This window comes from uncultured Lactobacillus sp. (genome assembly GCF_947367125.1).
Classification (GTDB): domain Bacteria; phylum Bacillota; class Bacilli; order Lactobacillales; family Lactobacillaceae; genus Lactobacillus.
The window spans coordinates 1-40,465 of sequence record NZ_CANBCQ010000026.1 but is presented as its reverse complement, the minus strand read 5'-3'; the positions used below and the strand labels follow the sequence as shown (position 1 = coordinate 40,465).

Annotated in this window: 36 protein-coding genes, 1 pseudogene and 1 CRISPR repeat array; of the genes and pseudogenes, 32 read left to right on the top strand and 5 right to left on the bottom strand. The window is 33.4% G+C overall.

Going from position 1 to position 40,465, the window contains the following annotated elements; translation table 11 throughout:
- The first annotated feature begins 71 nt into the window (after positions 1 to 71).
- The 7 genes from Q0Y84_RS07990 to Q0Y84_RS07960 all read left to right on the top strand — a co-directional run bounded on the left by Q0Y84_RS07990 (position 72) and on the right by Q0Y84_RS07960 (position 9,983).
- Positions 72 to 197 carry a hypothetical protein gene (locus Q0Y84_RS07990; protein ID WP_276320971.1) on the top strand — a complete coding sequence of 42 codons (126 nt, stop codon included), beginning with the start codon at positions 72 to 74 and terminating at the stop codon, positions 195 to 197.
- Between the two features lie 81 nt (positions 198 to 278).
- Positions 279 to 671, top strand: a complete 393-nt coding sequence (locus tag Q0Y84_RS07985) for a hypothetical protein (RefSeq protein ID WP_133478107.1) — start codon at positions 279 to 281, stop codon at positions 669 to 671.
- 39 nt (positions 672 to 710) lie between these two features.
- On the top strand, positions 711 to 1,610 hold the full coding sequence (locus Q0Y84_RS07980) for a hypothetical protein (protein ID WP_297952486.1): 900 nt from the start codon (positions 711 to 713) through the stop codon (positions 1,608 to 1,610).
- A gap of 154 nt (positions 1,611 to 1,764) precedes the next feature.
- Positions 1,765 to 2,757 (top strand): hypothetical protein, encoded by a 993-nt coding sequence (locus tag Q0Y84_RS07975; RefSeq protein ID WP_133477161.1) that lies wholly within the window; start codon positions 1,765 to 1,767, stop codon positions 2,755 to 2,757.
- A 29-nt stretch (positions 2,758 to 2,786) separates the two neighbouring features.
- Positions 2,787 to 4,385: a hypothetical protein gene (locus Q0Y84_RS07970; RefSeq protein WP_297952482.1), complete on the top strand. Its 1,599-nt coding sequence runs from the start codon at positions 2,787 to 2,789 to the stop codon at positions 4,383 to 4,385.
- 17 nt (positions 4,386 to 4,402) lie between these two features.
- On the top strand, positions 4,403 to 7,666 hold the full coding sequence (locus tag Q0Y84_RS07965) for a hypothetical protein (protein ID WP_297952480.1): 3,264 nt from the start codon (positions 4,403 to 4,405) through the stop codon (positions 7,664 to 7,666).
- A gap of 64 nt (positions 7,667 to 7,730) precedes the next feature.
- Positions 7,731 to 9,983, top strand: a complete 2,253-nt coding sequence (locus Q0Y84_RS07960) for a type IA DNA topoisomerase (protein ID WP_297952478.1) — start codon at positions 7,731 to 7,733, stop codon at positions 9,981 to 9,983.
- Between the two features lie 19 nt (positions 9,984 to 10,002).
- Here Q0Y84_RS07960 and Q0Y84_RS07955 read toward each other — a convergent pair whose 3' ends face one another.
- Entirely contained in the window at positions 10,003 to 10,827 is an 825-nt protein-coding gene (locus Q0Y84_RS07955) for a site-specific integrase (protein ID WP_297952476.1), read from the bottom strand.
- 61 nt (positions 10,828 to 10,888) lie between these two features.
- On the opposite strand from Q0Y84_RS07955, the gene Q0Y84_RS07950 reads away from it, so the two are divergent.
- From Q0Y84_RS07950 to Q0Y84_RS07930, 5 genes are all read left to right on the top strand, one after another.
- Positions 10,889 to 11,473, top strand: coding sequence for a single-stranded DNA-binding protein (locus tag Q0Y84_RS07950; protein ID WP_297952474.1), 585 nt, complete (start codon positions 10,889 to 10,891; stop codon positions 11,471 to 11,473).
- Between the two features lie 19 nt (positions 11,474 to 11,492).
- On the top strand, positions 11,493 to 12,836 hold the full coding sequence (locus tag Q0Y84_RS07945; protein ID WP_297952472.1) for a hypothetical protein: 1,344 nt from the start codon (positions 11,493 to 11,495) through the stop codon (positions 12,834 to 12,836).
- A 132-nt stretch (positions 12,837 to 12,968) separates the two neighbouring features.
- Positions 12,969 to 13,316: a hypothetical protein gene (locus tag Q0Y84_RS07940; RefSeq protein WP_297952470.1), complete on the top strand. Its 348-nt coding sequence runs from the start codon at positions 12,969 to 12,971 to the stop codon at positions 13,314 to 13,316.
- 24 nt (positions 13,317 to 13,340) lie between these two features.
- The gene (locus Q0Y84_RS07935; RefSeq protein WP_297952468.1) at positions 13,341 to 13,697 is read left to right on the top strand and encodes a hypothetical protein; all 357 of its coding nucleotides are present in this window, start codon (positions 13,341 to 13,343) and stop codon (positions 13,695 to 13,697) included.
- 81 nt (positions 13,698 to 13,778) lie between these two features.
- Positions 13,779 to 14,162 carry a hypothetical protein gene (locus Q0Y84_RS07930; protein ID WP_297952466.1) on the top strand — a complete coding sequence of 128 codons (384 nt, stop codon included), beginning with the start codon at positions 13,779 to 13,781 and terminating at the stop codon, positions 14,160 to 14,162.
- Between the two features lie 58 nt (positions 14,163 to 14,220).
- Here Q0Y84_RS07930 and Q0Y84_RS07925 read toward each other — a convergent pair whose 3' ends face one another.
- Both Q0Y84_RS07925 and Q0Y84_RS07920 read right to left on the bottom strand, forming a co-directional pair.
- Complete coding sequence (locus Q0Y84_RS07925) at positions 14,221 to 15,087, bottom strand: C40 family peptidase (protein ID WP_297952464.1); 867 nt, start codon at positions 15,085 to 15,087, stop codon at positions 14,221 to 14,223.
- The gene (locus tag Q0Y84_RS07920; RefSeq protein WP_297952462.1) at positions 15,087 to 15,857 is read right to left on the bottom strand and encodes a hypothetical protein; all 771 of its coding nucleotides are present in this window, start codon (positions 15,855 to 15,857) and stop codon (positions 15,087 to 15,089) included. Before Q0Y84_RS07920 ends, Q0Y84_RS07925 begins: the two co-directional genes overlap by 1 nt.
- 171 nt (positions 15,858 to 16,028) lie before the next feature.
- Here Q0Y84_RS07920 and Q0Y84_RS07915 point away from each other — a divergent pair, with 171 nt between their 5' ends.
- From Q0Y84_RS07915 to cas9, 8 genes are all read left to right on the top strand, one after another.
- Positions 16,029 to 16,598: a hypothetical protein gene (locus tag Q0Y84_RS07915; RefSeq protein ID WP_297952460.1), complete on the top strand. Its 570-nt coding sequence runs from the start codon at positions 16,029 to 16,031 to the stop codon at positions 16,596 to 16,598.
- Positions 16,591 to 17,481 carry a preprotein translocase subunit SecG gene (secG, locus tag Q0Y84_RS07910; protein ID WP_297952458.1) on the top strand — a complete coding sequence of 297 codons (891 nt, stop codon included), beginning with the start codon at positions 16,591 to 16,593 and terminating at the stop codon, positions 17,479 to 17,481. The genes Q0Y84_RS07915 and secG overlap by 8 nt, the downstream gene beginning before the upstream one ends.
- Before the next feature lie 9 nt (positions 17,482 to 17,490).
- Complete coding sequence (gene secE, locus Q0Y84_RS07905; protein WP_297952456.1) at positions 17,491 to 17,655, top strand: preprotein translocase subunit SecE; 165 nt, start codon at positions 17,491 to 17,493, stop codon at positions 17,653 to 17,655.
- A gap of 9 nt (positions 17,656 to 17,664) precedes the next feature.
- The gene (gene secA / locus Q0Y84_RS07900; RefSeq protein ID WP_297952454.1) at positions 17,665 to 20,118 is read left to right on the top strand and encodes a preprotein translocase subunit SecA; all 2,454 of its coding nucleotides are present in this window, start codon (positions 17,665 to 17,667) and stop codon (positions 20,116 to 20,118) included.
- Positions 20,119 to 20,120: 2 nt separating this feature from the next.
- Complete coding sequence (secY, locus tag Q0Y84_RS07895) at positions 20,121 to 21,431, top strand: preprotein translocase subunit SecY (protein ID WP_297952452.1); 1,311 nt, start codon at positions 20,121 to 20,123, stop codon at positions 21,429 to 21,431.
- A 481-nt stretch (positions 21,432 to 21,912) separates the two neighbouring features.
- Positions 21,913 to 22,272 carry a hypothetical protein gene (locus Q0Y84_RS07890; protein ID WP_297952450.1) on the top strand — a complete coding sequence of 120 codons (360 nt, stop codon included), beginning with the start codon at positions 21,913 to 21,915 and terminating at the stop codon, positions 22,270 to 22,272.
- Between the two features lie 196 nt (positions 22,273 to 22,468).
- The gene (locus Q0Y84_RS07885) at positions 22,469 to 22,858 is read left to right on the top strand and encodes a hypothetical protein (protein ID WP_133477240.1); all 390 of its coding nucleotides are present in this window, start codon (positions 22,469 to 22,471) and stop codon (positions 22,856 to 22,858) included.
- Positions 22,859 to 23,140: 282 nt separating this feature from the next.
- Entirely contained in the window at positions 23,141 to 27,349 is a 4,209-nt protein-coding gene (gene cas9, locus Q0Y84_RS07880; protein WP_297952446.1) for a type II CRISPR RNA-guided endonuclease Cas9, read from the top strand.
- A 129-nt stretch (positions 27,350 to 27,478) separates the two neighbouring features.
- A CRISPR array of direct repeats spans positions 27,479 to 27,902; the repeat unit is 36 nt; unit sequence GGTTATTACCATAATGAAATGACATACATCTAAGAT.
- Positions 27,903 to 28,074: 172 nt separating this feature from the next.
- Here cas9 and Q0Y84_RS07875 read toward each other — a convergent pair.
- A complete protein-coding gene (locus Q0Y84_RS07875) occupies positions 28,075 to 28,851 on the bottom strand; it encodes a hypothetical protein (protein WP_297952444.1) in 777 nt (258 codons plus the stop codon).
- A gap of 158 nt (positions 28,852 to 29,009) precedes the next feature.
- On the opposite strand from Q0Y84_RS07875, the gene Q0Y84_RS07870 reads away from it, so the two are divergent.
- From Q0Y84_RS07870 to Q0Y84_RS07830, 9 genes and pseudogenes are all read left to right on the top strand, one after another.
- Complete coding sequence (locus tag Q0Y84_RS07870) at positions 29,010 to 29,393, top strand: hypothetical protein (protein WP_297952442.1); 384 nt, start codon at positions 29,010 to 29,012, stop codon at positions 29,391 to 29,393.
- A 354-nt stretch (positions 29,394 to 29,747) separates the two neighbouring features.
- A complete protein-coding gene (locus tag Q0Y84_RS07865; RefSeq protein ID WP_297952440.1) occupies positions 29,748 to 30,368 on the top strand; it encodes a tyrosine-type recombinase/integrase in 621 nt (206 codons plus the stop codon).
- 71 nt (positions 30,369 to 30,439) lie between these two features.
- Complete coding sequence (locus Q0Y84_RS07860; protein ID WP_297952438.1) at positions 30,440 to 30,907, top strand: class I SAM-dependent methyltransferase; 468 nt, start codon at positions 30,440 to 30,442, stop codon at positions 30,905 to 30,907.
- 23 nt (positions 30,908 to 30,930) lie between these two features.
- Positions 30,931 to 31,119, top strand: a complete 189-nt coding sequence (locus tag Q0Y84_RS07855; RefSeq protein WP_297952436.1) for a hypothetical protein — start codon at positions 30,931 to 30,933, stop codon at positions 31,117 to 31,119.
- A 148-nt stretch (positions 31,120 to 31,267) separates the two neighbouring features.
- A complete protein-coding gene (locus Q0Y84_RS07850) occupies positions 31,268 to 32,515 on the top strand; it encodes a sigma factor-like helix-turn-helix DNA-binding protein (protein WP_297952434.1) in 1,248 nt (415 codons plus the stop codon).
- 86 nt (positions 32,516 to 32,601) lie between these two features.
- Positions 32,602 to 33,288 carry a hypothetical protein gene (locus tag Q0Y84_RS07845; protein ID WP_297952432.1) on the top strand — a complete coding sequence of 229 codons (687 nt, stop codon included), beginning with the start codon at positions 32,602 to 32,604 and terminating at the stop codon, positions 33,286 to 33,288.
- A 10-nt stretch (positions 33,289 to 33,298) separates the two neighbouring features.
- Entirely contained in the window at positions 33,299 to 33,817 is a 519-nt protein-coding gene (locus Q0Y84_RS07840) for an adenine-specific DNA methylase (RefSeq protein ID WP_297952430.1), read from the top strand.
- 248 nt (positions 33,818 to 34,065) lie between these two features.
- Positions 34,066 to 35,133: a hypothetical protein gene (locus Q0Y84_RS07835; RefSeq protein WP_297952429.1), complete on the top strand. Its 1,068-nt coding sequence runs from the start codon at positions 34,066 to 34,068 to the stop codon at positions 35,131 to 35,133.
- Positions 35,134 to 35,347: 214 nt separating this feature from the next.
- Positions 35,348 to 35,842, top strand: a pseudogene (locus tag Q0Y84_RS07830) (transposase); the annotation flags it as partial.
- Positions 35,843 to 35,980: 138 nt separating this feature from the next.
- Here the strand turns inward: Q0Y84_RS07830 and Q0Y84_RS07825 are convergent.
- Positions 35,981 to 36,712, bottom strand: a complete 732-nt coding sequence (locus Q0Y84_RS07825) for a hypothetical protein (protein ID WP_297952427.1) — start codon at positions 36,710 to 36,712, stop codon at positions 35,981 to 35,983.
- 209 nt (positions 36,713 to 36,921) lie between these two features.
- On the opposite strand from Q0Y84_RS07825, the gene Q0Y84_RS07820 reads away from it, so the two are divergent.
- From Q0Y84_RS07820 to Q0Y84_RS07810, 3 genes are all read left to right on the top strand, one after another.
- The gene (locus tag Q0Y84_RS07820) at positions 36,922 to 37,311 is read left to right on the top strand and encodes a hypothetical protein (protein ID WP_297952425.1); all 390 of its coding nucleotides are present in this window, start codon (positions 36,922 to 36,924) and stop codon (positions 37,309 to 37,311) included.
- Between the two features lie 125 nt (positions 37,312 to 37,436).
- Positions 37,437 to 38,009 carry a hypothetical protein gene (locus tag Q0Y84_RS07815; RefSeq protein WP_133464145.1) on the top strand — a complete coding sequence of 191 codons (573 nt, stop codon included), beginning with the start codon at positions 37,437 to 37,439 and terminating at the stop codon, positions 38,007 to 38,009.
- Positions 38,010 to 38,078: 69 nt separating this feature from the next.
- Entirely contained in the window at positions 38,079 to 38,723 is a 645-nt protein-coding gene (locus Q0Y84_RS07810; protein WP_297952421.1) for a hypothetical protein, read from the top strand.
- Positions 38,724 to 40,465 lie beyond the last annotated feature (1,742 nt).

Genomic DNA, 40,465 nt, shown 5'->3' with positions numbered 1-40,465 from the left:
AAGTTAATAAGTAATTGAGGAGAGCAATCTAAGATGATTGGTCTCTTTTTGTTTTTTAAGAGGTATTTAAAATGTTTGATTTCTGGAAGTATGTAGTTGATTTGTTCACCAACCCTATTTTTGATAGTGGATTGATGTCCTTGTTTATTTGGCGATTAACTAAGGTTTTTCCACGCTTCTTCAAGGAATTTTTCTAAATCCGAGTGACGTAGCTAAATAAATCATATGAGAGATTAACTTAAAGTTAGTCTCTTTTTATTTTAAATGAGGTATTAAAGATGAAAGATAGAAAAATTAAGGTTGTGCTTGTTGATGTTAAAAAAGGTACTGCTGAAAGTAAAGTAGTTGCTGACTCTTTGGAAACTTACTACAAACTTTTAGATTGTGAAGCAATCGACATTGCTAAGCGTACAATCGACGGAAAAGAACATGATTTTATCGTGGATGATAATGGTTTGTACAACAACAAACTGGTTCCATCGGTTATTAATATTGACGGAAAAGTACAATTCGTTGGCAATGTAATTATCTGTAATTGCGATTTAGAAGGAATTGAGCAGAGTCTTAGCTCTGACGAAGTAAAAAATATTTTAAATCGAACGATTGAATTGCATATGCCACAATCTGAACAGCAAGATGAGGTAAATAGCAAGATGGTAATCGTTGATTAATAAATCTGTTGAGAAAAAGAAAGATGAAAGGAATAAAAAATGAAGAATATTAAATTATTTGCAGTAAATATGGAAGATGCTAATGTAGCCAAGTCTCTTCAAGGAGCTGACCAATCAGTTTATGAGATTGACTCAGAATTGCTTGAAAGAAGAAACGAAAGCTATACAAGAAATGGTTTAGCAAGTACTACTTTAATTGGTAACTTAGTAGACGATCCTACTGCTATGATTGATCCTTTAACTAAGCATAATCAACCTAAGCCTAATAATGGTGATGTTGATTATATTAATGACAAGGATTACATCTACTTTGCTCATTTTTGTTATGAAACAGAAGTTTATTGGGATCAAAAAACTAATAAACGTCATGCTAATAACAATTATGTTGGATTGATTTTTGCAAGTCGTGGAGCTAAGTATGCAATCAGTCATTACTACAAAGGTGATGGTTTATTATTGCATGGTTATCTTAGAAGCATTTTGAGAGAAAATCCAACTGATTCAACACGTAATCTTAACGTACAATATCTTGTTGTTACAGATTTCTCTGCTAACCCAGGTACGCATTTAAGACGTGCGATCAGAGATAAGTTTTCAAAGCAAAACACTCCTACTGTTAAGACTTATAACAGTCCAGAAGATGTGCTTAAAGACCGTTCTTTGTCAAAAGAACAGCAAAACAAATTAATTGCGGAATTGGTTAGAAGACAATATTCAAAAGAAAGTCGTCCTGAACAAACTACTAATGTTGATAGAACTTCTACTAATGAAGCTGTTAATGCAGTGCAGAAACGTGTTGATAATATTGAATCACAGAGTATTCCTCAAGATGTACCTCTTCCAAGTGATAATGAAGCTCCTAAAAGTGAAACAGCTGATAGCTTAAATGAATTTGAAGTACCTGATGATTTAAGTAATGCCTTTGATGCAGAATTTTAAATTTAGTTCGATTTTGTTTTATTCAAAATCGAGCTTTTTTTTTGCCTAAAAATAAGAGTTTGATTTTTGGTTAAATCTAGCGATCAGTACAGGATATAAGGTTTGAACTTAAAATAATTTTATCAATAGAAGAATGAGAAAGTAGGTAAAAATATTGATTACTGGACGCAAGTTTGATTTAGAGACTATTCATAAGGAAGAATTGGATAATCTTAACGCTTATTACGCTGGTAATGACCCTATGTTAAGCGATAGTATTGCTTACTATGCAATCTTGTTTAGACGATTTCTTTGGGAGAATGCTGACAATACATTTTTACGTAAGGATGAAAAAGTTCAGCAAAAAATCATTGAAAAAGAGCTGGATGAGTTTCAAGGAGCAATGCAGTATTCATTTAATAAGGGACACCAGACAGCGTTTTTAGTTTTATTAATTAGTACCAAAAGCACTCAAGAATATGACACTGAATACTTTAAAAATCCAGATTCCCGAAACAATTTTTTGTACACCTTTGATAAAACTATCAATTCAGATGTATTTACCAACAATATCAGTCGGGATGCTAATGATACTTTGATTAATTACACTAGGAATAATTTTGAAAATGGTTATAACGAGGTCATGAGTTTAGCCAGAATCTTCTTTAAAAAGGGAGCTTCAGTTGCTTTTGACCAAGTGAGGAAAAGTATCGTTGGTGTTGATTATCAGTTGACTGGATATAGTCGGATGATGCAAGTGCCTTATAACCAAGAGTTTACAGTTACTCCTGCTTTTAAAGGAAAATTTTGTATTGAAACGCCTGGTTTTGAAGAATGGGATGTATTTTGGGATGCAAGTTATGATGCTAAGTTTGCAAGTAATCTTGTAGCAAAGATCTTAATTCATTCGATTACTGCTAAGCAAATAAAGGAATACGCTAAGTTTAAAGCGTCTACCTATGAAATGCTTTTAAATCATAATTTAGTTGATGGATTTGCTGATGATGATGCTCTATTTGTTGTGGAAATCAATTTCGCTCTTTTTAATCCTAAAGATACTGTACGATTATTAGATCAAGCTGAATATCAAGCAGTAAGGGTATCTTTAGCATCAACAATTGCTCGTAAGTTAAACGTAGACGGCAAGCATATATTTATCACCGATTAAGTTATTGCACGTGAAAGGGGGTGCAGTAAGTGAGCAATACAGTCTTATTAGGAATGGACGATGCAACTGCTGATATTTTTAAGCAACAATTAGCCAATTACTCTCAAAGCCTAGAGATACTTGATAAAAATGTGCCAATATTTCATAACGCACAAAGAGCGCTTGAAATGCTAAAACCAATGCCTGACATATTGTTAATATCAACGAATCATATAAGGTTTGATTCGTCTGACTATCAAAAGGAATTATTGAGTGGAATTGCTGATTTGAAAATGAACAATACGACAAGTAGTGTGCGTATTGCTGTACAGGCGGATTTACCACCCTCTGATCCTTTTTTAAGAAAATTAGCTTTAGTGCAAGTAACTGATATTTTTTCAGGAACGGACTCCAATCCATCAGCTTTAAGCATGGCTAAAGTTGCGAAGCAACTATCAGTTCCGCCAAATTTAAAAAATGTTTATCAGTTTGTATCAGGTAATGAACCAGTAGAACAATTATCAGCTATTAATGATATGACAGAAGCTATGGCAACTTCCTCGGTTGGCGAAAATGACTCTAGGGTCAAACAACTAGAAAAATTAGTCAAAGTCTTAAAGGAACAAAGGGATGATTTATCCGTTAAAAGTGGTGAGCAATATGTTCCAAGAGAAGATTATGACGAAATCCTAAAGCAGTTAAAAACAATTATGGCTTCTGGATTAACTGATGATAAATTCAAAAATTTGTTTCAAAAGTTGCTTGATATTGAAGATAAGCAAAAACGTAAGATTAGTAAATTAAATCAAATTAACGAGAAGTTAAATAATTCGCTAGTCGATATGAACAGTAGGATTGAAAATAGCTCAAATGAATCTAGGACTATAGCAGAAAACAAAAGACTGAAAAATGAAATCAAACGTCTGAGGCAAAAGCCTGCAATGCAACCACAAAATAGAGTGATACATAAGTCAGTACAAGTAACTAATCGTGGCGCACCGAAGTCTCAATCAACAGCATATAGTCCTACTCTAAATAAAGCACTGCGTATCTTAATGATTTGGGTTGCTTTGATGGCTGTCATTTTTGGAGGTATATATGGAATTCATAAAATCCAAAATAATCAGCAGACAGCACAAGAGCCTTCTAAGCCAAAATATTCCAGTTTAATTAAGAGCGGCAACTATGATGAAGCCGCTAAGTATTACCCAAAAAAAGCTGTTGATGCCGAAAATGCAATGATGGCGGATAAAGATCTTTCTGCTAAAGGGACAATGGCTGAGCGTATCAGCAAATATTCCGATAGTGATGTAATCAAGTTTGATGTTGATTATTTTAAGGATGACTATCAAGGAGCAGTAGATATTTATAAAAATTCACCTGATCCAGAATTGACTCAGCTTACCGATGCACGGAAGGTTATGGTTGCCTATTCTCTTATGAAAATAGGATCTATTGCAGAAGCTAAGAAAGTAGCGGGAACTTTGAATAACGAAAATCTCAATAAGAGAATTGAAATTTATTCTAAGTTTTACAATGCAAATAAAATTCTAAGCAACAAGATTACCAATGGTCATTTATCCAAGAGTCAAATAAAAAAAGCAAAACAGCAAATAAAAGAAAATCAAGAAGCTATGGATAAGCTTTAAGTTAAGGAGTAAAAAGTATGAAGCCTTTAAATCGTGAAGAAGTTTTACATAAAGAGGGAAATGGCACACCAAGCAATAAGAGTGTCATTCATAAGCCATCAAAGAAAGCTAAAGAAGAAATCTTTGGTGGAGGGAAGCCAACAATTTATGGCAAGAAAAAGTCTCCTCGTAAAGTTAAGAAAGATAAGAAAAACAAGAAAAAAGTTGCTGGCTTACCTTTAGGGGCAAAAATTGGTGCTGGTGTTGCTGGTGTTGCTGTGGTTGGAGGTAGTGTAGCCGCCCTTGTACATAATATGGGGGGTACTAAAAATGATGTGCAAAATGCTAATCGACACAGCAAGGATACTGGCTTAGACTTTGGAACAGATAAAGATGATAATGATAAGTCAGATCTTGAAAGTCATAAATCATCCAGAAAGAAAAATGATGCTAAACATAATAAGCACGAAAAAAAATCTAAGGGTGAAGATGCATTAGACGATTTGCTTGGTGGTGATAGTGATTCATCTAGTGACGACTCTAGTAGTAAGTCAAGTAAATCTAAACACTCTGGCGATAGTGATGATACAATTGAATCATTGATTAATGGCATGAGTGGCGGTAACAGTAGTAGTGATAAAGGCTTGAAAGCATTAGCAGAAAAAGCAACTAAGAGTGTAAGTCAAGCCAATAAGTTAGGTGGCAAAGAGGCCAGCAAAGCTGTCAAAGGTAAATCTGAACCAAGTAAGTTACCAAATGCTAAGGAAAATAAAGATGAAAAGACGAATAAGGATGGCTTAACATCTTTAGCTTATAAGCCAGGTCAAAAGCAAGACGACCAACTTGATGCCAAAATAAATGATCTTGTTGCTCGTACTAATACTCAGAGAGAAAATAATGGTAAGGGAAGAGTCACCGAAAATGTAAATAATGGTGGTAATAAAGGTAATACTGGTACTGCAACAGCTAGAACAAATAATAATGGAAATACTGGAAGTTCAAAGCCAACTAATACTGGAAAACCAAGTAATCCACTACATAATAATCCAGGTGACGTAGTGGTTAAACCTGATAACCCAAGTCATGAGACTAAACCAAATAACCCAGGACATCAAACTAACCCAGATAATCCAGGACATGAGACTAAACCAGATAATCCAGGACATGAGACTAAACCAGATAATCCAGGACATGAGACTAAACCAGATAATCCAGGACATGAGACTAATCCAGATAACCCAACAACTCCAACATATCCTTATCAATCAGTACCAGATGGGACAAGTAAGACGGTAACATTTGTCGATGCCAGTGGTAAGCAAATTGGTACTGGTACGTTAACTAAGAATGGCAATAATGTAAGTGTAAATGGCATTCCTAGTGGATATAAACTTTCTGACTTAGATACTGAAGGACATTCACCCCAATTACTGCAATGGCCTAATAGCATTAGTGTAGTTTCAGACGGAACGACACCAACTGAGCCAGGGCACGAAACTAAACCTGATAACCCAGTAACTCCAACATATCCTTATCAATCAGTACCAGATGGGACAAGTAAGACAGTAACATTTGTCGATGCCAGTGGTAAACAAGTTGGTACTGGTACGTTGACCAAAAATGGTAATAATGTAAGTTTAAGTGACATTCCTGGTGGATATAAATTAGCGGACTTAGATACTGAAGGACATTCAGCCCAATTATTACAATGGCCTGATACTATCAATGTGGTAAGTGATGGTACCAGTCAACCGTCTACTCCAACTTATCCGTTCCAAAATGTGGCAGATGGTACTACTAAAGAAGTTACATTTGTTGATGCAGATGGCAAGCAGGTTGGTACTGGTACTCTTACTAAGAATGGTAATAATGTAAGTCTGAGCGACATTCCTAGTGGGTATAAATTAGCAGACGAAGATGCTGAAGGACATTCAGCCCAATTATTACAATGGCCTGATACTATCAATGTGGTAAGTGATGGTACCAATCAACCGTCTACCCCGACTTATCCGTTTCAAAATGTAGCAGATGGAACTACTAAAAGAGTTACATTTGTCGATGCAGATGGCAAGCAGGTTGGTACTGGTACGTTGACAAAAAACGGTAATAATGTAAGTGTGGATGGAATCCCAGGCGGATATAAACTTTCAGATTTAGATACCGAAGGACATTCAACCCAATTATTGCAATGGCCTGATACTATTAGTGTGGTAAGTGATGGTACCAGTCAACCGTCTAAGCCAGATAATCCAACTTATCCAGCTCAAAGTATTCCAGATGGTACAAGCAAACGAGTACAGTTTGTAACATCTGATGGGACTGTTATTGGTACTGGCACTTTAAGCAAAGTTGGAAATTCAGTTCAGATTTCAGACATTCCAGGCGGATATAAACTCTCTGACTTAGATACTGAAGGGCATTCAGTACAATTATTGCAATGGCCCGATACTATTAGTGTGATAAGTGATGGTACCAGTCAACCGTCTAAACCAGATAATCCAAATACTCCAACGTATCCAGCACAAGATGTAGCAGACGGTACTACTAAAGAAGTTACATTTGTTGATACAAATGGCAACCAAGTTGGCACTGGCACCCTTACTAAAAGTGGTAATTCAATAAGTGTAGATGGCATTCCAGGAGGATATAAGCTTTCTGATTTAGATTCTAATGGACATTCAGCCCAATTACTGCAATGGCCTAATAGTATTACTGTGATTAGTGATGGACCATCAGTGCAACCAGGCGGTAATACTAATCCAGATCAACCATCTAATCCAACTTATCCGTTCCAAAGTGTACCCGATGGGACAAGTAAAACAGTAGTCTTTGTTGATGCAAGTGGCAATCAAGTCGGCACTGGTACTCTTACTAAGAATGGCAATAGTGTACATCTTAGTGGCATACCAGGCGGATATAAATTAAGCGATGAAGATTCACAAGGTCATTCTGCGCAACTATATCAATGGCCTAATAGTATTACTGTGGTTAGCGATGGATCATCAGTGCAACCAGGCGGTAATGCTAATCCAGACCAACCATCTAATCCAACTTATCCAGCGCAAAGTATTCCAGATGGTACAAGCAAACAAGTACAGTTTGTAACATCTGATGGCACTGTTGTTGGTACTGGTACGTTGACTAAAAGAAATGGTGGAGTTGCAGTTGATGGCATACCAGGTGACTATCAAATGACTGATTTAGATTCACAAGGTCATTCAATGCAACTTTGGAATTGGCCTGATAAGATCACTGTCATATCTGTGAATTCATTTGATGTAGCTAAATACATTCATGCTTAATTAGAAATAAAAACAAGGGCGTTAGCAATAAACTAACGTCCTTATTTTTTAAGAGGTAGAAAAAATGACAACAGTAATACTTGCTGAAAAGCCCGATCAGGCAAGATCTTATATGGATGGTCTTGGGTTAAAGCACACAGAGAAACAGCATAAAGCAAGAGGAAAGACATTCCTCGATGATGATACAATCGTAGTCTCGGCCGCAGGACATTTATTAGAACTTTGCGAACCTGAACACTACGGAGAAGAATATAAAGACCGAGATAATTTGAAGGCGTTACCCATAATTCCATCTCGATTTGATTACAATCTGCCAAAAAAAAATGTCTTTCTTTACAATGAAATTAAAGATGCAGTGGCTAAAGCAGATAAGGTAATTGTAAGTACAGATATGGATAATGAAGGCGGAGCTATTGCTTTTAATATTCTACGTTTTAGTGGAATGCTCAAGCAAAAGAAAATTTTAAGATCTTATCCCACTGCTTTAAATAAACAGGCAGTAATACGACAATTCAAAAATTTAAAGTCAATAGATAAAACATGGAGAGATGCACATGCGGCGATAGCTAGATCAAGAGCCGATTGGATGATCGGAATGAATTTAAGTCGTTTGTACACTTTAAAGTTAAAAAATATTGGTATCATTGGTAATTTTGCTGTGGGTAGAGCTATTTCAACCACATTAAACTTAATTTGCCAGTGGCAGAAATCGATTGACGATTTTGAAGTACAACCAATTTATGAATTAGATGGTAGTACTCTTATTAATGGAACAAATGTTGACCTTAAATCAACTATCAGAGAAGTAGGACGTGAGAACAAGACAAAATTCATCAAAGAAATTAAAAAACATGTTTTGTCTAAGAAAAAAGCTTATGGTACGGTTGCCTTAATTGATTCTAACATCAAGAACACTTATCCACCTATCATGATGACTAAGGGGGACTTGTATAAAGAAATGAATCGAGTGGCTGGATGGACACAAGCAAAATCTAAAAAAGTCATGCAGAAAAATTATGATGATGGTTACCAGACTTATCCCAGGACGGATGCAGGGGAGATACCTTTGTACGAGTATCAATATCTTAGAGATAAATTTGATGATTTTATGCAAATAATCCATGAAGATGGTAAATACGAAAGATATGATATGCCAGAAGACAAGGCAAAGAGATATCTTGTCAAAGAAGGCTCAGATGATGCTCATTATGGGATCGTTCCAACTGAAAAATTGATGGATAATACCAGAGAAGTAACTGACGATCAAAGATTAATGTATGAAGTAGTGGTAAGACGTGCTATGACCATGTTTATTAAGCCTTATCAGTATGTATCTAACCGTTTAGGAGTATCTGTTAGTGGTATACCTATGATTGCTCAAAATAACGCAATGCTTAACAAGGGCTGGAAGGCTATCTTACTGCCGAGCAAAAAGAAAAAACGAGGTAAAAAAGCACAGGAATCTAAGCAAGGTATGGACTATGCTAAATACTTAAAAAAGGGAGACAGACTAGTTATAAATTTAAAAATTAACGTTGGAAAAACTCAACCACCTAAACCACTAAAATCTATTCAAATTTATGACAAAGGTGGAATGATGGAACGAGCATATAAATATGTTGAAAATCAAAAATATGCTTCAATTTTGCGTAAAACAAAAGGAATAGGAACTTCTGCCACAAGAGATCAAGCCATGGCAAGTCTTGTTGCTAAAAAGTATATTGCAGTAGATACTAAGGATTATATTACGGTTACGCCTAATGGATGGTTAATTAATTGGCTTTTAAGTGGCTCGGAAGTTAATGATCCAGTACTTACAGCTAAATGGGAGGAAGAATATCAAAAGATTGACAAAGGGCAAACAAATTCCTCAAACTTAATTAATTCTACGGCACAAATGATTTATAACGAATTTAATCGAATTGAAAAGGCTTGGAATACGCAAAAAATTGTTAATTATTATCAAAGCAAAGCAGGAGCTTTTAATAAAAAGGCTTCTTTAGGTAAATGTCCCGTCTGTGGTTCTGATGTAGTTTTTCGCAAGGATCAAAAGAATGCAGGTAAGTGGGATAATTATGCTTGCACAAATAAAGACTGTAAGTTTGTTATTTGGCGACATTACTCTAATCGTTTAGTAAGTGAGGCAGATGTAAAAAAATTATTGGTTGGTCAACCGACACATGAATTTAAAAACTTGTTAAGTAAGAAGGGTACAGCTTATAATGCAAGGTTAATTTTAAAACCAGATAGTGAAGTCGGCACTTATAAACTTAAGCCATACATTAAACCAGATCCCGATCGCAGATACGATAAATAAAGAAGGCAAGATAGTTAAACTATCTTGCTTTTTGCTTATAAGAAATCAAATTGTAATAACTAACACACATCTTATAATACGCTAATTTTTTACTGGACAAATTAAGCTTAGTCATTAAGTACTGATCTGTTAAGTTAGGATTTGAAACATAAGATAAGATGTAGCTTTGTCGAAGTTTAGAAATACTCAAATCTAATGGAAGTATGTTTCTATCTAATCTGACGGTACGCATAAATGATTCATTAGTAGCTATAGGCCCGTCTCCATTTTGTTTTTGAAAAATAAAGGGATCATGAGTTTTTGTGAAATTCAAGTTTTTAACAATATATTTCTTTAATTCGCTATTATGAATGTGTTCAGCAATCTCAAGCCACCGTACTTTCAATAATTCTTTTGGTTTGTAACCAAGTGAAATTAATAAAAGTAGTTTGATGGTTTCGGGATGCAATCCTAAGCTAAGCATATTGGGTAAATCATTCATCCAATTAGTTACGATAGTAATTCTACGTTGATATGATATACCTTTTAAGCCAACTAGGGGATATGAGTCAATAAGGTGGGCTTGTGTTAAAAACGTAAAATACTTACGGATGTAAGAGATATATTTATTGATCGTACGAGTTTTTAAATGTTCGTGAACTTCAAGTTGTGTAAGATAATCATTTACGTCTGAAACTTTAATGTTTTTAATATCAACATCTCCGACAGCATTAGCTACATGATAATTCCAGAAATTAAATAACACAGAATTTATCATATCAATAGATAATTGATTAAGTTTGTTTACATGTGTACACCAAGCATCAAAAGATGTCTGGTGCGGAAATAAGTCTTTTTGATTCATAAAAAATAGTTGTAAAATTCGAAAATACGTTTATTATTAAATAATAAGATGAGGTTAGAAAATGTCTCAAATAGTATGCCTTACGGGTCAAATTGCAAAAAAAGGAAAACTTTATAAATCTGAAAAAGGAATCCTCTACTTGCGTATTATACTACACGAAAGCAGTGGTAGAAGTGTCAACAAATTCCCTATTGTTTTTTATCGTGATACAGCAAAGACCGTGGCTCAAAATTTTGCTAAAGATGATTTCGTTTTGGTAGAAGGACATATTGTATCTAGTGAAAATAAAAAATACGATCGAACCTTCTACAACCTATCAATTTTTGGCAAAGAAATAGTAAAAATCAGTGAATTTAACGATCAGAAGGGAGTTGCTAAATCAGCACCAACAAAGCAAGTTGATGCGTCAGACGTACGAGATACGATAAAAAACAAGATTGAAGAACAATCTTCAAAAGAACCTAATGTAGCAAAGCCTAGACCTGAAAATTCTGTGCCGACAGAAAATCTAGGTGATAAGGTGAAAAAATCAAAAAACAGACAGATGCCCGATGCCGATAGTCAAATGGCAGAGGGAACTTCAGACAAATCAGACAATAGTGGATTTGATGAATCGCTGTTTGATTTACCTGATGACGACTTTTGATCTTTAGTGGGGTTAGAATATGGCAGAAACAAGGACAATTGGAGAACTTGCTGACACTTTAGGACTTGATTATGTGAAATTAAGAACGCCATTTAAACGGTTACAACAAACAAACTTGTACTTAGTAATTGGTAGTGATGGAGGAGCAACTCCTAAGAATAAATATCTGAGACAAATTGCAAATATTAATAAATATTTTGCAAAGGCTAGTCTTGTAGATGATGAAATCTTTAATTTTGTAAAAGATCAATTTGAGTATTACCAAAGTGAAATCACAAATGTAGAACGCGTTTGTAAAAAATCATACTTGAACGAAAAAGATTTATCCAAATTCATAAAAAATTTTGATCGAAATGAACAAAATGATTTTATTGCAAGAAATATGTTTTCGAAAAATCAATCGGATGCTTTAATTAGGACAAGAATTGATGATTTGATTTCATTGTATTTAAAGAAAAAAATTTCTGAAACCAAAGATACCATTGCGGTAGTGCCATCTTTTGATGCTAAGACAAAATTGACTAAAAATAAAATTATAAAAGTACACTTGCTTGAAGGAATTCGTACTCGTACATGGAAACAAGGCGTGGTTGTTGGATTTTACTTTTCAAAAAAAGCAGGGTGCCAATTGCCAATAGTTGCGCTGTATAACCAAAACATCGAATTAGCTGATGCGGTTAAATTGGATCCTAAGTCAAGAGGCAACTTCCATTTTGCAAAACGAAAGTTAGGGAATAAGCAACCAGTAGTATGGACCATCCCAATTAATGATCTGATTGACTATTCAGTTACAGATCGTCGAAAGAAAAAAGAAGCGGAAAAGAAAAATGTCGATTCGCATTATTTTTACTTTCTCAATATGCTCCTTTCTACTCTAAGCAAATATCAAATTGGGTGCGAATTTTTAACACACGGAAATTACCGCCATCCCTTTATCCAAATCATCACAGATCCTGTTATTTTCCATCTAAATGACTTTATTGCAAGCAAAGATGATGTAAAGAAAGTAGCTGAGATAAAGCTTAAAACATTTGGTAAGCCTAATGTAGAAGAATTAGAAAAGACATGCCGACACTTTACTCAAAAATTAGGAACAAGCTTTAGGGTAGCCAAAAACAAAAATGAATTGGCAATTCAATCTGATTTGCGTAAATTTGTTGTTGGTTGGTTTGATAAGGAATCTGAACCTGTACTCAAAGGCCTTCAAGAGTATTCAGTTAAAAGTGGCATTCCCATGGACTTATTAGCTGGGAAAATACTACAGGATTTCTATTCGATATATATTGAGCCAAGCTTACACGAGGAAGCAACTACAGTTGCTGACCAATTTAAGCTATATTTCAAAGAAAACGGGGAAAAATAGGAGATTAATTAAAGAAGGAAGTCATGTGCTTTTCTTTTTTTGCACCTAAAAGTACAAAAAATGATACTAAAAGATATTGAAAATGATACCAAAGCGAGTATAATGTCAAGTGTAAAGGATAAGGAGTTGAACATGAAGGAAATTGAAAAAGCTAGAGCAATACTTTTGTCGAATCATTTAACGTTTAATCAATTACATGAAGCAACTAACATACCTGTATCAACACTTAAGCGTTATAGTAGACAGGCTAAAGGCAAAGTACCTTTTGGAAAGTATGAAAATATTGCTAAATTAGCTAAGGTATATGATAAGTCGAAATTTGAAGACCAAAAAAGACAAATAGATCTTACTAAAGCTATGGAATTAGGAGAATGGCTAAAAAATAATATTCCCAATGATACATGGGGTAAAAGAATTAAGAAAGCTATTATGAATGATTCAGAAGTTTTGATAAAGATACTGCAGATGAATGAAAAGTAAAAAGATACGAAGGGAACGAAAGAAATGGCAAACCAAGTAGAAAATGAAGAAATAAGAGAAGATAGAAGATTGGATAGATGGATTGTTAATTTAGCCGACTTTTTACAGGAGGAAAAGTATCAGTTGCTTAAACTACAAGCTTTGCAACAAGATAAGCCTAAAACAGATTGGAATTTTAGAACGATTAGTGAAAGAATAAATAAAATAATTGATGAACAACTATATCATGTATATCAAGTAAGTTTTAGTAAAGAAGTTTTAGCTAAACATGGTCTAACACATAAAAGAGAAGATTTTGAAGCAGTCATGTACATTGATCCTGCATTACTAACAATGTTTCAGACTGTGGACGACCATTATATTGAATGCTACACTTTTTAGAGAATTTAGCGATCAACAAATAAAAAATAAAATGCGTACAATATCCTTAAATAGATGATTAAGCTTATTTAAGGAGAAAGCATGAAAAAGTATTTAATGATTGGTCGTAACGCAATGCCTACTGTACAAGATGCAGGCAAAGAACTGGTAGAAAGACTTAACAATACCAATGAATTATTAATGGTTTCTAACATAATCTTTATGATTGACAGTCGTACACATGAAGGTAGGACATATCGTATACCTGCAATTACGCAAGATGTCAATATAACGTTTAATGGAATGAATTACAAACTAACCTATGAAAAAGAGCATATGGCACTTATTAGTGTATTTGTTTATATCCTAAACGTAATTAGAGAATTTAATAAAAAAGCAGAAAAAAATAAAAAATTGACTTTTATTAATCCTAATGATGAGACACTCAAAGTTTTGGATGATATTCTTAGTCAAAACCGAATCTAAAAAAGAGCTGTAAGGTTGATAGCCTTACAGCTCTTTTTTGTTGGTTTTATTTAAATGCTTATCTGACTACTCTGCCGACAAAAGAAGGTTTGAAGTAATCAGATACTGTTTCAATATCAACATTCTGTCCTGGTTGTGGTGCCGCTACAAATTTACCATTACCAATGTAAATAGCTACGTGATAGCTAGCACCGTGTGAACCCCAAAATAGAAGATCCCCTGGGCGGGCAGTATTGATAACATCAGATGCAGAGGCAACATCAGTTGTATCTACATTCTGTTCTTGATGAATTGTATCACGATTAATTTGAATACCAACTTGTCGATAAATATATTGCGTCAAGCCAGAACAATCGAAACCGTTAAGTGATTCTCCACCCCATTGATAAGGAATTCCCATATTAGCATACTGGACTGCTAAATTGACAATCTGTTCTGCTTTGGTGTCGCCAACTAAAGAAGCTTGATGAACGTTAGAATTACCTTGATTTTGAGTAGTGATTTGTTTGTCATTTTCCTGTGGTTGGTTTGGATCTTGCAGATTAAGCTCATCTCCAATATAAATCTGAGAATCACTGAATGACAGGTTATTCCACTTAAGCACGTCTTCCGTTTTTAAACCATGTTCATAGGCAATTTCGGAGACAGTATCACCCGCTTTAACAGTATATGTCTTAGGTGGATCAGGAACTTCTAAATCTTGATCTTCTGATACTTTAGCATTGGTTTTAAGATGATTTGCTTTTGCCAAAGCTTTAACAGTCACATGGTGTTCTTTAGCAATCGACTTTAATGTTTGTCCTTTTTCCACTTTAACTGTATCAGCGTGAGCTACGGCAGGTGCTACAACAGTAGTTGCTAGACCACCACCAATAAGTGCAAAAGCTAGTTTTACTGAGCCATTTGACTTTAGCGTGTATTCCACTAAATTTCAGTCCTTTCTTCATCAATTAAATTGTTAAACATCTTTGCAAAAATGTGAGATTCACAAATTAAATTCTTTGTACCATCTAGAATCTCGTAGATGCGTACATGCAGTAGTGGCAACTGATTTTTAGCAAGCTCTTGTTCTTCAAAAGACATTATTAAATTAGCTTTTTCATCAAGAGGAACCATTTGTCCTGAAGAAGATACTTGAAAGTAATCAGCATTATTATCTATTGCATACTTAAGACGGGGGTTTGCAACCTTACGATAGTTTAAAGATACCGATTTGGCTACTAATAGTAGTACAAACGGAAAATTATACTGATCTACATCCCTGTACTCAAAGGCTTTTTGGTTCCGCAATAAAAATGAATAGGTGAGCTTTTTAGAAAAGTAAAAGCCCGTGTAATACGTAAGATCTTTACGTAATGAATCAATGTTAACCTGATTAACATTTAATGACTTTTGCTTTAAAGGATCTAAAACAAATGTTGATGGATTATTTTTGTATAAACAGTGACTAAGTTTAGCCTTGTCAAATACAGAAAAACCAGGAATGAGCTTCTTACTATGAACGCCATAATAGGAAACTTCATTTGTTTTAGCATTAAGCCTACCGACTAATCTAATAGGGTTATGACAGTAAAAGCAAACTGCATAGTAGTTGCCGTTTTGCAAATACGGATAGGCAGATAAATATTTACGAATATTTTTGCTGTTTAGATAATGCCATTTATCTAAGTGGTGAATTGTCGTAAAAAATATCATAAAATACCTACCTTTCCATATCCAAAATTAATTATGAAACAAAACGATTTAAAAAAGTTGTTTGTTCAAAAACCAGAAAAAGGGGGATTTTTTGGAAAATAGAAAAAAAAACAAAAGAGATAGGAAAATTTATAGGATATGAGTGTCAATAAATAAATTAGGAGGATTAACATGTCAAATACCAAACAAGATGAATTGCAAAATGGAGTTTTTGTTCTTAAAAATGACCTTTTAGATTACGCTAAAAAAATTGCTAAGGACGATGCTGACAGCACAACTAGTGTGGTAGAAGTGGTTTATAATGTTTTGCTTCAAATTGGTAACCAAGAAAACAATACGAAGGAGACGAAAAAGTTGCGTAAAGCTTTTCAAGGAATTCCTCTAGCGATGCATACCCAAGCTTTGCGGAGCTTTATTGTAAGCTTTTATTATGTCAATCACTTAGATCAAGCCTTAGTACCAAGCAATCAAGTAATTAAAAGCGTAGTAGCAGAAATGATGGCAACCACAGAACATTTTTCTGAAATAGATGGTCAAATTCTGTCACCTTTTGAAGCAATTTACTTAACTATTGATTCCTTTGTGCAGGATAACGTACTTAAAGATCCCAAGCGTCATGAACAAGCAGATGTGTTAATCGGAAATATTAAAGCACAACGAAGAATCTTGAATGATTATTTAAAAGAATACGATGCAAAGTATGGAGCAGAATTGCGAAAGGAAGTATCTGCGGATGATTAAACTAAAAAAAGCTTGGTTAGTAGCTCTTTCAACTACGATAACTTTAATTTTAGCAGGCTGTTCAATTAAAACACCATTAACCCAGAAAAAATTAACTTCTGAATTTCAAAAAAACACTGTTAGCTTAATGAATGTCCATGGCTACGTGACTGCCAAAGAACAGCTTAAAGACAAAAAGGCTAAAAATTTTAATAAATACTACAACAAAAGTATTAAAAAGGAAGAAAAATCTGTTCAAAATTCTTTAGATGCTTTAAAAGGTGCGAATAATTATAAAGGATACTCTAGTAGTGTCTATCAATTTAGCAAAGAAGTATTAGCTTACATTAAAGTGGCACAAAAAGATCAGACTGATAAAGCTAATCAAAAAGCTACACAAGCTAAATACCATGCAGTTACTAAATCAGCGGTCAAAGTTGGTAGCGCCAGTGATTCAAAAAAAGTAAAAGCGTATGTCACTACGATCGTGGGCTATGATAATCAAATGAAAGCTAAACTGGCACACGATAAAAAAGTAAAAGCAGATAAAAAGAAAAAAGCTAATCGTCCAATCATTGCTTTTAGAGGTACAGGAAAGCATAAAGGAGAATTGGTTGACTATAATGGTAAACCCATACCTAAGAAATATTTGCAAAAGAAAAAGAAAGCAAAACACACTATCAGTATTAATCCTGTGTTAGGTACGGCTTTGCTCATGGTTTCGGGCTTATTAATCGTCACAGTGTTCTTGCAACCTAATAAATCAGACGATAACAGTTCTGCATTAATGGATGATTCTAAACGTCCTAAACCACGTGGATATGAATTATTGATGTTTCGTTTAACAGAATTGCTAGGGGTTATTTTAGTGATCTTGTTAATCGTACTTGGTACTACTAAATAGGAGGAATAGATGCATTACTTAACTAGAGTATTTAAGACTTTGAAAAAAGTTACATGGGAAAAGATACCAACATCCCTAAAACATATGATTTATGTACTTTTAGTAGTAATCGGAAGTTCTCTTGTTTATTGGGGTATTGACGTGCTGATTACTAGTTTGATAAGCAAGCTGTAAGGAGACAATATGGGATTAAAACAAATTGTTGAGAATAATAAATTTAAAGTGCGGAAACTTGAAAAGATTGTTGATAAAATTGAGGCTTTAGCAGATAAGTATTCTACTATGAGCGATGAAGAGCTTCAATCACAGACTTCAAAGTTTAAGAAAGAATTGGCCAATGGCAGAACACTAGACGATCTACTGGTAGAAGCTTTCGCAACAATTAGAGAAGCAGATAAACGCGTATTAGGGCTTTATCCTTATCCAGTACAGCTTCTAGGTGGTATTGTTTTACATCAAGGAAACTTAGCTGAAATGCGTACTGGTGAAGGAAAAACTTTAACTGAAACGATGCCTGTTTACCTAAATGCTTTAACTGGTAAAGGCGTACATGTAGTTACAGTCAATGAGTACCTTTCAAGACGTGACTTTGAAGAAATGGGACCAGTATTTACCTTTATGGGGTTGACGGTTGGTCAAAATGGTGAAGAAATGATCTTAGAGGATAAGAAAGCCGCATACAACTGCGATATTACTTATTCAACTAATGATGCACTTGCTTTTGACTATTTACGTGACAATATGGTCAAATATTCCGAAGATCAAGTGCAAAGAGGTTTAAATTATGTAATTGTTGACGAAGTTGACTCTATTTTGATTGACGAAGCGAGAACTCCATTAATTATTTCAGGTAGTGACAAGAGCTACCGTGCTTTATACAAGCAAGCAGATGCGATTGCCAAACGGATGAACAAAAATGATTTTACATATGATGCTGAAACTAAGACAATCACACTTGAAAGGTCTGGAATTTTAAAAGCTAATGAAGCTTTCGGTGGTCAAGATGTATATGATGAGGATTCTTTCATCTTAGCTCACTATTTAGATGAAGCCATGAAAGCTAATTACACGATGGAAAAAGATAAAGATTATATCGTTAAAGACGGTGAAGTACTTATCGTAGATACTAATACTGGCCGTGTGATGAGTGAGAGAAGATTTTCTGACGGTTTACATCAAGCACTAGAAGCTAAAGAAGGCGTTGAAATTCATGACGCTAATAAGACAGAAGCTTCTGTAACTTACCAAAACTTTTTTAGAATGTACAAGAAATTATCGGGCATGTCGGGGACTGCTTCTACTGAAAGTGAAGAATTTTATCAAACATTTGGTATGGAAGTGGTAACTGTTCCAACTAATAAGCCGATTGCACGTAAGGATTTACCTGATGTACTTTATCCAACGGAGAGAGCTAAGTTCAGAGCAGTGCTTAACTTAATCGAAAAGATATATCGAACTAGAGAGCCAGTGCTAGTCGGAACTGCTTCTGTTGAGAACTCAGAATTGTTATCCAAAATGTTAGATCAAGTTGGCATCCCTCATGCGGTGTTAAATGCTAAAAACAACAAAAAGGAAGCAGAAATTATTGCTCAAGCAGGACAAGCAGGTGCGGTTACGATTGCAACTAACATGGCAGGACGTGGTACTGACATTAAGCTTGGACCAGGAGTAAGAGAATTAGGCGGATTATTTGTTTTAGGAACCGAAAAACACGAATCAAGACGTATTGATAATCAGTTGCGTGGACGAGCAGGTCGTCAAGGAGATCCTGGTAAAACAGTTTTTTATATGTCCTTGGAAGACGATCTAATTAAAAGATTTGGTGGCGAGAGAATTGCTAAAGCCAAAGATAAACTTGTGGCAGATGGCGAAGAATTTATTCCAATTAAAAGTTCACGTCTGTTTAATAGTGCTGTACGTCAATCTCAGAAAAAGGTCGAGGGAAACAACTTTGACCAACGTAAAAATACCTTACGTTACGATGATGTGATGAATGAACAAAGAATCCACTTATATAGCCGAAGACAGACTATTTTGGATTCTAAAGAGGATCTTACACCTCACTTAAAGGCAATGATTAATCGTACTGTTGGACGCACGGTTGATAAATACTTCTTAGATAAGGAACATACCAATTACAAAGGCTTAGTGAGGTATGTAAGAGAATATCTAGATGTCGATTTAAATCCAAGTCAAACAATTGATGAACTACAAACTACGATTAGAGATTCTCACTACAAAGAGAATTTACAACGTAGCATTGATAAGACTAATCATCTGAAGCGTTTAAGCTTAGAGCAAGTTAAGAGTTTAAATCGAGACGAATTAAAAGAATATTTATTTGAAGAGACCCTTAAAGATCTTAAAGATAAAGAAGAAGCCCTAATTGATCCTAATCAGATGCAAGACTTTGAACGCACAATGATCTTAAATGCCATTGATGCTAATTGGAAAAACCATATTGATATTATGGAACAATTAAGACAGTCAGTTACATTAAGGGGTTATGGACAATACAATCCATTAGTTGAGTATCAGAATATGGCTCATGAAATGTATAACCAAATGACCAATAACATTGAAAAAGACGTTTGTCGATTCTTCTTACATACGGAGATTAGAGAGGGAGTACGTTAAATATGAGTATGAGTTCTACTAAAAAAGAAAACAGAAAGAATTTACTAAAAAGAATTGGAATTACAATTGGAATCTTATTGATTTATGATTTGCTAACCTACGTTACAATTCCAGGTGTTGATCCTAGGCAGTTATCAAAGATTACCAATAACCCTGCTTTAACCATGATGGCAATGTTTAGCGGTGGTGGCTTCCAAACTTTTTCCTTGATGTCAATGGGACTAAGTGCTTATATTAGCTCACAAATTATTGTTCAACTAATGCAATCAAACGTTATCCCAATCTTGACGGAGTGGAGTAAGGAGGGTGAGATTGGACGAAAAAAGCTGACCAAACTCACTCGTTGGTTAACTTTAATTCTTGGTTTTGTACAAGGAATTGGGATTGTAGCAAGTATTAACTCCTTGTCACAATTAGGATATGCCGTTGATAACAGTTGGTGGACTTACTTAGTAATCGGGACTTTACTTACAGCAGGTACGTTTCTTGCTATGTGGCTTGGCGATCAAATTACGCAATATGGTCTAGGTAATGGGATTTCAGTAATTATTATGGCAGGTATCGTTAAACGTCTACCTGATATGGCTAAATCATTTTACTTATCAGTATCAACTAGTGCGGGAGTTAAGTGGGATTTAGTAATCATTACCTTAGTTTTATTAGTAGTATTGACTGCAATCATTGTTTGGTTTAATCGTTCAGAATATCGTTTACCTATTCAATATACTCGAACTGCTAATCGTTTAACTGATAATACGGTTGCTAAGGACAGTTACTTACCACTTAAATTAATTGTTCCTGGTGTGGTACCAGTAATTTTTGCTAGTTCCATTTTAACCATTCCTCAAACAATTATGATGTTTGTCCAAGCTAAAAGTGATTCGGTTACCGCAAGAATTGTTAATGATTTCTTCTCTCTAAATTCACCAACTGGTACCGTCTTGTATGGTATTTTGATTGTCCTCTTTACTTATATTTACTCATTGGTACAGGTAGAGCCTAATAAGTTGGCAGACAATCTTTCAAAACAGGATGCCTACATTCCTGGTGTTTGGCCTGGCGATTCAACTGCAATTTTCGTCAAAAACTTAATTTATGACTTAGATTTACCTGGTTCAGCATTCTTAGCTTTGATCTCAGTAATACCATTAATTGCTTCAAGTTTAATTTCACCAAGTCTGGAAATGGGATTAAGTGGTTCTAGTCTATTAATTATCGTTGGTGTATTAACTGATATGGGACGACAAATTGAAGGCTTGAAAGTTAAAGAAGGATTTTCAGACTTTATGAGTTTAACTTACAGCTTTAAGTAATCAACTTAAACTAAGAGTATGAATAGTAAATCTAAATACAAAAAAAAAGTTTTGTTAATCGTAATTATTTTATGTATGGCTTATCCTTTATTTGTTTTTGGACGGTTTAAGTATTGGGAATGGACGACTACACCCGAAACGCTTAGCCAGTCTAAAACAATGACGATCTTTTACCGAGAAAAGTGTAGAAGATGCAGAAAAGTAATGCCATGGCTTATTTTTAAGCACAGTTTAGATAAGAATAGAGTAAATGTAGTTAATGCTAATCACTATCAAAGATCTGACTTGGAAGAAATAGGCGTGTACATTACTCCTACTTTTAGGATTAACAATCAAAGCTATAACACGATTGACGTTCCAAAAATTGAAAGACTTTGGAATAGTAGCAAATGAATTAGTTACTACAACTTTTAATAAAAACAAAAAGATGCATCCCAATCTCTGATTGGGATGCGAGTAATTAAGAAAGGAAGTAAAATCTATGGCAATTTCAGTAGAAATTTCTCAAATGAACAACAATAAATCAATTATTGGCGTGTTTTACAATGGCAGACCGACTTACTGGGAAGCTCATGTCGTACCAACTAAGGAAACAGATCCTAAGACAGGAAAAGAGCAAGTAAGACTTAATATTAAGGCGCAATCATTAATCAGATTGTGGCTAGACAAATATACAGATGCCACGGACAGTACTACAATGGCTGATGGCTTGCATATGCTTAAAAAGTTCTTTGGTGATGACTATAATTCAGCAATGCAAATTTCTGATATGACTAAAGATATTGCAAAAAAGATGGCACAGAGAAGATTTGAAGAAACTAAAAGTAAATTTTCTTTATAAAATGGCAAAAGTAACGAAAGATACGCAATAAATTGCAGATAAAAGCACTATTTTTAAATAGTGCTTTTATTTTGAAAAACTATTAATGATAACTAAGTCTGGAGTTTTTCTGATTTGGTTTCTATATTTTGCTATGCTTAACATATCAAGTTTAATGCGTAGGGATGCACACAAATAGAAATTAGAAGGTTAAAAAATGAAAAAAACAAAAGATATTTTTGGAGAAATTGTACCAGAACTCAAAAAGCAAAAATTCAACATTGATATTGACGAATTCTTAGATTTCATTGGGCATTATGATTTTACTTATTTAATTTCTCCCAGTGAAGTCCAAGGAAAATTAAAAATAAGCATTGTTGATACTTACAAACTTTTGGAATTTTTAGCTCAACATAAATACCTTGAACCAGTGATACCAGTGTACTGCCCGTATTGCAATGTATATTCTGGTTATTACTATGATACTATTGGTGAAATACCTAATAAATTGACTTGCTTATATTGTAAACAAGAGATTTCCGATCCGTTGCAAACTGCCGTTATTTTCTACAAAATTCCATTAAGAAAACAAGACATAAATTACTAGAAAAGAATTTGTAATTTGATAGAGACGAGGTGGTATATAAGCACCAAATAAAGTAAAAAAAGAGCTATGCTCTTTAGCATAGCTCTTTAAGATTCCGATATATCCCGGAACATTACATTGAAACTTCAAACTACTTAAATAGTAATTTGTTGCTTTATCTTAAACTACAAATTAGTTGAAAAAGATCAACTAAGGTTGTATGTCATTTCTTTATGTAATAATCCATACACAGATTCTATTACATAGTTGGATAAAATGCAATAAGTAAGAAGGAAAAATATTATGAAAATTAAAAACTATAATTTGGCTTTGACACCAAGTACAAGCGCTGTAGGACATGTTGAAGTAGATGATAATCTTAATATTCTGGAACCGGTTCATCATCAAAAAGCTATCGGGGTAGCAAAATTTGGCGAAGGTGAAACTGCAGAGGCAAGAAGATTAGCTCGAAGTGCTAGACGAACCACTAAAAGAAGAGCAAATCGAATCAATCATTATTTTAATGAAATTATGAAGCCAGAAATTGATAAGGTGGATCCGTTAATGTTTGACCGTATCAAGCAAGCAGGATTGTCTCCACTTGACGAACGCAAGGAGTTTAGAACTGTAATCTTTGATCGACCTAACGTTGCTAGCTATTATCACAAGCAATTTCCAACAATTTGGCATTTACAAAAGTATTTGATGATTACAGACGAAAAAGCTGATATTAGACTAATTTACTGGGCCTTACATTCTTTGTTAAAACATAGAGGTCATTTCTTTAATACTACGCCTATGTCACAGTTCAAGCCAGGAAAGCTAAATCTCAAGGACGACATGTTGGCATTAGATGACTATAATGACCTAGAAGGACTAAGCTTTGCAGTTGCTAATTCGCCTGAAATTGAAAAGGTCATTAAAGACCGTTCAATGCGTAAGAAGGAAAAGATTGCAGAATTAAAGAAATTAATTGTAAATAATGTTCCTGATAAAGATTTAGCAAAGCGTAATAATAAGATCATTACTCAAATTGTTAATGCAATTATGGGGAACAGCTTCCACCTAAACTTTATTTTTGACATGGATCTGGATAAGTTAACCAGTAAAGCATGGTCATTTAAGTTAGATGATCCGGAACTAGATACAAAGTTTGATGCAATTAGCGGTAGTATGACTGATAACCAAATTGGTATTTTTGAAACTCTGCAAAAAATCTATTCTGCTATTTCACTGCTTGATATTTTAAATGGAAGCAGCAACGTTGTTGATGCAAAAATTGCATTATATGATAAGCATAAGAGAGATTTAAATCTTTATTTTAAGTTCTTGAATACATTACCAGATGAAATGGCCAAGACTCTTAAGGCAGGCTATACGTTATACATTGGTAACAGGAAAAAAGATCTCCTAGCTGCACGTAAATTGTTAAAAGTCAATGTAGCTAAAAATTTCTCGCAAGATGATTTTTACAAACTAATCAACAAAGAATTGAAGAGCATTGATAAACAAGGACTTCAAACTAGATTCAGCGATAAGGTAGGTGAATTGGTTGCTCAGAATAATTTCTTGCCTGTTCAGCGCTCAAGCGATAACGTTTTTATCCCTTATCAGTTGAATGCAATTACTTTCAATAAGATCCTCGAAAACCAGGGTAAATACTATGACTTCTTAGTTAAACCTAACCCAGCAAAAAAGGATCGTAAGAATGCGCCTTATGAGTTGAGTCAATTAATGCAGTTTACTATACCTTATTACGTAGGACCTCTAGTTACTCCAGAAGAGCAAGTTAAATCTGGAATTCCTAAGACAAGTCGTTTTGCTTGGATGGTTCGTAAGGATAATGGAGCCATTACTCCATGGAATTTTTATGATAAGGTGGATATTGAAGCAACTGCCGATAAGTTCATCAAGCGCTCTATTGCTAAAGATAGTTATCTATTAAGTGAGTTAGTGTTACCAAAACATAGCTTACTATACGAAAAGTACGAAGTATTTAATGAATTGAGCAATGTTAATTTGGATGGTAAAAAACTTAGTGGCGGTGTTAAGCAAATTTTATTTAACGAAGTATTTAAGAAGACCAATAAGGTTAACACTAGTCGTATTCTAAAAGCATTAGCTAAGCACAATATCCCTGGTAGTAAGATCACAGGTTTATCTAATCCTGAAGAGTTCACTTCAAGTCTGCAGACGTATAACGCTTGGAAAAAATATTTCCCTAACCAAATTGATAATTTCGCTTATCAACAAGACCTAGAAAAAATGATCGAATGGTCTACAGTCTTTGAAGATCATAAGATACTTGCTAAGAAATTGGATGAAATCGAATGGCTTGATGATGACCAAAAGAAATTTGTGGCAAATACTAGATTAAGAGGCTGGGGAAGATTGTCTAAAAGACTACTTACAGGACTTAAGGATAACTATGGTAAAAGTATTATGCAGCGGCTTGAAACTACTAAAGCTAATTTCCAACAAATTGTCTACAAACCAGAATTTCGTGAACAGATTGATAAAATTAGCCAAGCTGCTGCAAAGAACCAAAGCTTAGAAGATATCCTTGCTAACTCTTATACCTCACCAAGTAATCGAAAAGCAATTAGAAAAACTATGAGCGTGGTTGACGAATATATCAAACTTAATCACGGTAAAGAACCTGACAAGATCTTCCTCATGTTCCAACGTAGTGAGCAGGAGAAAGGAAAACAAACTGAAGCTAGAAGCAAACAGTTAAACCGCATATTGAGTCAGCTTAAAGCTGATAAATCTGCTAACAAGTTATTTAGCAAGCAACTAGCTGATGAGTTCTCTAATGCTATTAAGAAGAGTAAATATAAGCTTAATGATAAGCAATACTTCTATTTCCAACAGCTCGGCAGGGATGCCCTTAGTGGGGAAGTGATAGATTACGATGAACTTTACAAATACACTGTTCTTCATATAATTCCACGCTCTAAGCTTACTGATGACTCGCAAAATAATAAGGTCTTAACTAAGTACAAAATTGTTGACGGTTCGGTTGCTTTAAAGTTTGGAAATTCTTACTCTGATGCTTTAGGTATGCCAATTAAAGCATTTTGGACTGAACTCAATAGGTTAAAATTAATTCCTAAAGGTAAACTATTAAACTTAACTACTGATTTTAGCACTCTTAATAAGTATCAAAGAGATGGTTACATTGCTCGTCAGTTAGTAGAAACCCAACAAATTGTAAAATTGCTTGCTACAATTATGCAAAGTCGCTTTAAGCATACAAAAATTATTGAAGTTCGTAATAGTCAGGTAGCCAACATTAGGTATCAGTTCGATTATTTCAGAATCAAAAATTTAAATGAGTATTATCGTGGATTTGATGCTTATTTGACAGCTGTAGTGGGGACTTATCTTTACAAAGTTTATCCGAAAGCTCGCAGATTGTTTGTTTATGGTCAATATCTTAAGCCCCAAAATGAAAAACAAGAGAATCAAGATATTCACTTAGATTCAGAGAAAAAATCTCAAGGCTTTAATTTCTTGTGGAATTTACTTTATGGTAAACAAGATCAAATCTTTGTTAATGGCACAGATGTGATAGCGTTTAATCGTAAAGACTTAATTACAAAAATGAATACCGTTTACAAATACAAATCACAAAAGATGTCACTGGCTATTGATTATCATAATGGAGCAATGTTTAAAGCAACATTATTCCCAAGAAATGATCGAGATACTGCTAAAACTCGTAAGCTTATTCCCAAGAAAAAAGAGTATGATACCGATATTTATGGTGGCTATACATCTAATGTTGATGGCTATATGATGTTAGCTGAAATCACCAGGAGCGATGGTAATAAGCAATATGGTTTTTATGGTGTTCCAGGTAGATTTGTTAGTGAATTAGATGTTCTACAAAAGATTAGATATACTGAGTATGAAGAAAAACTAAAGGAAATCATTAAACCAGAGCTTGGTATTAACCTGAAGAAAATTAAAAAAATCAAGATTTTAAAGAATAAGATCCCATTTAATCAAGTAGTTATTGACAAGGGTAGCAAATTCTTTATTACTAGCACTAGCTATCGTTGGAACTATAGACAATTAATCTTGTCTGCAGAATCACAGCAAGCATTGATGGATTTGGTTGTAGATCCAGATTTTTCTAATCATAAAGCACGAAAGGATGCAAGAAAAAATGCAGATGAGCGTCTAATTAAGGTTTACAAAGAAATCCTGTATCAGATCAAGCACTATATGCCTATGTTTGTTGAGCTAAATTGTTGCTATGAGAAACTGGTAGATGCTCAAAAGACCTTTAATTCTCTAAAGCCAGGTGATAAGGCAACTGTATTAAATCAAATTTTGATTTTGTTGCATTCTAATGCAACTTCACCAGTCTTGGAAAAGTTGGGGTATCATACTAGATTTACTTTAAGCAAAAAGCATAATTTGATTTCTGAGAATGCAGTTTTAGTTACGCAATCAATTACTGGACTTAAAGAAAACCATGTATCAATTAAGCAGATGCTATAAGCAGAAAAATAAATACTAAAAAAGAGCCAGATACTTAGTCAAAGATTAAGCAATTTGGCTCTTTTTTATTGTTGCAAAGAACTGACATATATCTAAGATGCAGAAATAGCATTAAATCTACGATCCCATGATTACTACCACAAAGATATGACATACATCTAAGAAGTACTAAAACTAATGACAGGCTGGTTATTACCCTAAAGAAATGACATACATCTAAGATTGATTTTTAGCGATGCTGCGACCATATTCAGGTTATTACCATAATGAACTGACATACATCTAAGATGAAGTAACTAAATATAAAGTACCATCTTTGGGTTATTACCATAATGAAATGACATACATCTAAGATCATGTTAGCAACGAAGGCAATGATTGTTAAGGTTATTACCATAATGAAATGACATACATCTAAGATCCCGATTATATTCCTAAACCATATCAAGGAGGTTATTACCATAATGAAATGCCATACATCTAAGATGTAACTTAGTGTAATCACAGCCAATTTCTTGGTTATTACCATAATGAAATGACATACATCTAAGATAGGTATTCTTTAATACTTATCTTAGAATATGACTTAAAAGTCATTGTTACTGAATCTTAAATGATAATTAAATTATAGCATAGTTTCTTACTATGTAGGTCAAAGTATGCTGCTATGTTACGGAAATAATTAGAAGCCTAAATATTTGCTACATTTTCGTACAAGCAATCTTTTACTTTTTTTCAATAAAGCCTATACAAATTTGATCTTTGGATCGGCTGACATTATATTTTTTCTGATAGGATAATGTAAATTCATTAAGGGAAAGATAATAAGTGTGCTGACTGCTAAAAGAGTCTTCTGGGTCAACACGATCGTTGCTCTTAATAGGAGCTACGAAGTAATAGCGATTAGAGAAGAAATATCTTACATATTGGTAGAGCTGTTTGACAGCTATTACTTTAATAAAAGAACTGTTTTGATCTAAAGGATAAGCATGGTTTGAATTTAAAGTAATATTATTTGGAAAATCTATATTAGTATCTCTAGCTCTGCCTATATTCTCTAAGAATGGATCTCCTGCATGAGAATTACCAGTAAAAAGACTTTCATCATCGTAGACAGTTCGACCTACTGAGACCTTTGTAGGAATGATGATGGTACTTACTTCTTTCCCTTGGCTAACAATATTTTTTCCACTGTAAAAGTAAGCTTTATTCTTGGGCTTTAGTACGTATACATTGGTAATATAATCTGAACGATTTGATCTTGGATGTTTAGGTAGATGTCTACCTGTTGCTTCGTAATGAACTTTATCCTGAAGTTTTAATTGTGATTTTTTTGCCTGTGGTAAAAGAATAAAAGGAATAACAATAGCTACTACAAGCATTAAATAACCAATAGCAATAATATATTTATTTGCTATTGTTTCTCTCTTTTCTTCTTCTTCAGCAGTTAAATAATTTTTCTTGCTTTTTTCTTTTGATGGAAATATTTTATAATTTTTCATTTTTACACTCTCATTTTCATTAAATATAAATTCTTATGTTCAACGAAAAATATATCAAACTGAAAAATATTTTCAGGAAAAGTCAATAATGCAAAAAATTATGAATGATGTATTATTGAATAAGTCGATAGAAATCTAAACAAAAATGAGGTAAAACTATGAAGTCTAATCAAATTAGTGTAATCTTGGTTCACACAGCACCATTCTTAGTTGAGTATAAGTCAATTAATAATGATATTGATACTTTTCAGAAAGAAATCAATTGTAATTTTTTTGATGTTAAGTCATTCACCATCAATGATAAAAAATATAGCTTTTACTACGATGAATCAGGATTGTACACTAAAAAGACAGTTCCTTCATTGATTAACAAAAATGGTGATATTCTGTTAGTCAATAACTTCTTCATTTGCAAGGAAAAGCAAACAGAAGAAGGGAAAATAGCTTCAAGCTTAACTGCTGATGAAGCTAAGGCTATCATGTCATCACATTTTTACAATTTAAATACAACTGATGGAGTTATCAAAGTAATGATGATTTAAAGAAGAAGGCTATTGAGAAGGGATCCTCAATAGCTTTTCTTTTGCTTTTAACTAGGTGGTGTCTTTTCCGAGGAAAGACACCACCTTCTTTCTTCGGAAACGTTGATATATCAAGGAGTAAAACTGTATTTTAAAATTGATGGTGTTAAAATATAAATAAAACATAAAAAGACACCATAGGTGTTGAAGCCTGTGGATAACTTCTGAAAAAGTACTAAATAAATAGTCAAAATAAAGTGTGCTGAGAGAGCAATTCTAAGGCAAAGTTCATATAAACAAATTGATAACTAATCATATAAGGCCGTAGAATGTTAATCTCCGAAAGTGCTAATTTTAAAGCAAAAAGGATAAAAAATGAGTAATAAAACTAAAATTGTAAAACCAATTAAAGATGCGTGGGTTTTAAAAAGCGTGCAAGATTCGCTAAAAAAAGATTTTGATACTGGTATGAGAAACTTTACAATTTTTCAAGTAGGTAAGGCAACATTGTTAAGAGTAAGTGATGTTCTGAAACTAAAAAAATCAGATGTCTATGATTATGATGGCCAAATCAAACGAAATGCTTATACGATTGATAAGAAAACAAAAAAACATAATGTCTTATACTTAAAACCTGTTGTCAAAGATTTAGAAAATTATTATGTTTGGCTTCAAGAATGGCAAAGCAAACATCCCCAACAACAGGTATTTACAAGTCAGTGGCTTTTTCCTTCTTTTACTAGACCAGAAAAGCATATTGATCGTAAACGTTACTATCGGATAATGTACAAAGTTGGTCAAAAATTAAACATCCCTTATTTAGGGACTCATACTATGAGAAAGACAGGTGCCTTTAAAGTGTATGAACAAACAAACCACAATATCGGTTTGGTGATGAAGCTTTTAAATCATTCATCTGAGGAAGTAACTTTAGCTTATTTAGGTTTAGACCAAGAAACACGTGAACATATTCTTGATACGATCAATTTTGATTAGAATTGAGCAAAGAAAAAATAAAGGTGAAATTTTGCTATGCTCTGATTAACAAGAAAGGACGTAGCAAAGAAATGAGAATACTAGATGTTGCTTGTGGTTCCAAGATGTTTTGGTATCAAAACCATGAACCTCATACTACCTACATGGATATAAGAGATATTGAAAAAGCGATCTTAGATCGAGGTAAGGAAAGAAAAATCAAAGTACATCCTGATATAATTGGCGATTTTAGAAATATTCCCTTTGAAGATAATACCTTTGATTTAGTTGTATTCGACCCTCCGCACTTAAAATATGGTGGATCAAACTCATGGCTTGTTATTAAGTACGGTAAGTTAGATAAAGACCATTGGCAGGAAGATCTTTCAAGAGGCTTTCATGAATGCCTTAGAGTACTTAAGCCCAATGGCACTCTACTTTTTAAATGGAATGACGATCAAATTAAGTTTTCAGAAGTAATTAAAGCTTTTGGACAACTACCAATTTTCGGTGACAAAAGATCTAAAACCAAATGGTCAGTATTTATTAAAACTATATAATGAGGAAAGGAAGTGAATATTTAATGATGAGTGTGGTCAATGTGGGCCAGAATCCTAAACAATTATCATCAAGAAAACGATCGCCGCATGTTAATGATATGAAGTTAATTATGAAAATTATTACTTTTAAATCTTCAGGATTTTACACTTTAGGATTACGAGCAAAAATCAAGTTTGAATATTACTTTATGGATGAGCTAGATGAAATGTAGAGCTAAGTGAAAATTCTAGTGAATAAAGGAGTTGCGTTTTTACGTAGCTCCTTTTTTTACATAGAAATAGCATATTTAGAGTAATAGAGAAAATCAGAAATAACAAAATGAATAAGCTAAACTTCTAATCAAGGATGGAAGAAAAAGTATGAAAATTAAAATTGCTGAAAATTTTGTTATTAAAGTACCAAGATTCACTGATGATTTAAACTACTTGAAAAAACTATATAAATTAAATTTCGGTATGTTTAAATTTGAAAGTGAAGACTACAAAAATCTGAGCGAAAAAATCACGTATGTTGTTGAAGAATTAGCAACTAAGACTATTCCAAAGCTAATCAAACAATACAAAAGCGGGAAAGACGAAGAAGTATATTCGTCTACCTATATATCTAATGCCGTAATATATAGTATCCGTCTCATGGACAATGAAAATTTACGTGGTTCATTTGCTAAATTAGACAATTTACCTAAAATCGAGGATAAACGTAGAACATGGCAGAATTATTACGATGAAAAAAGACGCTACCAAAGACTTTATCATAATAAAAAGAATTTTGATTATATTAAGCGTTTAAATTATGTTAATAAGAGAATTAATTATTTTCAAAATGTCAAAAGTGATGCTAAAGCAGAAATTGATTTCTTGAATGATAAATTGCAATATTTGTTAGATTTAGAGAATAAGCTAACAAAAGGTACCAAATTCGGTGATATAAGCTTTTTGTATGATATTTTGCTCAATGAAAGCAAAACTGAATTTGAAGATGCTATTAAAGGTTATGTCTTCCAGGAGTATATTGAATTAGAATCTCGAGTAAAAAAAGATATAAAAGAAATGCAGAGTGAAGACAAATTAGCTAGTCCACTTGAGAAGTTTGTTGACGAAAAGAAATTACTAGAACTAATTATCAAAAGTACCAAAAGTACAGAAAGTCTTGACCGTATTTGTGCTTATATGTCTGACCTTGAAATTTTAGATCCAAGAAATTTAACTCAAGTAATTGATTCTAATACTTATTTGATTGAACATCCTGTACTGTTAGAAGAATATTGTGACCTTAGAAACGATATAAATGCTGTTTTAAATACTCTAAACGATAACGAAGAGAACACGATACGATTACGATATTTGATTCCCAGAACGGAAAATGAAGATAAAAATAAAAGAAATTATAAGAAAAATGACGGTACTGTACGAACTTATAGAGAAATAGGACTAATCTTTGGTTTATCGGCTAACCGAATAAGAGAAATTTTAGCTAAAGGGTTTCGCAAGTTGTGGCATCCAACGAGATCTGATATTATACGACCATATTTGTCCATGAATATAGCAGATGAAATAAATGAGGTAAGGGATGAACATAACATATTACCAATGAACTGGAAAAAGTAAATATATTGCATTATGGAGCTAACCCTTTGTAAACATGATATTGATGCTATCGTAAAACCATAATTGATAAAAAATGAGGTTATATTATGGTAGAAAAAATTTTTGAAGTTAAAACACTTTTTCCAGTAGATGCAGACATAGATGGTAACGAAAGAACTACCACTAAACGAGTAGTAGAAGTATTAGAAGCCAGCCCAGAAGATGTCGTTAACTTGTATAACAGTTATTTAGAGGGAGATTACAAGGTCAGCATTAGTTTTATCCCCCCTGCCAAGCAGGAACAAAAAGAAAATGCAGATCATGCCGATGATAACAGCAAAGAAGCAGTGATTACACCTTTTGATGTAGGAAAAGCCCTAGACAAGCAAGGCATACCTTATCGTGCCACCTTAAAGATAAAAGACAAAGGTGACTACGAAGATATGATTAAAGTTATTCATTTAGTTGAAGCAGATGGCTTTAATTTAAATGTTTCAGTTACTCTTAAAATCAATGAAGATAGTCTAATTAATTTAGATGTTCCAGGAACATGGACTGAAAGAGAAAATGCAATTTTTAAGGTTAGTCCTAAAGCACATACCAATAAGGTAGAAGAACTTAAGAGTTTGTATGAAGCAATTAATCGAGCTGGTTATGAAGCAAAAATTGATATTAATCCTAAAGCGCCAGAAGCTAATAATATGGATGATGATAATGATACGTTTGCTAATCAACTATCTGCTTATCCATCTCACACTCTAGTTAAATTTTCACTTAGAAACAATGCTGATTAGAGGTGAAAAGATGCTAATTGAAAGACAATGGGCGATGCCTAATAAGAACACCTTTTTCATTAAGCCAATCCATGACCTTCTTAGCTGTGAAGTAGAGCAAAATAAAATTGTAGTTGATCCCTTTTCAAACGGTGAAAGAGAGTTTGGAACTTTAACTAATGATTTAAATCCTAATGTAGATTCAGACTATCATGAAGATGCATTACAGTTTTTGAAATCAATTCCTACGGGTAAGGCTGATATTGTACTATACGATCCACCGTACTCTACTAGACAAGTATCGGAAAGTTATCATAATTTTGGCTTTGAAGTTACACAAGCAGATACGCAAGCTTCTTGGCGGAGAAAACATTTGGACGAGATAGCTCGGATATTAAAACCCAATGGCAAATGTATTTGCTTTGGGTGGAATTCAAATGGAATAGGGATAAAAAGAGGGTTTAATCTCTATCGAGTTTTGATAGTTGCACACGGTGGAAGCCACAATGATACATTAGTTACCTGCGAAATTAAAATAAATCAAAAATAATCATTATTATGTTAAATTAATGAGCCATAAAAAATGGCTCTTTTTTAATGCATTTTGAATAAAAAGGGATGCTGAGAGGACGATTCTAAGATCAAGTTCATAAAAAAGGCTGATAACTACTAATAAAGTGAGTTAAATATTAGGCAAGTTCAGAAATATCAAATAAACAGAAAATGCTCAATCTTGAGTAAACAAGAATTACACGTCTAAAAATGCTAAAGTTTTGGTATACGGAAAGGAAGTAAAAAATGAAAAAGCTAAATAAAAAAAGGCTTCACTCTATGAAAATAAAACAGAAAAAGAAAATAAAACAAGATTTGATAAATCGCAGTGATTATCACAACACAAGAGAAAAATTAAAATATTTTGACTTACTAAATAAGGAAATATTTGCTAAGGACAAAGTTTGGCTTTACCCTAAATTTTTAACATCAGATATTCCTAAAAAGTACAAAACGATTAATGAAGCTTGCCAAGAAAATGTAAAACAAGCTATGTTTGAATCAAGAAATTGGCATAAGCATGATACTCAAAATGAAGCAAGCAATAGAGATATACTAAAGCCATTTGTTCAAAATCATAAATCATTTAAATGGTTGGCAGTAGTATCAGATATTACATCTCCAGATCCTGAATCGCATAATAGTTTTATTCTTTTAGACCATATTCTATTGCTTAGCGATGAAAAGAAAATGAGCTGGTGCTACTTTACGCAATGGAGCCATGATATTGCAATTGACTATCATCTTTGGCTACCAGTGAATAATATTAAGTATTTTGGCAATAAAGACTATCAAGACATTGCTATTGGGGATGCTGTTGTAGGAGAGAGCTATGCTAAACGATATAGGACCAAGGGAAGAATACAATATGGCTTTGGCTTAACTAACATCTTGCACTGTGGTGTCATGAAAATGGATGCAACTGTTTCTGGTATACGTGGTGCTACCAGCATTAACCCTAGAATTATCTCTGATTATGATCGTGGCGATTTCTTAGTAGCAAAACTAGTTTATTCAGCAGTCTATAAGGCAAGCCTAAATCGTTACCGTAAAAAGACAATTGAGAATCTTAAGCATATTAATCTGACTATTGGCATAAAAATTATTAATTTTGAAAAAGAAAACTATCATTCACGCTTCACTGACGGTGATTTACTAGCTGAAAAATTTAAAGAAAAATCAGAGCAATTAAGTCAAAATATAGATGAGAACCAAACCAAGGACTTGCTTAACAGAGTTTATCCTAAAAGCAAATTACCTGCTTTTAGGATAAAAATGGATCACAAATTTCAATTTAATAATAAAAATAAATAAAAAGAATGCATTTCTTAAGTCAATGGTATTAAGTGAAAATGCATTCTTTATGCAATAAGAGCAAACAGTTAGGAGAAAGAACATAGAATACCGCCCCAGCTATTGATGAGGGGATGAATTTGGTCTTTCTCCTGCTTTTTTTGTTCATTCTCTGGACTTTTCCTGAATTAGCCTGTTTTTCCTGCTATCCTTAAATTATTAAGGAGGTGAAACTATGGCTTTTAAAACTAAGCTGGCCGAGCATGAGATTCAGCTTGGCACTAGACAATACCGCATCTATCCAGAAGGCGAAGAAATAGCTTGGATCTGGCAGTTGTTTGGAGCTAATCGTTTTGTCTGGAATCAATTTGTGGCTACCTTTGAGGCACGCTATGAGGCCAATCCTGAATTAAAGTTCCCAAAAATCGGTATTTTGAAGAGCTGGCTATCCTTAATGCGTAAAGAGTATGAATGGCTCGAGAAAGTTAACAGCACTTCTTTGCAATTTACAGTGGAGCGCTTTAGCGATGCCATGTGGACTTTTTTGACTAAAAAGCAGGTTAAGCAGGGCAAGCCGAGATTTAAAAGCCGTAAGTATTATCGCCAAACCGCAACGATTAAAAACGTTAAGTATCAAACCAGGGCTGGCGCTCAGGCTCAAATTGCAGTGCTTAGTCCGCACCATTTAAGAATTGGCAAAAAGAACGGCATCGTTATCAGAACCAGCTCTTTTATGCTCTGGTGGGAATTAAAAAGCCACGAAGCTCAAATAAATTGAGCGAACATTTTTGAATGAAGAGCAGAAGTCAGGCTGTTCGCAGAAAAACTCTAAACAAAGAGATCACCCATCTATTTGATGGGTGGTAGGTCATTTGTTACTAATAGCAGTAATATATTTATTTAGACCACCATATTGTTTAATGATTCTAGCAATTTCCCAGCGTTTTAATCTGCTTTGATTTACAAGTGACTTAATCGTAATGGGGCAATTATCAGAAGCATTAATGAGCTTTATAGTGGCATCTTCTAAGCAAGCAGAGCGTACCTGCCACTCCCATTCAGCTCGTGAAGGGATTCCTAGTTCTTTTCGATAATCTTCTACTTTATTCCAATACAGATAAATGGACGCAACAGGGACTCCTAGCCGCTTTAGTTCTTTCCAAGCAGGCAAATAATTCATGTTGCTATTCTCAAATACTTGTCTGGATTTATAAAGTATTTCTTCCTTGCTTACCCTAGATTGTGCGGAGCAAAAAGTAGCTTTAATACATGCTATTTCAAGAACTCCTTTCCAATCTCTTTTGAAACGATGAATAGCCGAAGCTGATCGTGGATAATCGACAGAGTGGGGAGGATATCCTAGCTCTTGAGCAAGCTGTTGTATTTCCGTGATGTAAATATCATCTGGGATCCATACATTACCGTGCGTTGGTTGATCTCCAAAATAAACGTAGAGTTTCTCAATACTTTGAAAATTAGTTCTAATAAAATCGTTTTCCGCTTTAGTAAAATCAAGACTAACTGGTAAGCGGTGCTTATTTGTTTTGATGATATCATATTTAGATAAAATATAATTCTTATCTAAGATCTTCTTAGTCATAAAATCGTTTCCTCCGATATTTCTATACAAAGAATACAAGAAAACGATTAAATATTGTTGATATTTCAAAAACAGAAGAAATGCTTGCTTTAAATTAAGTATATTGATAACAGTTTAGGTAAAATAGAGAAACTGAGAAATAGCGTTTTAAAAGGAATATTATTAAGATATGCAAAAATAATGAAAAAACTAAACAATAGGAGATAAAAATGGACTTAGAAGATTTATTATCTGTAATTAAAACCGATGAAAGTGGTTTTACAAATAAGATTGAAGATATCAAGGATCATTACTTGGTAAAAATTAAAATGAAGAAGTATATGTACGGTAATCAAAACACATTCTACGCATTATTTTCAAATGTAGATGATGATGATTCTGCAGATGATCTTGTTTATGCCAATATGCACATGAGCAGATATTACTTTAATGCGCATGTACTTGGAAGTAAAGATGAAAATGGCATTTTTAAACCACTAGTAGAAAGTGATTTTGAAGGTGATGAATATTCTGCTGATAGAAGTAGTCAACTTTACGTTAGAGATTTTGCTATCAAAACGGAGTGCATTGCTCACATTGAAATTGTAACGTACGGATGATAAGATATATTTCTTAACAGGCAGACACATAACCTACCCCTCCATCTATTTGATGGAGGGGTAGGTTATGAAAAAATGTAACTAGAATGCTGACAAGTAATAAAAATAAATCAAGGAGGATATTAATGGAAGAGGAGACCAATAATAAAGAAGAGCAATACGTATGTCCTGGTTTGATTTTTAATACGCATGATAAAAGAATAAATGACTTTTTTGTTAAAAAAAGATGGTTCTTATTTGTGATTTGCCTATGCTCAGGTGTTATAAGTGGTATGGCTTTACCAGTCAATACTCAATTTCGTGGCATAGCATTAATAGGTGTATGGCTTTTAGAAATACCAAGTTGGTTAATTTGGTTTACTACCATTGGCAGATTTAGACCTGATTTCTTTTGGGGACATTTGAATCCTAAATTATGTATGATGCATCCCATATCAGAACTTAAAAATCTTGTACAAGAACAACAAATACAAGAAGAAAAATTTCAACAGTCTAATAAGCGAGAGAAAAGCAAATTGGTTACTTTATTATTCCTTCAAATTGCAATTGTGTTGTGGATGAGTATTGTTCATCATGTGGATTTATATATGCTGATAGGTGCTGTGGGGTTATCAGGCTACAGTTTATTCTACTTATGGCTGCGCAACTTGTTTTCTAGCGTTGATATTGAATGGGGTAAATTCTCGAAATCAAACTAAATACTAAAAGAGCATACTAATCTAGTGTTAGAAATCATTAGTGATTAATATTAAAAGGGATGATATAAAGTGGATGCTACTGTGCAAAATATTGCAGATATAATTAATGGATTAACTGCTTTTGATGTCGATTATACTAATAATTCTGCTCGTCATTTAATCTTAGCCTCTCCAGGGATACAAGATGTTACAGTTATTGTTGATACAAAACCACTCACTGAATATAAACTGAAAGTCTATAGGGAGGATTCAATACAGTTTAAAAAGGTACAGGACAATTTTGTTAATGTTTCTGACGATGCTAGTAGTTTTTTTAGAGCTGCACAAATGTATTATTTAATACATTATATCGATTTATTAAAACTAGTCCATCTTGTAGATGATTCTCAACCACAGACCTTAAAAGAGTTAGCAAAAATAATAAATGATAAAGATTACTTATCGCATAAGTTACAATGCTTGAAAAACGGAAAAGTTAAACTGAATTATATAGAAGAGGACCTTAAGTACCAAACATTAAACTGGTTTAGTACATATCGTTCAGGCAATACAATGCTAGATCTTGATATTTACGTAACATCAATTAAGATGAATTTGAATAATTTTCTTTGCCTTTCAAATAATCATTTCGACGATATTGAGCTAAATCTTTCTACGATTCAATTATGTGAAATTTTCTGTTTTTTATTTGATTTTAAGTTCTTAGATAACTAGTTATTTATCTTGTTTACTAGCTATAAAAACAACCAAAAAAAGGCGCTTAGCGTCTTTTTTTCTGCCCGTAAGCTTGGTAAATTTTCTGTTTTTTGAGACTAGGATCTTTATAAGAAAATGTCATTTCTTATTTCTCTAAAAAAACATAATCATAAATATAGTTTCTGATATTATTTTCTAATTGCTGATAGGCAGGTATAAAGATATTAGTATATTAGTACCATTAGTCATATTCTTTCTAATTTGCTCCCAGCCAGCATCCCAACGAGTTAAACAGAACTCAGGGTAATCATCATTTAAAAATGTGACCAAAAATTTAACTGCAGAAGAAAAATATGATTTCGAAAAATCATTGAAAAAATTACTTAAAGCAACTAATGAATTGAATAAAAAAACATAATTAAAAGCTACCAGAAAAGGGTAGCTTTTAATTAATATACTCTTATTTGATTAAAGTTCTCTTTTAATAATAAAAAGTTATTACTCTAAAAGATGACATACATCTAAGATGAAGAATTAGATGGCGGTTACCACCTTAAAGAAATGACATACATCTAAGATATGGTTACTGGGTTAATCAATGGGCTAAGGGGTTACCACCTTAAAGAAACGACATACATCTAAGATAAGCCTGCTGATTATTCGACAGGCTTTTGCGGTTACCACCTTAAAGAAACGACATACATCTAAGATAGGTATTCTTTAATATCTATCTTAAAATATGACTTAAAAGTCGTTGTTATTGGATCTTAAATGATAATTAAATTATAGCATAGCTGATTAATAAGCCAAATTAATTTCGAAAAACTCTTCCCATATTTCCATTAGTTTTACTAAATAGTGCAGTTGCTAAAAATGGGAAAGAGGAGCAATAGCTGACTTGGACCCATCAAATGGAAAAGATAGCGGTTGATTCTGATGTAGAGCGTAAGTTTGCTAGTTGATTGGTAAAGTAGCTAATGAATTGAGCAAATTTGAGTAATAAAAGATAGATATTTCAGATAATCCTTTAAGGAACAGCATATTATTTTAGTTAAAAGATTATTTGTATAATACAACTCTTTAATTAAAGTTCTTCTTTTAATAAAAGAGTTTACATAATATTAGATATGTTATAAAAGATAGAGCATAAAAAAAGACTGCAAATCAGCAAGACTTACAGTCTTTTTGTCTTAGTACCACTTTTACATATCATGTATTGGATCGCGCAGCACTAAGCTAATTTACCAACCTGACTATTGAAGTAATTAACTTTAATAGTATAAAGATAATTATATCATGAATTAATTATCTTTTTAAAGCAGTCAAACTTGCTGTGTTATACTTAATGCGCAATGCATCGAAAATATTTACATGATGACGCTTGAAAAGTCGATGGTAAGGCTTTTTTATCTAAAATTATGATTGACGTCAACGATCACAACTATTGGTTTTTTTCCGTGTTTGAATTATAGCATTAATACTTATTCAATGAAGACATCAATAAAACAAAGTACATCTTGCCAATTATTTTACTCAAAACACCTCTCTTTTAAATTTTTACCAAACTCTTTTGTTAAAACACTAATTTTAATAAAAGAGTTATAGGCCCTCTTTTTCTTGAAAATTGAACATAAAAACAAAGATTATAGGCTTTTGATAAAATTTACTTAATTACTAATTTTCTGAAACTGTCAAATCTTTTGTGTAAATAGATCTTTCTCGTAAATTGATTTTTTAATTATTTATTTAATCAAAGTAGG

Coding starts and splice junctions, on each gene's coding strand:
- Q0Y84_RS07940 (WP_297952470.1), top strand. CDS start 12,969: ATGAAGGAAATTGAAAAAGCTAGAGCAATACTTTTGTCGAATCATTTA.
- Q0Y84_RS07840 (WP_297952430.1), top strand. CDS start 33,299: ATGCTAATTGAAAGACAATGGGCGATGCCTAATAAGAACACCTTTTTC.
- Q0Y84_RS07860 (WP_297952438.1), top strand. CDS start 30,440: ATGAGAATACTAGATGTTGCTTGTGGTTCCAAGATGTTTTGGTATCAA.
- Q0Y84_RS07845 (WP_297952432.1), top strand. CDS start 32,602: ATGGTAGAAAAAATTTTTGAAGTTAAAACACTTTTTCCAGTAGATGCA.
- secG (WP_297952458.1), top strand. CDS start 16,591: ATGATTAAACTAAAAAAAGCTTGGTTAGTAGCTCTTTCAACTACGATA.
- Q0Y84_RS07875 (WP_297952444.1), bottom strand. CDS start 28,851: ATGAAAAATTATAAAATATTTCCATCAAAAGAAAAAAGCAAGAAAAAT.
- secE (WP_297952456.1), top strand. CDS start 17,491: ATGCATTACTTAACTAGAGTATTTAAGACTTTGAAAAAAGTTACATGG.
- Q0Y84_RS07950 (WP_297952474.1), top strand. CDS start 10,889: ATGTCTCAAATAGTATGCCTTACGGGTCAAATTGCAAAAAAAGGAAAA.
- Q0Y84_RS07825 (WP_297952427.1), bottom strand. CDS start 36,712: ATGACTAAGAAGATCTTAGATAAGAATTATATTTTATCTAAATATGAT.
- Q0Y84_RS07955 (WP_297952476.1), bottom strand. CDS start 10,827: ATGAATCAAAAAGACTTATTTCCGCACCAGACATCTTTTGATGCTTGG.
- Q0Y84_RS07990 (WP_276320971.1), top strand. CDS start 72: ATGTTTGATTTCTGGAAGTATGTAGTTGATTTGTTCACCAACCCTATT.
- Q0Y84_RS07930 (WP_297952466.1), top strand. CDS start 13,779: ATGAAAAAGTATTTAATGATTGGTCGTAACGCAATGCCTACTGTACAA.
- Q0Y84_RS07960 (WP_297952478.1), top strand. CDS start 7,731: ATGACAACAGTAATACTTGCTGAAAAGCCCGATCAGGCAAGATCTTAT.
- secA (WP_297952454.1), top strand. CDS start 17,665: ATGGGATTAAAACAAATTGTTGAGAATAATAAATTTAAAGTGCGGAAA.
- Q0Y84_RS07865 (WP_297952440.1), top strand. CDS start 29,748: ATGAGTAATAAAACTAAAATTGTAAAACCAATTAAAGATGCGTGGGTT.
- Q0Y84_RS07915 (WP_297952460.1), top strand. CDS start 16,029: ATGTCAAATACCAAACAAGATGAATTGCAAAATGGAGTTTTTGTTCTT.
- Q0Y84_RS07945 (WP_297952472.1), top strand. CDS start 11,493: ATGGCAGAAACAAGGACAATTGGAGAACTTGCTGACACTTTAGGACTT.
- Q0Y84_RS07850 (WP_297952434.1), top strand. CDS start 31,268: ATGAAAATTAAAATTGCTGAAAATTTTGTTATTAAAGTACCAAGATTC.
- Q0Y84_RS07935 (WP_297952468.1), top strand. CDS start 13,341: ATGGCAAACCAAGTAGAAAATGAAGAAATAAGAGAAGATAGAAGATTG.
- Q0Y84_RS07965 (WP_297952480.1), top strand. CDS start 4,403: ATGAAGCCTTTAAATCGTGAAGAAGTTTTACATAAAGAGGGAAATGGC.
- Q0Y84_RS07855 (WP_297952436.1), top strand. CDS start 30,931: ATGATGAGTGTGGTCAATGTGGGCCAGAATCCTAAACAATTATCATCA.
- Q0Y84_RS07870 (WP_297952442.1), top strand. CDS start 29,010: ATGAAGTCTAATCAAATTAGTGTAATCTTGGTTCACACAGCACCATTC.
- Q0Y84_RS07985 (WP_133478107.1), top strand. CDS start 279: ATGAAAGATAGAAAAATTAAGGTTGTGCTTGTTGATGTTAAAAAAGGT.
- Q0Y84_RS07835 (WP_297952429.1), top strand. CDS start 34,066: ATGAAAAAGCTAAATAAAAAAAGGCTTCACTCTATGAAAATAAAACAG.
- Q0Y84_RS07980 (WP_297952486.1), top strand. CDS start 711: ATGAAGAATATTAAATTATTTGCAGTAAATATGGAAGATGCTAATGTA.
- Q0Y84_RS07815 (WP_133464145.1), top strand. CDS start 37,437: ATGGAAGAGGAGACCAATAATAAAGAAGAGCAATACGTATGTCCTGGT.
- Q0Y84_RS07820 (WP_297952425.1), top strand. CDS start 36,922: ATGGACTTAGAAGATTTATTATCTGTAATTAAAACCGATGAAAGTGGT.
- Q0Y84_RS07885 (WP_133477240.1), top strand. CDS start 22,469: ATGAAAAAAACAAAAGATATTTTTGGAGAAATTGTACCAGAACTCAAA.
- Q0Y84_RS07890 (WP_297952450.1), top strand. CDS start 21,913: ATGGCAATTTCAGTAGAAATTTCTCAAATGAACAACAATAAATCAATT.
- cas9 (WP_297952446.1), top strand. CDS start 23,141: ATGAAAATTAAAAACTATAATTTGGCTTTGACACCAAGTACAAGCGCT.
- Q0Y84_RS07920 (WP_297952462.1), bottom strand. CDS start 15,857: ATGATATTTTTTACGACAATTCACCACTTAGATAAATGGCATTATCTA.
- secY (WP_297952452.1), top strand. CDS start 20,121: ATGAGTATGAGTTCTACTAAAAAAGAAAACAGAAAGAATTTACTAAAA.